The sequence below is a fragment of the Pseudarthrobacter sp. 05T312 genome (assembly GCF_056396685.1).
In genome coordinates this window covers 57,299-114,310 of the sequence record NZ_JBFTLY010000013.1, presented here as the reverse complement: position 1 = coordinate 114,310, position 57,012 = coordinate 57,299, and the positions used below count along the sequence as shown (strand labels likewise).

The 57,012-nt window shown below is 68.2% G+C and carries 47 protein-coding genes (1 of these 47 running past the window's edge); 27 read left to right on the top strand and 20 right to left on the bottom strand.

Going from position 1 to position 57,012, the window contains the following annotated elements:
• From AC1DIP_RS15965 to AC1DIP_RS15945, 5 genes are all read right to left on the bottom strand, one after another.
• On the bottom strand, nt 1-231 hold a 231-nt coding region (locus tag AC1DIP_RS15965; protein WP_477734301.1), incomplete at its 3' end, for a hypothetical protein.
• 149 nt (nt 232-380) lie between these two features.
• The gene (locus AC1DIP_RS15960) at nt 381-1,577 is read right to left on the bottom strand and encodes an adenylate/guanylate cyclase domain-containing protein (protein WP_476210144.1); all 1,197 of its coding nucleotides are present in this window, start codon (nt 1,575-1,577) and stop codon (nt 381-383) included.
• The gene (locus tag AC1DIP_RS15955; RefSeq protein ID WP_477734300.1) at nt 1,567-2,163 is read right to left on the bottom strand and encodes a PH domain-containing protein; all 597 of its coding nucleotides are present in this window, start codon (nt 2,161-2,163) and stop codon (nt 1,567-1,569) included. The genes AC1DIP_RS15960 and AC1DIP_RS15955 overlap by 11 nt, the downstream gene beginning before the upstream one ends.
• Nucleotides 2,156-3,064 carry a biotin--[acetyl-CoA-carboxylase] ligase gene (locus AC1DIP_RS15950; protein WP_477734299.1) on the bottom strand — a complete coding sequence of 303 codons (909 nt, stop codon included), beginning with the start codon at nt 3,062-3,064 and terminating at the stop codon, nt 2,156-2,158. Before AC1DIP_RS15950 ends, AC1DIP_RS15955 begins: the two co-directional genes overlap by 8 nt.
• 84 nt (nt 3,065-3,148) lie before the next feature.
• On the bottom strand, nt 3,149-4,036 hold the full coding sequence (locus tag AC1DIP_RS15945) for an SDR family oxidoreductase (RefSeq protein WP_477734298.1): 888 nt from the start codon (nt 4,034-4,036) through the stop codon (nt 3,149-3,151).
• A 215-nt stretch (nt 4,037-4,251) separates the two neighbouring features.
• Between AC1DIP_RS15945 and AC1DIP_RS15940 the strand changes: the two genes are divergently transcribed.
• From AC1DIP_RS15940 to AC1DIP_RS15920, 5 genes are all read left to right on the top strand, one after another.
• Nucleotides 4,252-5,835 (top strand): acyl-CoA carboxylase subunit beta, encoded by a 1,584-nt coding sequence (locus tag AC1DIP_RS15940; RefSeq protein ID WP_477734297.1) that lies wholly within the window; start codon nt 4,252-4,254, stop codon nt 5,833-5,835.
• Nucleotides 5,835-6,080 (top strand): acyl-CoA carboxylase subunit epsilon, encoded by a 246-nt coding sequence (locus AC1DIP_RS15935; protein ID WP_477734303.1) that lies wholly within the window; start codon nt 5,835-5,837, stop codon nt 6,078-6,080. The genes AC1DIP_RS15940 and AC1DIP_RS15935 overlap by 1 nt, the downstream gene beginning before the upstream one ends.
• Before the next feature lie 42 nt (nt 6,081-6,122).
• Nucleotides 6,123-7,808 carry a DUF885 domain-containing protein gene (locus AC1DIP_RS15930; RefSeq protein WP_477734296.1) on the top strand — a complete coding sequence of 562 codons (1,686 nt, stop codon included), beginning with the start codon at nt 6,123-6,125 and terminating at the stop codon, nt 7,806-7,808.
• A gap of 117 nt (nt 7,809-7,925) precedes the next feature.
• The gene (locus AC1DIP_RS15925; RefSeq protein ID WP_477734295.1) at nt 7,926-8,795 is read left to right on the top strand and encodes a phosphatase PAP2 family protein; all 870 of its coding nucleotides are present in this window, start codon (nt 7,926-7,928) and stop codon (nt 8,793-8,795) included.
• Between the two features lie 119 nt (nt 8,796-8,914).
• Nucleotides 8,915-10,357, top strand: coding sequence for a cation:dicarboxylate symporter family transporter (locus AC1DIP_RS15920; RefSeq protein WP_476210131.1), 1,443 nt, complete (start codon nt 8,915-8,917; stop codon nt 10,355-10,357).
• 91 nt (nt 10,358-10,448) lie between these two features.
• Here the strand turns inward: AC1DIP_RS15920 and AC1DIP_RS15915 are convergent, their stop codons facing one another.
• Entirely contained in the window at nt 10,449-11,012 is a 564-nt protein-coding gene (locus AC1DIP_RS15915; protein ID WP_476210130.1) for a hypothetical protein, read from the bottom strand.
• A 184-nt stretch (nt 11,013-11,196) separates the two neighbouring features.
• On the opposite strand from AC1DIP_RS15915, the gene AC1DIP_RS15910 reads away from it, so the two are divergent.
• The 6 genes from AC1DIP_RS15910 to AC1DIP_RS15885 all read left to right on the top strand — a co-directional run bounded on the left by AC1DIP_RS15910 (nt 11,197) and on the right by AC1DIP_RS15885 (nt 18,287).
• A complete protein-coding gene (locus AC1DIP_RS15910) occupies nt 11,197-11,886 on the top strand; it encodes a TetR family transcriptional regulator (protein WP_476210128.1) in 690 nt (229 codons plus the stop codon).
• 18 nt (nt 11,887-11,904) lie between these two features.
• Nucleotides 11,905-14,427 carry an MMPL family transporter gene (locus tag AC1DIP_RS15905; protein WP_477734294.1) on the top strand — a complete coding sequence of 841 codons (2,523 nt, stop codon included), beginning with the start codon at nt 11,905-11,907 and terminating at the stop codon, nt 14,425-14,427.
• A gap of 9 nt (nt 14,428-14,436) precedes the next feature.
• Nucleotides 14,437-15,075, top strand: a complete 639-nt coding sequence (locus AC1DIP_RS15900) for a Maf family protein (RefSeq protein ID WP_477734293.1) — start codon at nt 14,437-14,439, stop codon at nt 15,073-15,075.
• Nucleotides 15,076-15,205: 130 nt separating this feature from the next.
• Nucleotides 15,206-17,017: an acetyl/propionyl/methylcrotonyl-CoA carboxylase subunit alpha gene (locus tag AC1DIP_RS15895; protein WP_477734292.1), complete on the top strand. Its 1,812-nt coding sequence runs from the start codon at nt 15,206-15,208 to the stop codon at nt 17,015-17,017.
• An 8-nt stretch (nt 17,018-17,025) separates the two neighbouring features.
• Nucleotides 17,026-17,463 carry a nuclear transport factor 2 family protein gene (locus AC1DIP_RS15890; RefSeq protein ID WP_476210120.1) on the top strand — a complete coding sequence of 146 codons (438 nt, stop codon included), beginning with the start codon at nt 17,026-17,028 and terminating at the stop codon, nt 17,461-17,463.
• 92 nt (nt 17,464-17,555) lie between these two features.
• Complete coding sequence (locus AC1DIP_RS15885; RefSeq protein WP_476210119.1) at nt 17,556-18,287, top strand: glutamine amidotransferase; 732 nt, start codon at nt 17,556-17,558, stop codon at nt 18,285-18,287.
• Nucleotides 18,288-18,344: 57 nt separating this feature from the next.
• Here the strand turns inward: AC1DIP_RS15885 and AC1DIP_RS15880 are convergent, their stop codons facing one another.
• Nucleotides 18,345-19,754: an MFS transporter gene (locus tag AC1DIP_RS15880; RefSeq protein ID WP_476210117.1), complete on the bottom strand. Its 1,410-nt coding sequence runs from the start codon at nt 19,752-19,754 to the stop codon at nt 18,345-18,347.
• A 278-nt stretch (nt 19,755-20,032) separates the two neighbouring features.
• Between AC1DIP_RS15880 and AC1DIP_RS15875 the strand changes: the two genes are divergently transcribed.
• The 5 genes from AC1DIP_RS15875 to AC1DIP_RS15855 all read left to right on the top strand — a co-directional run bounded on the left by AC1DIP_RS15875 (nt 20,033) and on the right by AC1DIP_RS15855 (nt 27,547).
• Nucleotides 20,033-21,454, top strand: coding sequence for an MFS transporter (locus AC1DIP_RS15875; RefSeq protein WP_477734291.1), 1,422 nt, complete (start codon nt 20,033-20,035; stop codon nt 21,452-21,454).
• A gap of 1 nt (nt 21,455) precedes the next feature.
• The gene (locus AC1DIP_RS15870) at nt 21,456-23,669 is read left to right on the top strand and encodes a molybdopterin oxidoreductase family protein (RefSeq protein WP_477734290.1); all 2,214 of its coding nucleotides are present in this window, start codon (nt 21,456-21,458) and stop codon (nt 23,667-23,669) included.
• Nucleotides 23,666-25,225 (top strand): FAD-dependent oxidoreductase, encoded by a 1,560-nt coding sequence (locus AC1DIP_RS15865; protein WP_477734289.1) that lies wholly within the window; start codon nt 23,666-23,668, stop codon nt 25,223-25,225. The genes AC1DIP_RS15870 and AC1DIP_RS15865 overlap by 4 nt, the downstream gene beginning before the upstream one ends.
• 84 nt (nt 25,226-25,309) lie before the next feature.
• A complete protein-coding gene (locus AC1DIP_RS15860) occupies nt 25,310-25,945 on the top strand; it encodes a hypothetical protein (protein ID WP_476210111.1) in 636 nt (211 codons plus the stop codon).
• A gap of 144 nt (nt 25,946-26,089) precedes the next feature.
• Complete coding sequence (locus tag AC1DIP_RS15855) at nt 26,090-27,547, top strand: aldehyde dehydrogenase family protein (RefSeq protein WP_476210109.1); 1,458 nt, start codon at nt 26,090-26,092, stop codon at nt 27,545-27,547.
• Nucleotides 27,548-27,588: 41 nt separating this feature from the next.
• Here the strand turns inward: AC1DIP_RS15855 and AC1DIP_RS15850 are convergent, their stop codons facing one another.
• From AC1DIP_RS15850 to AC1DIP_RS15825, 6 genes are read right to left on the bottom strand one after another with little or no spacing between them, the layout of a single operon-like run.
• The gene (locus AC1DIP_RS15850) at nt 27,589-27,963 is read right to left on the bottom strand and encodes a hypothetical protein (RefSeq protein ID WP_476210107.1); all 375 of its coding nucleotides are present in this window, start codon (nt 27,961-27,963) and stop codon (nt 27,589-27,591) included.
• Nucleotides 27,964-27,972: 9 nt separating this feature from the next.
• On the bottom strand, nt 27,973-29,559 hold the full coding sequence (locus tag AC1DIP_RS15845) for a radical SAM protein (protein WP_477734288.1): 1,587 nt from the start codon (nt 29,557-29,559) through the stop codon (nt 27,973-27,975).
• Between the two features lie 17 nt (nt 29,560-29,576).
• Nucleotides 29,577-29,930: a hypothetical protein gene (locus AC1DIP_RS15840; protein ID WP_477734287.1), complete on the bottom strand. Its 354-nt coding sequence runs from the start codon at nt 29,928-29,930 to the stop codon at nt 29,577-29,579.
• Between the two features lies 1 nt (nt 29,931).
• Nucleotides 29,932-30,282 (bottom strand): hypothetical protein, encoded by a 351-nt coding sequence (locus tag AC1DIP_RS15835; protein ID WP_477734286.1) that lies wholly within the window; start codon nt 30,280-30,282, stop codon nt 29,932-29,934.
• Nucleotides 30,279-31,037, bottom strand: a complete 759-nt coding sequence (locus AC1DIP_RS15830) for a prolipoprotein diacylglyceryl transferase (protein ID WP_477734285.1) — start codon at nt 31,035-31,037, stop codon at nt 30,279-30,281. Before AC1DIP_RS15830 ends, AC1DIP_RS15835 begins: the two co-directional genes overlap by 4 nt.
• Before the next feature lie 49 nt (nt 31,038-31,086).
• The gene (locus tag AC1DIP_RS15825) at nt 31,087-32,502 is read right to left on the bottom strand and encodes an NAD(P)H-quinone dehydrogenase (RefSeq protein ID WP_477734284.1); all 1,416 of its coding nucleotides are present in this window, start codon (nt 32,500-32,502) and stop codon (nt 31,087-31,089) included.
• Between the two features lie 103 nt (nt 32,503-32,605).
• Here AC1DIP_RS15825 and AC1DIP_RS15820 point away from each other — a divergent pair, with 103 nt between their 5' ends.
• Both AC1DIP_RS15820 and AC1DIP_RS15815 read left to right on the top strand, forming a co-directional pair.
• Nucleotides 32,606-33,424: a purine-nucleoside phosphorylase gene (locus AC1DIP_RS15820; protein WP_476210097.1), complete on the top strand. Its 819-nt coding sequence runs from the start codon at nt 32,606-32,608 to the stop codon at nt 33,422-33,424.
• A gap of 57 nt (nt 33,425-33,481) precedes the next feature.
• The gene (locus AC1DIP_RS15815) at nt 33,482-35,230 is read left to right on the top strand and encodes a phospho-sugar mutase (RefSeq protein ID WP_477734283.1); all 1,749 of its coding nucleotides are present in this window, start codon (nt 33,482-33,484) and stop codon (nt 35,228-35,230) included.
• Nucleotides 35,231-35,312: 82 nt separating this feature from the next.
• Here the strand turns inward: AC1DIP_RS15815 and nirD are convergent, their stop codons facing one another.
• Nucleotides 35,313-35,693 carry a nitrite reductase small subunit NirD gene (gene nirD, locus AC1DIP_RS15810; RefSeq protein ID WP_477734282.1) on the bottom strand — a complete coding sequence of 127 codons (381 nt, stop codon included), beginning with the start codon at nt 35,691-35,693 and terminating at the stop codon, nt 35,313-35,315.
• Between the two features lie 259 nt (nt 35,694-35,952).
• Between nirD and nirB the strand changes: the two genes are divergently transcribed.
• The 6 genes from nirB (at nt 35,953) to AC1DIP_RS15780 (ending at nt 43,014) form a co-directional block, all read left to right on the top strand.
• Nucleotides 35,953-38,592 (top strand): nitrite reductase large subunit NirB, encoded by a 2,640-nt coding sequence (gene nirB / locus AC1DIP_RS15805; RefSeq protein ID WP_477734281.1) that lies wholly within the window; start codon nt 35,953-35,955, stop codon nt 38,590-38,592.
• Nucleotides 38,593-38,594: 2 nt separating this feature from the next.
• Nucleotides 38,595-39,626, top strand: coding sequence for a uroporphyrinogen-III C-methyltransferase (cobA, locus tag AC1DIP_RS15800; protein ID WP_477734280.1), 1,032 nt, complete (start codon nt 38,595-38,597; stop codon nt 39,624-39,626).
• Between the two features lie 14 nt (nt 39,627-39,640).
• Entirely contained in the window at nt 39,641-40,789 is a 1,149-nt protein-coding gene (locus tag AC1DIP_RS15795) for a uroporphyrinogen-III synthase (protein WP_476210090.1), read from the top strand.
• Nucleotides 40,790-40,991: 202 nt separating this feature from the next.
• Nucleotides 40,992-41,858: an FAD-dependent oxidoreductase gene (locus tag AC1DIP_RS15790; RefSeq protein WP_477734279.1), complete on the top strand. Its 867-nt coding sequence runs from the start codon at nt 40,992-40,994 to the stop codon at nt 41,856-41,858.
• Between the two features lie 120 nt (nt 41,859-41,978).
• Nucleotides 41,979-42,698 (top strand): deoxyribose-phosphate aldolase, encoded by a 720-nt coding sequence (gene deoC / locus AC1DIP_RS15785; protein ID WP_477734278.1) that lies wholly within the window; start codon nt 41,979-41,981, stop codon nt 42,696-42,698.
• Between the two features lie 52 nt (nt 42,699-42,750).
• Complete coding sequence (locus AC1DIP_RS15780) at nt 42,751-43,014, top strand: hypothetical protein (RefSeq protein WP_141161127.1); 264 nt, start codon at nt 42,751-42,753, stop codon at nt 43,012-43,014.
• A gap of 80 nt (nt 43,015-43,094) precedes the next feature.
• Here AC1DIP_RS15780 and AC1DIP_RS15775 read toward each other — a convergent pair whose 3' ends face one another.
• Both AC1DIP_RS15775 and mfd read right to left on the bottom strand, forming a co-directional pair.
• Nucleotides 43,095-43,907, bottom strand: a complete 813-nt coding sequence (locus tag AC1DIP_RS15775) for a metal-dependent hydrolase (protein ID WP_477734277.1) — start codon at nt 43,905-43,907, stop codon at nt 43,095-43,097.
• Nucleotides 43,908-43,913: 6 nt separating this feature from the next.
• On the bottom strand, nt 43,914-47,570 hold the full coding sequence (gene mfd, locus AC1DIP_RS15770) for a transcription-repair coupling factor (RefSeq protein ID WP_477734276.1): 3,657 nt from the start codon (nt 47,568-47,570) through the stop codon (nt 43,914-43,916).
• A 235-nt stretch (nt 47,571-47,805) separates the two neighbouring features.
• On the opposite strand from mfd, the gene AC1DIP_RS15765 reads away from it, so the two are divergent.
• Genes AC1DIP_RS15765 through AC1DIP_RS15755 form a run of 3 tightly spaced genes read left to right on the top strand, consistent with a single transcriptional unit; the run spans nt 47,806 to nt 50,077 of the window.
• Nucleotides 47,806-49,311 carry an SDR family oxidoreductase gene (locus tag AC1DIP_RS15765; RefSeq protein ID WP_477734275.1) on the top strand — a complete coding sequence of 502 codons (1,506 nt, stop codon included), beginning with the start codon at nt 47,806-47,808 and terminating at the stop codon, nt 49,309-49,311.
• Nucleotides 49,312-49,354: 43 nt separating this feature from the next.
• Nucleotides 49,355-49,852 carry a DUF2505 family protein gene (locus AC1DIP_RS15760; RefSeq protein WP_476210079.1) on the top strand — a complete coding sequence of 166 codons (498 nt, stop codon included), beginning with the start codon at nt 49,355-49,357 and terminating at the stop codon, nt 49,850-49,852.
• 3 nt (nt 49,853-49,855) lie between these two features.
• Nucleotides 49,856-50,077 (top strand): SCO4848 family membrane protein, encoded by a 222-nt coding sequence (locus AC1DIP_RS15755; protein ID WP_476210077.1) that lies wholly within the window; start codon nt 49,856-49,858, stop codon nt 50,075-50,077.
• 80 nt (nt 50,078-50,157) lie between these two features.
• Here AC1DIP_RS15755 and sufU read toward each other — a convergent pair whose 3' ends face one another.
• The 4 genes from sufU to AC1DIP_RS15735 all read right to left on the bottom strand — a co-directional run.
• Entirely contained in the window at nt 50,158-50,607 is a 450-nt protein-coding gene (gene sufU / locus AC1DIP_RS15750) for a Fe-S cluster assembly sulfur transfer protein SufU (RefSeq protein ID WP_477734274.1), read from the bottom strand.
• Nucleotides 50,608-50,630: 23 nt separating this feature from the next.
• Nucleotides 50,631-51,956, bottom strand: coding sequence for a SufS family cysteine desulfurase (locus AC1DIP_RS15745; RefSeq protein WP_477734273.1), 1,326 nt, complete (start codon nt 51,954-51,956; stop codon nt 50,631-50,633).
• 579 nt (nt 51,957-52,535) lie between these two features.
• Complete coding sequence (locus AC1DIP_RS15740; protein ID WP_477734272.1) at nt 52,536-55,124, bottom strand: LuxR C-terminal-related transcriptional regulator; 2,589 nt, start codon at nt 55,122-55,124, stop codon at nt 52,536-52,538.
• 52 nt (nt 55,125-55,176) lie between these two features.
• Nucleotides 55,177-57,012, bottom strand: partial view of a helix-turn-helix transcriptional regulator gene (locus AC1DIP_RS15735; protein WP_477734271.1) — the 3' portion only. The gene runs 900 nt beyond the window's last position; the window shows 1,836 of its 2,736 coding nt (coding positions 901-2,736); its start codon lies off the right edge, out of view; its stop codon occupies nt 55,177-55,179.

The following is a 57,012-nucleotide window of genomic DNA, read 5'->3' as shown; positions in this document are numbered from 1 at the left end:
ATAATTCAACCGCCCCACAGCATTCTTCGACTTCGAAACAACCCACACACCACCATCGTTCAACTCCACCTCAGTGGTCTTAAACCCCGGATACAACACAGCACCCGTCACCACCACAGCCACCACAGCACCAAACGCCGTACCAGTGAACCAGCGGGAGCGCGGCAGGCGGCGCCATCGGGGCGCGGCGGAAGCAGGGATCTGGGCGCGCGTTTGTCCGCGACGTTTCATGTGTGGAAGTCCCCCGGTAGATCTAGGCTTCGTGCCTGCAGCCGGCGTCAGAGGACCCCGGGCACCACAACGATACCGCTATACGCCAACAAGTGGATAAATTCTTTTCAGTCCGGCCAGGTCTGTCCGGGACCCGGAGCTTCCGGAGCTTAGTCCAGGACCAGGCCCTTGCCGCGGCCGCGGGTCAGGCGGACGGGATTGATTTCGCCAAAGCCGCGCACGTTCTCCGGGTCCTGCGGAATCAGGACGAACCGTTCGTCATGTTCCAGGGCGGAGGCCGTCATGGAATCCACCAGGACGGTGCCGGGGTCCGCCAGGGTGGTCAGGCGGGCGGCGAGGTTCACGGTGGGACCGTAGATGTCGCCCAGGCGGGACAGGATCCTGCCCCACACCATGGCTACGCGCGCTTCGGGGAGGATCTCGTCCTCGGTGAAGGCTTCGGCCAGCGCCAGCGAAATCTCCGCACCCGCAGCAGGGGTTTCGGCGATGTACAGGACTTCATCGCCAACGGTCTTGACCAGCCTGCCGCCGCCCACGGAGATGATCTCGGCGCACTTGTTCTCGAAGCGCTGGACCAGCCGGGCCAGCGTCTTTTCGTTCATCCGCCGGGACAGGCTGGTGTAGGACACCAGGTCCGCGAACCCGACCGCGCGGGCCAGGGGCAGCGGCGCGTCGTCCTCGTCGCCCTCCCGGCCTTCCTCGCTGGCCTGGAGCCCGGCTTCGGCGCGGACCGCGAGTCGCTGGACGCCGGCGTTGAGCTGGCGGCGCCAGGAGTAGACCAGGACTTCCTCCAGTGCGTCCACCAGGGCGGGAAGTTCGTTGACCAGGCGCTTGCGGGCCACGGCGTCCGTGACGCCCTGCTCGTGCACCATGTCCTCCACCAGCGCTTCGATCTGCCAGACCACCATGCGGTCGGTCATCTGCCCGATGGAGCGGGTCACCGAGATGGCCGCTTCCTCCGTGAGCTTGCCGGCGCGGACCAGGTCCACCACGGTGGAAAGGGCCGCCTGGTCGCGTTCGGTGAAGGCGACGTCCTCGTCGCCGAAGTTGGGGAATCCCAGGGCACGCCAGAGCTTGCGGGCAGAAAGCAGTGAGAGGCCGGCCCCGGCCGCAACTTCACGACGGCGGAGCTTGCGTTCCCCACCCAGCAGCCGGGCTTCGAGCGCCTTCATGGCCAAACGTTCCGCGGACATGGCGCCGGTTGGCGGGTGGCGGTCGACGCCGGGCGGCTCCGCGGCAGCAGCCGGCCCGGTTGCGAAGGGGTCGGCGGAGCCGGCGTCGGACGACGCGTCGAAGGCGCCGGTTTCGATGCTCTCGACGCGTTCCTGCTGGTCCTCATCGGTCATCCCGTCCACCTTCTCTCATGTCGTCCGGAAATGCACCGGCTGGGTAATACGTCGCGCCGGGCTGGGCCCCGCTGTCCTCCGGCAGTTCCCCGATGGCGTCGAGGATAAAGTCGCGGAACCGGGCCACCTCGGGCACGTCGCGAAAGGTCACCATGCCCTGGTGCCCGGTTTCCAAGGATATATTCCCGGAACGCACCAGTCGCTGCAGCAACGATTCATGGACCGTCAGGTTTCGCACCGATGCCAGGTTCACCTGCTGGTCCCGCCGGTTCAACAGTCCGGACCGGGCCACCATCCGCTGGCTGGTCAGCGTATAGCGGGTGCCATGCCACCGGAGAAGCCGGGGCAGGCAATAGCCCAGCCATAAAGCCACCGCCGCGAGCACGCAGGCACCCACCAGCCAGGGCGTCCACTGGCGGCCAAGGGCAGGCGCCACGCGGGCGGGGCCGCCGCGGATAACCCACGCGCTGGCGAAGGCGGCCAGTGCCGGCGCCAGGACGAAGGCTACGGCAGCACCGGCAAGCTTTCGCGGCTGCGGGCGGGTAGTGACGATGACCTGCTCCCCTGGAACAAGGGACCTACGCATAACCACCCTGCTGCGGCGCGTCCGGCGACGACCAGGGCCGCAGGTGCACCACGTCGCCGGCCGTGACCACATGCTCATGCGAGTCCCGGTCCACCACCAGGAGGGAACCGTAGTCATCCAGGCGGGAGGCATGTCCAATGATTTCGTGGTCGCCGGGCAGCTGCGCGCGCACCTGCTTGCCCAGGGTGACCATCACGGCCTCCACGCGTTTGTGCAGCGACGGCCCCCCAGCCATGCCCGCCGTGGGGTCACCGTCGGCATTGCAGAAAGTGCGGTACAGGACGGCGAAGTGGGACAGGTAGCTCTTCAGCAGCGCCGTGCGGTCGGTGGTGGTGGCACCTTCGATGGCCACGGACGTGGCAGTGGGCACCGGAAGTTCCTCTTCGCGCAGGCTGACGTTGAGGCCGGTCCCCAGGATGACGGGGGGCACGCTGCCGTCCACCATCGGACCAAGCTGGGCCAGGATGCCCGCGATCTTCCTGCCGCGGACCAGGACGTCGTTGGGCCATTTGAGCTCGGCCGGAATGCCTGCCGTTTCCAGGAGCGTCTCGCGCAGGGCCAGGGCTGCGATAAGGGAAAGCCACGAGTAGCTCTGGGTGGGAAGGGGCCTGCCTTCGGCGTTCACCGGGCGCAGGACCACGGAAACCGACACGGAGCTCAGCGGCGGCGCCTCCCAGCGCCGGTCCAGCCGGCCCCTTGCCGCGGTCTGGTACTCCGCCGTCAGGACGGAGAGGTCAGGCCACGCCGCAGGGTCCACCGTGACGCCGCGCAGCAGGTCGGCGTTGGTGGAGCCGGTGGAGTCCACCACGTCGATCCGCGGTATCCCCGTGGCGGAGAGGAAACGCTGGTCGGCCAGGTCCCCTCGGTTCAGGGGGGTAGCCGGTGCATGTGCGTCATCCATAGCTAGATCCTACCGAGCCGCGCCTGGTCGCACCCAGCCGGCCGCGGTCCCGGAACGGGCGCCGGGGACTGCAGGAGGGCCGACCTAGAGGAAGATGTCCGGGACCAGCCGGTCTTCGGGCGCACCCAGGCTGTAGGGGCGGAAGTCGGTCACGCCGGCGGCGGCCAGGACCTGCTCATCCGTGTAGAAGTTGCCCGACGGCGGCGCACCGGCACCGAGATTGCCGCCGGTCAGGACGGCGTGGGCGGCGTCGGCCATGATCTGCGGGCCGCGCGCGGCCATCACCATGGTTTCGCCGTGGGGCATGTTGCGGATGGCGGCCGTGTCGATCAGGGTGCACGGCCACAGTGAGTTGACCCTGATCCCGTCGGCCTTCAGTTCCTCGGCCAGGCCCAGGGTGGTCAGGCTCATCCCGTATTTGGCCATGGTGTAGGCGAGGTGCTTTCCAGCCCAGGAGGGGTGGAGGTTCAGCGGCGGCGAGAGCGTCAGGATCTGCCCCTGTCCAGAGGCACGGAGCGCCGGGAGCGCCAGCTTGGACAGCAGGAAGGTGCCGCGCACGTTGATGTCCTGCATAAGGTCGTACTTCTTCATCTCCACCTTGTCCGTGGTGGAGAGGTCGATGGCGGAGGCGTTGTTGATGACGATGTCGATGCCGCCGAACCGCTCCACGGCTGCGGCCACGGCGCCGGCCACGTCATCGTCCCGCCGCACGTCACCCACCAGGGGCAACGCCTGGCCTCCGGCCGCCTCCAGCTCCCGGGCCGCGGTGTGGACCGTCCCGGCGAGCTTGGGGTGCGGCTCCCCCGTCTTGGCAAGGAGCACAATGTTGGCGCCATCGCGTGCCGCCCGCAGGGCGATGGCCAGGCCGATCCCGCGGCTGCCGCCGGAGAGCAGGATGGTCCGGCCCGCCAGGGAGCCGGCGGCCCGGTACGGGCTTTCGGAGGCATGCAAAGCATCGTCGCTTGAAGTCATGGGAACACTGTAACCCAAGTAAGTTACTCATGAGTAACATTGTGCAGGGGGTGTTGGAACGGCAGAAAATTGTAGGTTCCCTACAGCCGTTGGCGCCCAAAGCGTCATTAGACTTGCCACCAGGGTTCGTCTTTTGTGTGGATGCTACTTAACGCTCCGCGCAGCCAGACCCGCCAGCCGACAGAATTGACCTGCTACAGAGCCGGAGACACTTGATGAGCCACGATCTGACAACGACAGCGGGAAAGATTGCCGATTTCCGCGACCGCCAGGCGCGCGCCGAACAGCCCTCCGGCCCCGAGGCCATCGAGAAACAACACGCCCGCGGCAAGAACACCGCCCGCGAGCGCATCGCCCTGCTGCTGGACGACGATTCCTTCGTTGAGTTCGACGCCCTGGCCGTGCACCGCTCCAGCGCCTTCGGCATGGAGAAGAAGAAGCCGCTGGGTGACGGCCTGGTCTCCGGCTACGGCACCGTTGACGGCCGGCTGGTGGCGGTCTACAGCCAGGACTTCACCGTCTACGGCGGATCCCTGAGCCAGGTCAACGGCGAAAAGATCGTCAAGGTCCAGGAGTTCGCGCTCCGCAACGGCTGCCCCGTCGTCGGCATCCTGGACGGCGGCGGCGCCCGCATCCAGGAGGGTGTGGCCTCGCTGGCCATGTTCGCGGACATCTTCCGCAACAACGTCCACGCCTCCGGCGTGGTGCCGCAGATCTCGCTCATCATGGGCCCCTCCGCCGGCGGCGCGGCCTACTCCCCGGCCCTCACCGACTACGTGGTGATGGTGGACAAGACCTCGCACATGTTCATCACCGGCCCGGACGTCATCAAGACCGTCACCGGCGAGGACGTGGACATGGAAACGCTCGGCGGTGCCCGGCAGCACAACGCCACCACCGGAACGTCCACCTACCTCGCTTCGGACGAGACCGACGCCATCGAGTTCGTGCGCGAACTGCTGGACTTCCTCCCGTCCAACAACCTGTCCGAGGCGCCCGTCCTGGGGCACCAGCAGGAATTGGAAATCGACGACGACGACCTCGCCCTGGACACGCTGGTTCCGGACTCCGCCAACCAGCCCTACGACATGCGCGCCGTGGTGGAGCAGATCGTGGACGACGGGCATTTCCTGGAGATGCAGGCCCTGTACGCCCCCAACGTGATGATCGGCTACGGCCGCGTGGAGGGCCACACCGTAGGCATCGTGGCCAACCAGCCCCTCCAGTTCGCCGGCACCCTGGACATCGCCGCCTCGGAAAAAGCGGCCCGCTTCGTGCGCCACTGCGACGCCTTCAACATCCCCATCGTCACCCTGGTGGATGTCCCCGGGTTCCTTCCGGGCAAGGACCAGGAGTTCCAGGGAATCATCCGCCGCGGCGCCAAACTCCTCTACGCCTATGCCGAGGCCACCGTCCCCAAGCTCACCGTCATCACCCGCAAGGCCTACGGCGGCGCCTACATCGTCATGGGCTCCAAGAAGCTCGGCGCCGACCTGAACCTGGCCTGGCCCACGGCCCAGATCGGCGTGATGGGCGCCCAGGGTGCCGTGAACATCCTTTACCGCCGCGACCTCGCAGCGGTCGCCGAGGACGGCGGCGACGTTGAGGCCCGCCGCGCCCAGGTCATCCAGCAGTACGAGGAAGAACTCCTCAACCCCTACCAGGCAGCCGAGCTTGGCTACGTGGACGCCGTCATCGCCCCCTCGGACACCCGCATCCAGATCATCAAGGGACTGCGCGCCCTGCGTGACAAACGCGCCAGCCTTCCCGCCAAGAAGCATGGGAACATCCCGCTGTGATCAGCACCCCAGGGGCGCCTGAGCCCGCCGAAGCCCCGGAACCCCAGGCCGCGCCGCTGTTCTCTGTTGTCAAAGGACAGCCGAACGACGAGGAACTCGCCGCGCTGGCCGCCGTCGTGCTTTCCCTCGGCGGGGAAACCGCGGCCCCGGCAAAGACCACCAGCGTGCGGCACTGGGTCCGGAGGCAGCAGCTTCGGCTCGCGCCCACGCCGGGCCCGGGTGCCTGGAAGCGCAGCCGGGGCTGACGGCTTCCACATCCTGTCCATGTGGCCGGGTAGGCTCGGGATGTGACTACCGACACTGCACCCGCCGCGCGCCCGCATACCCGGATCGACGACGTCGCTGACAACTACACCGACACCCTGATCAGGCTCAATCCGACCTTTGCCACCACCCTTGGCCTGCCGGGACATGAGACGGAATACCAGGACTTCTCCCCTGCCGGCATCGCCGGGTTCGCCGAGGCGGCAAGGCATGCCCTCGTCTCGCTGGAAGGCCTGGAGCCGGAGGACGACGTGGACGCCGTCACCCTGGACGCCATGCAGGAGCGGCTGGGCCTGCAGCTCCTGATCCATGCTTCCGGGTGGGAGTATGCGGACCTGAACAACATTGCCTCACCGGCCCAGGACATCCGCGCCATCTTCGACCTCATGCCCACTGAAACCGAACAGGACTGGGAGCACATCGCCGGGCGCGCACACAACGTGCCGGCGGCCATCAGCGGCTACACCGAGTCCCTGCGCCTGGCCAGGGATGCGGGCAAGGTCGCCGCCGCCCGCCAGGTGCGCATCGTCATTGAACAGGTGGCCAAGTACGCCGCCGGGGACGGCTTCTTCGCAAAGCTGGCCGCGGGTGCCGCCACGGATGCGGGGCCGCTGCCCACGGCCCTGCAGGAGAAGCTCGACGCCGGAGCTGCCGCCGCCCGCCAGGCCTACGCCGGCCTGGCGGAATTCCTGCGCACCGAACTGCTGCCCGCCGCTCCCGAAAAGGATGCCGTGGGCCGGGCCCGCTACGCACTGGCTTCCCGGTCCTTCCTGGGCGCAGAGGTGGACCTGGAGGAAACGTACGCGTGGGGCGTCCAGGAACTCGACCGACTGATCGCGGAGCAGGAACAGGTCGCAGCCGCCATCAAGGCAGGCGCCTCCATTGCCGAAGCCAAGGAAATCCTCGACAACGACCCCGCACGGCAGCTGAAAGGCACCGAGGCGCTGCGGGAATGGATGCAGGACCTCTCCGACAAGGCCGTGGCCGAACTCGCTGGCGTGCACTTCGACATCCCCGATGTCATGAAGAGGCTTGAGTGCCGAATCGCCCCCACCGACGAAGGCGGCATCTACTACACCGGCCCATCCGACGACTTCAGCCGCCCCGGCCGCATGTGGTGGTCAGTCCCCGCAGGCGAGGACACCTTCACCACCTGGGCCGAAACCACCACCGTGTACCACGAGGGCGTCCCGGGCCACCACCTCCAGGTGGCCACTGCCACCTACCGGCGCGAGCTGCTCAACAAATGGCGCCGGAACGTCTGTTGGACCTCCGGCCACGGCGAAGGCTGGGCCCTGTACGCCGAGAAACTCATGCAGGAACTGGGCTACCTGAAAGACCCTGGCGACCACATGGGCATGCTGGACATGCAGCGCATGCGGGCAGCGCGCGTGGTCTTCGATATCGGGGTCCACCTGGAACTCGAGATGCCCGAACGCTGGGGATCCGGCACCTGGACCGCCGACAGGGGCTACGCATTCCTGAAGGAAAACCTCCCCCTCAGCGAAGGCCAGCTCAACTTCGAGTTCACCCGGTACCTCGGCTGGCCGGGACAGGCGCCCTCCTACAAGGTAGGCCAGCGCCTTTGGGAACAGATCCGCGCCGAGCTCGAGGCACGGCCGGGGTTCGACCTCAAGGAGTTCCACACCAAGGCCCTCAACATCGGCTCCGTGGGACTCGACACCCTTCGCCGGGCGCTTCTGGGCTGACAGCCCATCCTCCCGGCCGGATCCCTGGCTGGTGGACCGAGCCCCCGGCATTAGGTGGACAGCGCCCACGGCAATCAATAAGCTTGCTTACTAAATTGCCGTGGCGCGCATCGCCGTATGGACAGGGAGACGACGTTGACCAACCTCCAAGGGACACCGGCCGGGACGGGGGTGCGTGGTGAACTGCGCCAGGACACGACCGTCGGTGGCAAGGACCTCACCAGATGGGACACCCGGACAGGCCGGCACCTGGTCGGAGTGGTCCACCGCATCAGCCAGGTACATGGCCCGCATGGCGCACTGATCCTGACGCTGCTGGTGGGGGCGGTCATTTCCGCCGCCCTGACCGCCGCGTTCAGCGAGGTCTATGAAGCGGTAGTGGCCGCCGACGGGGTGGCCGGACTTGACCATCCGGTATTGGCGGCCAGCAAGGACCTCCGCACCCCTGCCTTGGATGTGGCGGTCACGGCCTTCACCGATGTTGGCGGGACCATCGGGATGCCGGTCCTCGCCGTCGCCATCATGGCGGTGCTCGCGTTGCGGCGCCGCTCCTGGACCCCCGTCATCCTGATCGTCACCGCGGGCCTGGGTTCACTGCTGATGACCATCGCCGGCAAGCGCCTCGTGGGACGCACGCGGCCGGACCTCAGCGACGCCGTACCGCCCTACGAACACTCGGCATCGTTTCCCAGTGGACACTCCCTGAACGCGGTGGTGATTGCAGGCATCGTGGCGTACCTCATCATCCTGCGGCTCCACTCGAACCGCGCCCGCATCCTCACCGCCGCGGCGGCAGCCCTCTTCGCCGTCGCGATCGGCCTGAGCAGGGTCTTCCTGGGCCATCACTGGCTCACCGATGTGCTGGCGGCCTGGGCACTGGGTGCCGCCTGGCTGGCCATCGTGATCACCGCCCACCGGCTCTACCTGACGGTCAGGAAACACCACGAACCACGAGACGTTAAGCACACCCCTGCCGGGAATAAGTAACAAATGCCGCCGTTATCCCTGGTTCTCCGGGGATTTCCGGCCGGGGCCCGCATCCAGTGCACGTAATATTTCTCAATGTTGGTTCGACGTGATATTTAGCAGAGGTCTAGCTTGTTCTGGTGAGCACTCAGACAAGCACCCCCTCCCCCGCAGGGAAGACCGGATTCCAGCTCCCCAAGTGGGCGGGTTCGTTCGGCTTCCAGATCATTGCCGCCCTCGTGGTGGGCCTGGGCCTCGGCCTGCTGGCCAAGTACACCGGCAGCACCAAGACCAGCCCCAACGCCCTCGGCGCCACGCTGCAGACCATCGGCTCAAGCTATGTGTCGCTGCTGCAGACCGCCGTCGTTCCCCTGATCTTCACCGCCGTAGTCAGTTCCATTTCCAACCTGCGCCAGGTGTCCAACGCCGCCCGGCTCGCATGGAACACGCTCCTGTGGTTCGCCATCACATCCCTGATCGCCGTGCTGATCGGCATCGGCCTGGGCGTACTCCTGCAGCCCGGCGCCAACACCGGCATCAACGGAGACGCCAAGTACACCGGCAAGTCCGGTGACTGGTGGGCCTTCCTCGTGGGCCTGTTCCCCAAGAACTTCCTCGGCCTGGGTGCCAGCTCCACTGTCGGCGACTCCGGCGCCGTCACCACCTCCATCAGCTTCAACGTCCTGCAGATCCTCGTCATCGCCATCGCGGTGGGCGTTGCCGCCCTCAAGGTGGGCAAGGCCGCAGAGCCGTTCCTGAACCTCAACGCCTCGGCCCTCGCCGTGATCCAGAAGGTGCTCTGGTGGATCATCCGCATCGCACCGCTGGGCACTGTCGGCCTCATCGGCAATGCCGTGGCCGTCTACGGCTGGGACACCATCGGCTCGCTGGGCAAGTTCACCGTGGCCATCTACGCCGGCCTGGTCCTGGTGCTGTTCGTGGTCTACCCGATCCTGGTCCGCAGCCATGGCCTGTCCGTCAAGCAGTACTTCTCCGGCGTATGGCCCGCAGTGCAGTTGGCCTTCGTTTCCCGCTCCTCGGTGGGAACCCTGCCGCTGACCCAGCGCGTGACTGAACGCAGCCTCGGGGTGCCCCGCGCCTACGCCTCCTTCGCCGTGCCGCTGGGCGCCACCACCAAGATGGACGGCTGCGCTGCCATCTACCCCGCCATCTCGGCGATCTTCGTGGCCCAGTTCTTCGGCATCCACCTGGACTTCAGCCAGTACCTGCTGATCGCACTGGTCTCCGTCCTGGGCTCCGCCGCAACCGCCGGCACCACGGGCGCCGTGGTGATGCTCACCCTGACGCTGTCCACGCTGGGGCTGCCGCTGGCCGGCGTCGGGCTGCTGCTGGCCATCGACCCCATCCTGGACATGGGCCGCACCGCGGTGAACGTGGCAGGACAGGCCCTGGTCCCCACCATCGTGGCCAAGCGCCAGGGCATCCTGGACGAGTCGCTGTACAACGCACCCCGCAACGGCACACCGTTCGTGGATGACAGCGATGCCGCCGCCGGAGGGTCCGCAACGGACGGCACCAGCGCCGGGACCGCATCCCGCGAACTGCAGGATGCCAACGCGTAACGCGCGCCAGCAAAAAGACGTCCCCGGGAGTTTCTCCCGGGGACGTCTTTGCTTAAGGGCTACGCCCCAGGCCGCAACCGGCCTGAAACAGTCAGCGTCCGCCGCCGCCAATCACCCCGTTCTGGACGGCCTTGGTGACGGCGTCGGCTTCAGCCTGCGTCAGCTTGCCGTCCGTCACTGCCTTGTCCAGTCGGGTCTTGAGCTCGGCCGCGTGTTCGGACTGTTCCTCGCTGCGGATCTCCTGGAGGGCTGCCGTCACCTTGGCCTCGTCGATGCCCAGCGAGCCGGCCAGCGATTTGGCGAGGGCGGCCTCGCGGGCGGCGGGGTCCGGCTTCTGGCCGTCGGCCGGCGGCGTGGTGGGCTTGTTGGCTTCGCGGAAGGCCTTCAGTGCGTCGGTCACCTTGGCTTCGTCCACGCCGAGCTTCGCTGCCAGGGCGGATGCCTGCTCCATGCCCTTGCCGTCACGGCCGCCGTGCCTGCCCATGCCGCCGTGGTCAGTGCCGGCGGAGCCATCGGCCGAGGCACTGGCACTTGCACTCGGGGTGGGAGAGGGCGTGGTGGTGGTGGCCGATGCCATGCCGGCCACGCCGATTCCTGCACCGAGCGCCAGCGCCGCGGCTGACAGGCCCAGGGTCATTTTCTTCGTGCGGGTCATTTTCGTTGTCTCCTCATTCGCCGTCGCCTGACGGCTGCTGGTGATACGCCTCGCGGCGGGACATATCCAGCATCGGCCACCAGGTTCAGGAAAGGCTGTCGGAAACCTTTCGTTCTCCTGTGAATCCAGATTCGGCCCCGAAAATAAGTTGCATTCAGTGCAAAGTTGCACGTAGTGTAATTCCGTGCCAGATCCGCTGTCCGCTCCAGAAACCCCGCAGGATGCGGTGCCCGCCGCGCCATCCCGCCGCGAGCTGAACAAGGCCGCCACCCGCCAGGGCATTACCGACGCCGCTCTGGGCCTCCTGCGGTCCAAGGGCCCGGGCAACTTCACGGTGGAGGACATCGCCGACGCCGCGGGAATCTCGCGCCGCACTTTCTTCAATTACTTCGGCAGCACCGACGCCGCCCTGGCCTCCATCGTCCACGGCTTCCTGGACAACGCCATCCAGCAGCTGCGCCTCCGCCCGGCCGAGGAGCCCATGCTGGAGTCGGCCCAGGCCGCTTTGGTGGCCCTGGCCGACCCCAAGGCCATCGCCCCGCTCGCCGAACTGTTCACGCTGACCCAGCAGAGTCCGCTGATGTCCCATACGGAACTGGAGGCGTGGGACCACTGCCGGGCCCAGGTCTTCACCGTGGCCCGTGAACGACTTGCCGGTAGCCCCGGCGAGCGGGACGAGCTGTACGTCCATGCCCTGGCCGGCTCCATCATTTCTTGCGGAAAGGCCGCCATGGAGGTCTGGTTCAGCCGGCGCGGCCCGGACCTTTCACCCGCCTCCCTTGCAGAACTCCGCCAGCTGCTCATCGATGCCATGGGCTTGCTGGGCGCCGGCTTCACCACCACCGCTTTCCCATCCGCCACCCGTTCCTCCTGATCAGATCGGTCCTCCCGCATGGCACTCCTCCTCTACCGCCTCGGCAAGTTCTCCTACCGCCGGCGCTGGCTTGTCATCTCCCTCTGGCTTGCGGTCCTGGTGGCCGTCGGCGGTTCCGCCGCAGCCTTCCACGGCACGCTGTCCAACAACTTCCAGATCCCGGGCACCGAGACGCAGCGGATCGCGGACAAGCTCAAGCAGGATTTGCCCGCAGCCTCGGGCGGAAGCGCCACGATCGTTTTCGAAGCCCCCGACGGCGGATTCACGCCTGAGAGCCGCGCGGCCGTGACGGATGCGCTGAAGAAGCTGCAAGCCCTCCCCGAGGTCCGCGGCACGGTTGATCCGTTCGCCACCCAGGCCCAGGTGGACCAGGCCGGCAAGGCGATCACGGACGGCGAACAGCAGCTGGCGGCCGGCCAGGCACAGCTGGATGCCTCCCGCGCCCAGCTGGAGGCGGGCAAGGCACAGCTGGCAGCGGCTGAACAACAGCTCACCGCCGCCGGCGCGCCCGCAGCAGTAGTCGAGGCCCAGCTGGGCCAGCAGAAGGCAGCGCTGGCTGCCGGCCAGGCCAAGCTCGACGCCGGCGCCCAGGAACTGGAGGCCAACAAGGCGAAGCTGGAACTTGGCAAGCGCCAGGCCCAGGCCGCGTCCGCCATCCGCTTCGTCTCGGAGGACAACAAGGCGGCCGTGGCCCAGGTGCAGTTCAACACCTCCATCAACGGCCTGGCACCAGCGGTCCGCAAGCAGGTACAGGAGATCGCCCACGAGACGTCCTCCGCAGGCGTCCAGGCCTTTGCCAGCAAGGAAATCACCGAGGACATCTCAGCCCTGTTCGGCACAGCGGAAATTGTCGGCATCGCCGTCGCTGCGCTGGTCCTGATCCTCATGCTGGGGACGCTGATCGCGGCCGGACTGCCGCTGCTGATGGCCATCATCGGCGTCGGCGTGGGCGTGGGCATCACGTTCGCACTCTCAGGCCTGTTCGACATGAGCTCCATCTCCCCCATGCTTGCCCTCATGCTGGGCCTGGCCGTCGGCATCGACTACTCGCTGTTCATCGTCAACCGGCACCGGACGCAGCTCCTGGCCGGAATGGACCCTAAGGAGTCCGTGGCCCGGGCAAACGGAACCTCCGGCAACGCGGTGGTCTTCGCCGGGCTCACCGTGATCATCGCCCTTGCAGCCCTGGTGGTCCCCGGGCTGCCGTTCCTCACTGTCATGGGCCTCGCCGCCGCGGGAACCGTGGCGGTGGCGGTCCTGGTCGCCATCACCCTGACCCCCGCCATGCTGTCCCTGATTGGCCGCCGGATCATCTCCAAGCGGGCCTGGGCCAAGTCCGAGGCGCACAACGCCGAACCGGGCCACGAGGCGGCGGATCTTGCCACCGACCGCGAACGAAGCACCCGCGGGTGGGGCGGCCTGGTCACCAAGCACCCCTGGGTTGCGCTCGTCGCCGGCATCCTCCTGCTGGGCACCCTGGCGTTGCCCGCCACACAGCTCCAGCTGGCGCTGCCTGACGGCGGCTCCGAGCCTGTGGAGTCCGAGGCCTACCAGGCCTACGACCTGACGGCACGCAGCTTCGGCGAGGGCGTCACCGGCCCCATTGTGGCCGTGGGCGAGTTCCCCGCGAACCTGGATGCGGCCCAGGCGCAAAAGCTGCAGTACGACATCGCGGACAAGCTCCGTGCCGTGGACAACGTGGTGGCCGCCGTGCCGGTGGCGCTCAGCGAGGACCGCCGGACCGCAGTCTTCCAGGTCATCCCCAAGGAAGGCCCGGCCAGCGCCAGCACGGTGAAGGTGGTCGCCGAACTCCGGGGCCTGAACGGCGAAATCAAGGCCGACTACGACGTTGCCATGGGCCTGACCGGCCAGACGGCCGGCAACGTGGATGTCTCCACCAAGCTCGGTGACGCCCTGCCGCCCTACCTGGCGATCGTCGTCGGACTTTCCCTGGTCCTGCTCCTGCTGGTGTTCCGCTCCATCGTGGTGCCGCTGCTGGCCACGGGCGGCTTCCTGCTGTCCCTGTCGGCGGCCTTCGGCGCCGTCGTGGCTGTCTACCAGTGGGGCTGGCTGGGGAACGTCTTCGACGTGGCCAACCCCGGTGCCGTGCTGAGCTTCCTGCCCATCATCCTGATCGGTGTGCTGTTCGGCCTGGCGATGGACTACCAGGTGTTCATTGCCTCCGGCATGCGCGAGGCCTACATGCACGGGTCAAGCGCCAGGGAAGCGGTGCGGGTGGGCTTCCGGCACGCGGCCGCTGTGGTCACCGCCGCCGCGATCATCATGGTCAGCGTGTTCTCCGGCTTCATCTTCAGCCACCTCACCATGGTCCGGCCGCTGGGCTTCGCGATGGCCTTCGGTGTCCTGTTCGACGCGTTCGTGGTCCGCATGACCATCGTCCCGGCCGTGATGTACCTGCTGGGCGCCAAGTCGTGGTGGCTGCCGCGTTGGCTGGACCGGATCCTGCCGGACGTGGACGTGGAAGGCGCCAAGCTCAGCCGCGGCCAGGGGACGCCGGTGTCCGGCGAACTGGTCCACTAGGCTGAAACCGTGCTCCATCTGATCCTCGCCTCCCAGTCCCCCGCCCGCACCAAGCTCCTGGCCGAGGCCGGCATCCGGCACACCGTGCTGGTTTCCGACGTCGACGAGGCGGCCGTCCAGGAGCGGTACGGCGTGACGGACCCGCACGACACCGCGCTGTTGCTGGCCCGGGCCAAGGCGGAGGCGGTCGCGTCCCTCCCGGAGGCGGAGGGCGCGCTGGTGCTGGGCTGCGATTCCGTGTTCGAGTTCGACGGCGAGGCGCACGGCAAGCCCTACACCGCCGACGTCGCGCGGGAACGGATGCTCCGGATGAGCGGCAGCGCGGGCGTGCTGCACACGGGGCACTGGCTGGTGGACTGCCGGGACACGGACGACGACGGCGGCCGCGGTTCGGGTGCCACGCTCGGGGCGGTCGCCTCCGCCGAGGTTTCCTTCCTGGACATGGCCCCGGAGGAGATTGATGCCTACATCGCCACCGGCGAGCCGCTGCACTGTGCGGGTTCCTTCACCATCGACGGCCTGGGCGGGGCCTTCATCCGGAAGGTCGACGGCGACCCGCACGCCGTCGTCGGACTTTCCGTATCCACCCTGCGCGGCCTGCTTGCCGCCGCCAATGTGCGCATCACTGATCTCTGGCCGCCGAGGTAAAGTCGTCCGTTTTCTGCAGTGGTTGTAGCTTCCCTACAAAGGACGACCGGTTTACACGCGGATTCCGCAAGTAATATCGGCGGAACCTCCAAAACCGCGCTAGGCTCCCTGAAGGAAAGAAGGAGACGCCTTGTCAGCAAATTTGGAGCAGTCCGCAGGAACCACGCAGCCCAGCCTCACAAAGGTGCTGATCGCCAACCGCGGCGAAATCGCCGTGCGGATCATCCGGGCGGCCCGGGACGAGGGCCTCGCCTCCGTAGCCGTCTACGCCGACCCGGACCGCGACGCACTCCACGTCCGGCTCGCTGACGAAGCCTTCGCCTTGGGCGGTGCCACCGCCGCCGAGTCCTACCTGGTGATGGACAAGATCATCGACGCCGCGCGCCAGTCCGGCGCCGACGCCATCCACCCGGGCTACGGATTCCTGGCCGAGAACGCCGAGTTCGCCGCCAAGGTCATTGCCGCAGGCATCACCTGGATTGGCCCCTCCCCGGACGCCATCTCCGCCCTGGGCGACAAGGTCCGCGCCCGGCACATCGCCGAGAAAGTCGGCGCACCCCTGGTCCCCGGCACCGCGGACCCCGTCGAATCAGCCGACGAAGTCCTGGACTTCGTGGACCGGCACGGCCTGCCGGTGGCCATCAAGGCGGCCTTCGGCGGCGGCGGCCGCGGCATCAAGGTGGCCCGCACCCGCGAGGAAATCCCCGAACTCTACGAATCCGCAGTCCGCGAGGCCACGGCCGCCTTCGGCCGCGGCGAATGCTTCATCGAGCGCTTCCTCGACGCCCCCCGGCACGTGGAAACCCAGTGCCTGGCCGACGCCCACGGCAACGTGGTGGTGGTCTCCACCCGCGACTGCTCGCTGCAGCGGCGCAACCAGAAACTCGTGGAGGAAGCTCCGGCGCCGTTCCTCACCGAGGACCAGAACCGCCGGCTCTACGAATCCTCCAAGGCCATCCTGAAGGAGGCCGGCTACCTGGGCGCCGGCACCTGCGAATTCCTGGTGGGCCAGGACGGAACCATTTCCTTCCTCGAGGTCAACACCCGCCTGCAGGTGGAGCACTGTGTTTCCGAGGAAGTCACCGGCATCGACCTGGTCCGCGAGCAGTTCCGTCTTGCCCGCGGCGAGGAGCTTGGCTACGGCGACCCCGAGGTCCGCGGCCACTCCATCGAATTCCGCATCACCGGCGAGGACCCGGGCCGCAACTTCCTGCCCGCCCCGGGCACGCTCCGGGTCCTGAAGAACCCCACCGGTCCCGGGGTCCGCGTGGACTCCGGCGTGGAACAGGGCGACGTGATCAGCGGAAACTTCGACTCCATGCTGTCCAAGCTCATCATCACCGGCGCCAGCCGCCCGCAGGCGCTGCAGCGCGCCCGCCGCGCGCTGGAGGAAATGGTGGTTGAGGGTATCCCCACAGTCATCCCGTTCGACCTCGCAGTGGTCTCGGATCCCGCCTTCGCGCCGGCTGAAGGGCCCTTCAAGGTCCACACCCGCTGGATCGAAACCGAGTTCACCAACAACCTGCCGGCATGGACCCCGGACGCCGCTGCCGACGCCGACGGCTCCGCCGAGGACCGCCAACGCGTGGTGGTGGAAGTGGGCGGCAAGCGCCTCGAAGTAGTGCTTCCCGCATCCCTGGGAACCCTGGGAACGGGATCGTCCGCCGCCGGCAAGCCGGGCAAGTCCAAGAAGCGTTCCCGTTCCGCCGGCCCCACGGCCGCCACGGGCAATGCACTGACCTCCCCCATGCAGGGCACCATCGTGAAGGTGGCCGTGGCGCACGGGGACGTTGTGTCCGAAGGCGACCTGGTGGTGGTCCTTGAGGCCATGAAGATGGAGCAGCCCCTCACCGCGCACCGGTCCGGCACCATCACGGGCCTGACGGCAACGGCCGGCGAAACGGTGTCCGCGGGCGCCATCATCGCCACGATCGAAGACTAGGAAGCCGAATGCTGGCACCAAGTTTCCAGGAAGAAGTGGCCCGCTACCACCAGGCGGTTCCCGAAATCACCCGGGGCAACACCGCCCCGATCAAGGAACTGTACTCCCGGCTGGACGACGTCACCCTGGCCAACCCGTTCGGCGGAATAGCCCGCGGCTGGGCCCAGGTGGAGGCCCGGCTGGACCAGGCGGCGCGGCAGTTCCGCGACGGCGAGATGCTCGGCTTCGATACCGTCACCTCCTACACGGCCCGCGACACCGCCTACCTGGTGGAGACCGAACACTTCCGGGCCCGCCTGGACGGCGCTGCCGCCACGGAGGAGTTCGCGCTCCGCGTGACCAGCATCTTCCGCCGCGAGGAGGGCTACTGGAAGCTGGTGCACCGCCAGGCCGACCCTGCGGCCCGCCCGCAGTCCCGCCGGTCCCTGGCGCAGCCCCCGGCCTGACGCGCCACCCAGCCTGACCGTTTCCGAAACGCCTCCGGCCGTGTGCCGGGCCGGTGCTGGCCGCCGGCGCCGGCAGGATGCAGACTTAGCACATGCTGCCTTTCCTGCTCCTGGCCTCCCGCGCGGAAGACGCCGCCGCCGAGGACGAGTACGCCGCGTACCTGAGGTACGGCGGCCTGGAGGAACGGGAACTGCACCGGATCCGGCTCGAAGCCGCTCCCCTGCCTTCGCTGGACCTCTCCAGGTACTCCGGCGTCATCGTGGGCGGCAGCCCGTTCACGTCCAGCGACCCGCCAGAGCACAAGAGCACGGTTCAGCACCGGGTGGAGCGGGAACTTGCCGCACTCCTGGACCAGCTGGTGGCCCGCGACTTCCCGTTCCTTGGCGCCTGCTACGGAGTCGGTACCCTGGGCAGCCACCAGGGCGCCGTGATCGACCGGACCTACGGCGAGCCCCTCGGCGCGGTGGAGGTGGAACTGACCGATGAGGGACTCCAGGACCCCATCCTGCAGGGCATGCCCCGAACCTTCACGGCACTGACCGGGCACAAGGAAGCCGTCCGCTCGCTCCCCCCGCACGCCGTCCTGCTGGCACGGGCCGCCACCTGCCCGGTCCACATGTTCCGCATCAGGACCAACCTTTATGCCACCCAGTTCCACCCGGAGCTGGACGCGGACGGGTTGGTGACGCGGATCGATATCTACCGGGACGCCGGGTACTTTCCACCGGAATCCGCGGAGGAGCTCATGGCCGCGGCACGGGAATTCACGATCACCGAACCCATGGCGGTGCTGAAGAACTTCGTCGCCCGCTACGCGCGCTGAAAACGGCAATGCCCGGCGTGCCGAAAGGCAGCGCCGGGCATTGGGGCAAACGAAACGTCAGGCGACGTTGTTCTCGTAGTCCACATCGCGGGTTTCGCGGGTGAGGAACAGCGCGATCAGCGTGAGCACTGCCATGGCGGTCAGGTACACACCGACCAGGACGGGGCTGCCCTTGGCCGCTTCCCACAGCGCGACGGCGATGAACGGCGCCACGGCAGCACCCAGGATGCTGGAGAAGTTATAGCTGATGGCCGAGCCGGTGTAGCGGACGTTCGTGGGGAACAGTTCCGGCAGCAGCGCACCCATGGGGCCGAAGGTCAGGCCCATGAGGGAGAACCCGAGGATCAGCAGGCCCATGGTGCCCACGAAGCCGCCGCTGAACAGCGGCACGAACAGCAGGCCGAAGACAAAGATGCCGGCGGTGACGGCCATGAGCATCTTGCGGCGGCCGTACTTTTCGGCCAGCGGCCCGGAGACCAGGGTGAAAATGCCGAAGAACACGACGCCGGCAATCAGCATCCAAAGGAAGTCGTTGCGGGAGTAGCCCAGGCCGGGAACGAACGCGGCGGCTGCGGCCTCGGACATGGGCTTGCCTGCCTTTTCCGCGGCGGCCTGCGCGCCGGCCAGGGTGGGCTTGGTGCCGTAGGTCAGGGTGAACGTGGTCATCAGGTAGAACAGCACATACGTGGCCAGCATGATGAAGGTGCCCAGGATCAGCTGGCGCCAGCTGGACTTGAAGACGCGGCCCAGCGGCAGCTTGGCTACCTCGTTGGATTCCACCACCTTGGTGAAGGCCGGGGTTTCGATCAGCTTGAGCCGGACGTAGAGGCCAAGGATCACCATGGCGGCGCTGAGCAGGAACGGCACCCGCCAGCCCCAGGCCTGGAAAGCTTCCGGGGTCAGGGTGTAGCTCGCCACCAGGAAGATGACGTTGGCGATGATGAAGCCGATCGGGGCTCCCAACTGCGGGAAAGTACCGTAGATGGCGCGCTTGTTGGCGGGGGCGTTCTCGGTGGCCAGCAGGGCTGCACCGCTCCATTCGCCGCCGAGGGCCAGGCCCTGGGCGAAGCGCAGGACCACCAGCATGGCCGGTGCCCAGAACTCCCAGCCCGGAACCAGCGCCGTGGGGAGGCAGCCGATGAGGAAGGTGGCAATGCCCATGGTCAGCAGCGACGCAACAAGGGTTCCCTTGCGGCCGAACTTGTCGCCGAAGTGCCCGAAGACAATCGAGCCGAGCGGGCGGGCAATGAAGGCCACGCCGAAGACGGCAAAGGAGCTCAGCAGCTGGGTGGTTTCGTTCGCGCCCGGGAAGAAGAGCTTCGGGAACACGAGCACGGCGGCCGTGGCATAGACGTAGAAGTCGTAGAACTCCACGGTGGTGCCGATCAGGCTTGCCACGATGACGCGGCCGCGGGAGTTCACCGGCTGGTGCGAACCGGGCACTTTGGTGGTATCGGTGGATGACATGGGTAAACGCTTTCGTGTGACCGGCCGGGCGCAGGCAACGCTGCCTCCCGGCTCGAATAGTTAGAGTTTGATCTTACTTCCCAGCGTCCAGTCAATGGACGAAACGTCCACGATGCGGACCTGTGTTGTGCATCTCATATCGCGGACCCCCGGGACCGCCTCACGCCGTCCGGCGGGCCCGGATAGGCAAAAGTCACAGCGCGTTAACAAACCTCGACCGTCCGCGAAACGCGCCGTCCCTACCTTGGAGGAACAACATCCCCCGAAGGAGGTAACCCGTGACTGTTGACCGCACCGTTGATGCCGTATCCGCCAGCGCACAGCCCGGCCCTACCCGCACCACTGACGCCCCTGCCCTTGAATTCCGCCCCGGCCGCTGGATCGCCAACTGGGATGCCGAGAACAAGGAGCAGTGGGAGGCCGCAGGCCGGGCCATCGCCCGCCGCAACCTGAACTGGTCCATTTTCGCCGAGTTCCTCGGCTTTGTCGTCTGGCAGCTGTGGTCCATCGTGGTGGTCCAGCTCCCCGCCGTAGGCTTTACCTTCTCCACCTCGGAAATCTTCTGGCTCATCTCCATGCCAAGCCTGGTGGGCGCCACCCTCCGCATCCCCTACACCTTCATGGTGCCCCGCTTCGGCGGCCGCAACTGGACCATCGTGTCCGCCCTGCTGCTCCTGATCCCCTCCACCGGGCTGGCCCTCTGCGTCTCGAACCCGGGCACGCCGTTCAGCGTCATGCTCCTGGTGGCTGCCCTGGCCGGGTTCGGCGGCGGCAACTTCGCCAGCTCGATGGCCAACATCACGTTCTTCTACCCGGCCCGGGAAAAAGGCTGGGCGCTGGGCCTGAACGCCGCCGGCGGGAACCTGGGTGCCGCCGTCGCGCAGCTTGCGGTGCCGATTGTCATCACCCTGCTGGCCGCCGGCAGCGTCAACCTCCCCATGGCGGGCTGGATGTGGGTTCCCTTCATCCTGCTGGCAGCCTTCGGCGCCTTCAAGTACATGAACAACCTCACCAGTGCCAAGGGTGACGTGGCCGGCTCGGTCGCGGCCCTGAAGGAACCGCACCTGTGGATCATGGCCCTGTTGTACATCGGCACCTTTGGCTCCTTCATCGGCTTCGCCGGTGTGTTTCCCAAGCTGATCAAGGACTACTTCCCCGCGTTCTCCTCCATCGGGGTGGGAAGCGTGGCCCTGTCCCTGGCGTTCCTCGGCCCCCTGGTGGGTTCCCTGGCCCGCCCCTACGGCGGACGCATGGCGGACCGGATGGGCGGCGCCCGGATGACAGTGTCCGCCTTCGCCGCCATGGCCGTCATTACGCTGACCATGATCTGGACGCTGCCGCTGAAGAACTTCCTGCTCTTCCTGGTTCTCTTCCTGATGCTGTTCACCGCCAGCGGCTTCGGCAACGGCGCAACGTACCGGATGATTCCGGTCATCTTCGCCACCTCCAGCCGGGCTGCCCGCAAGGGTGCAAGCTCCGTCGCCACCCAGCGGCTCGCGTCCTCGGCCCTCGGCCTGATCTCCGCGATCGGCGCCTACGGCGGCTTCGTGATCCCCCAGGTGCTCAATGCCTCCAGCACCGCCAGCGGCTCCTACACCCCGGCCTTCTACGGATTCGTCGGCGCCTACGTCCTCATGCTGGTGGTCTGCTGGACCTGCTACATCCGCAACGCCGGCCGGAACGCGATGGGACACGTCTAGCATGACCAAAAGCGCCGACACGCACTGCCCTTACTGCGCCCTGCAGTGCGCCATGACGCTCACGGCCCCGGCGGGCCTGGCCCCGGCTTCGCAGCCGGGGCCGGGCCCCGCGCCTGCCGCCCCCACGGCACCCCCCGTCCTGGACGTGGCAGGCAGGGACTTCCCCACCAACCGTGGCGGCCTGTGCCGCAAGGGCTGGACCTCGGCCAGCCTCCTGAACCATGCGGGCCGGATCACCGAGCCCCTGTTGAAAGGCGCCGACGGCGTCCACCGGCCCATTGGCTGGGACCAGGCCCTGGACCTCGCCGCCGCGGCAGTAAGAGACGCCCGCGCCCGGTACGGTGCGGACGCCGTCGGCGTTTTCGGCGGTGGCGGGCTCACCAACGAAAAGGCCTACCAGCTGGGCAAGTTCGCCCGGCTGGCCCTGGGCACCTCCCGGATCGACTACAACGGCAGGTTCTGCATGTCCTCAGCGGCCGCGGCGGGAATGCGCGCTTTCGGCGTGGACCGCGGGCTGCCGTTCCCGCTGGAGGCCCTGGACACCGCCAGCACCATCCTGATGCTCGGCTCCAACGTTGCCGAGACCATGCCGCCGTTCGTCCAGCACCTGCAGGGCGCCCGCGACGCCGGCGGTCTGGTGGTGGTGGATCCGCGGCGTTCGGCCACAGCGGCCTTCACGGCCGACGGCGCCGGCCTCCACCTGCAGCCCCTTCCCGGCACCGACCTCACCCTGCTGCTGGGCCTCTCCCACGTGGTCATCCACGAGGACCTGGTGGACACCGCTTACCTCCAGGAGCGCACCTCGGGCTACAGCGCCGTCGTCCGTAGCGTGAACGCCTTCTGGCCCGAACGCGTCCAGTCCATCACCGGTGTCCCGGCGGACCTGATCCGCGAAACCGCCAGGATGCTTGCCGCCGGCGCCCGCAGGGGCGGCAGCTACATCCTCACCGGCCGCGGCGTGGAACAGCACGTGGACGGCACGGACACCGCCACGGCGGCCATCAACCTGAGCCTCCTGCTGGGCCTGCCCGGCTCCGCCCGCAGCGGCTACGGCACCCTCACCGGCCAGGGCAATGGCCAGGGCGGCCGCGAGCACGGCCAGAAGGCCGACCAGCTGCCCGGCTACCGCAAGATCACCGACCCCGCCGCCCGCGCGCACGTCGCCGCGGTCTGGGGCGTCTCCGAGGAACTGATCCCCGGCCCCGGCCTGCCCGCCGTCCAGCTGCTGAAATCGCTGGGACAGCCCGACGGCGTCCGGTGCCTTTTTGTCCACGCCTCCAACATTGCCGTGGCGGCACCTGACGCCAACGCCGTCATCGAGGGGCTGCGGAGCCTGGACTTCCTGGTGGTCTGCGACTTCTTCCTGTCCGAGACCGCTGCGGAGGCGGACCTCATCCTTCCGGTCCTCCAGTGGGCCGAGGAGGAAGGCACCCTGACCAACCTGGAAGGCCGCGTGCTGCGCCGCCGCCGCGCCATCTCCCCTCCCGCCGGCGCACGGAGCGAGCTGTGGATCATGGCCCGTTTGGCCGAGCGCCTGGACGCCCCCTCCACCTACAGCGAGGACCCGGAAACGGTCTTCGAGGAGCTCCGCCGGGCTTCAGCGGGCGGCCTGGCCGACTACTCCGGCATCGACTACGCCATGCTGGACCGCGGCGAGGCAGCCTACTGGCCCTTCCCGGCCGGCAGCACCGGAACCCCCCGCCTGTTCCGGGACGGCTTCGCCCACCCCGACGGCAAGGCGGTCATGGTCCCGGTGGCGCCGCGCCGCCGTCGTACTCCCGCAGCTGAAGCCGCCGGGAACCCAACAGGCCCTGCCGGCACAGCCATGACGCTCATCACCGGCCGCCTCCTGGAGCACTACCAGTCGGGGGCCCAGACCCGCCGGGTCCCCGAGCTGGCCGCCGCGCAGCCCGAGGCCAGGATGCAGCTCCACCCCGGGGCGGCCGACGCCATGGGCATCGGTGCCGGAACGCTGGTGTCGGTGTCCAACGGGCGCGGCGAGGTGGTGTGCCGGGCGGAGCTCAGCACCGCCATCCGCCCCGAGACGGTTTTCCTGCCGTTCCACTTTCCCGGGGCTGAGAGCGCCAACCGGTTGACGGAAGCCGCCACGGATCCGGTCTCCGGGATGCCCGAGTTCAAGTTCAACACCGTATGGGTCCGGCCCGTGGCCGCACCCGAATCCGCCCGCATGCTGCACACGACGGAGGCCTCATGAGCGAGCAGATTGTCATTGTGGGATTCGGTCCCGTGGCCGCCCGGCTGGTGGACGAGCTCCTGCCCGCCGTGCGCGGCGGCCACGCCAGGCTCACGGTGGTGGGCCAGGAAGCCGAGGCCGCCTACAACCGCGTCCTGGTGGCGGACCTGGGCGTCGGCCGGACCACCGCCGACGCCCTGGCCCTCGCCGACAGCGCCGAGCTGTTTGCAGAGGGAGTGGATGTCCGGCTGGGCGTACGGGTTAAGCGCGTGGACCGGGCGCGGCAGCAGGTGGCCCTCTCCGACGGCGCGTCCGTGCACTACGACCGGCTGGTGTTCGCCACCGGATCCCGGCCGGTGATTCCCAACCTCACCGGCATCAACCCGGACCCGGCTTCCCCCGTGCTGCCGGCCGGCGTCACGGCGCTGCGGGACCTCCGCGACGCCCAGGTGCTGCGGCAGGCCGTGGCCGGCGGCAAGCGCGTGGTGGTCCTGGGCGGCGGCGTCCTCGGCTTGGAGACGGCGCTGGCGGCCGCGGAGGAAGGTGCCACGGTCACCGTGGTCCACAACGGCCCGCACCCGCTGGGCCGCAGCATCGACCGCGGCGGCGGGGCCGTCCTGGCTGCCGGGCTGCGCCGCTGCGGAGTCCGGGTGGCCGGCAACGCCCGGTCCACCGGCGTTGAGCACAACGCGCCCGACGGCGGATTCTCGGCTTTGCTGCTCGACGACGGCTCAGCGATCGACGGCGACCTCCTGGTCATCTCCTGCGGCGTCCGTCCCCGGACGGAACTGGCCGAAGGCTGCGGCCTCTCCACCGGCACCGGGATCCTGGTGGACCACCGGCTGCGGGCGCACCACGAACCGCACATCTTCGCCGTTGGCGACTGCGCCGAGGTCCGCTGCCCGGATCCCGGCTGCGCCGCCTGCCGCAACGCCACGGGGCCCTCCGGCCTGGTGGGTCCTGGATGGCGGCAGGCCGAATGGCTGGCCGGCTACCTCACCCTGCTGGCCGAGGGGGCGGAAGCGGACGCCGAAGTGCTCCCCGCGCTGCCGCCGGAACAGCCCGGCGTCGTGGTCCTGAAAGCCCGCGGCATGAACATGGCCGTGGCCGGGGACAACGCCGCCGAGCCGTGGGATGAGGAAGCACTCACGGCCGGAGCGGTCAACGGCAGGCCACGCCTGCAGGTGTCCCAGTGGGCGGATCCGGAGCACGGCCGGTACGTGAAGATGACCACCCGGGGCGGTGTGCTGGAAGGCCTGGTGGCCGTGGGCATGCCCCGGACCGCAGCCGAACTGGTGGGGCTTTTTGAACGGGGTGCAGAGCTGCCCGCCGACCGGTCACTGCTCCTGCGCCTGGATGGACCGGACCAGCTGCCCGGGGGCGGAGCTGCCGACCCCGCGGGTACCGTGTGCCGGTGCGCGGGGGTCAGCGGGTCGGCCATCACTGCGGCCGTAACCGGCGGCTGCTCCACCGTGGCGGACGTTTCCAAGGCCACCCGCGCGGGCACCGGCTGCGGCGGCTGCCATGAGGACATCAAAGGGCTCATCGAACAGCACTTCCAGGCGGCAGCGGCCTAGCGGCTGCGGGGCTTTCGCCCCTTGGCACCGGGATTCCACAGGGCTTGAATGGTCACAGGATTCCACCGGCCGCAGGAGGCACCAATGTCCTTGCCCATCATTCTGGCATTCGCCGCGGTGGTGCTCGCCGCCGTGGCCGGAGTTGTCCTGGTCCGGGAGAAGGATCCGCAGCGCCGGGCCCGTGGACTGGTGAAAATGGGCGCGGTGGTCATGACGGTTTTCACCGTGGCCGCTGTGGCTTTCATCGGCGGCTACGCCTTGGATCAGCCCGGCGGCATGGCCGGCCTGATGATGACCTTGTCCTGGTTTGTGCCCATGCTGGCCCTTGCTGCCCTCGCCTGGTTCCGGCCGGCCGCGGCCGCTCCGCTGCTGATGGGGTTGGCCGTGGTCCTCGTCGCGGTCTGCGTCTGGTTCGCCCTCGATCCCGCGGCCGCCCGCAGCCTCCAGGATTCAAACGGGCCTGTCATTGCGGTCGGCGTCATCGCCCTGGCGTTCCCGGCCGCTGTCCTGGGACTTAAACGGTCAGGCCCGGCCGGCTGGTTGCTGTTTGCCATTGGCACGCTGCCGCTGCTGATCACGGTTCTTGGCCGGTCGGGGCCGGCGGCCTCCCTGGCCGCCGCCAGCGCGGTGCCGCTGATAACCGGCATTACCTACCTGGTGGCCGCACGGCTGGCCCGGCGCGACCCGGCCTCCCGGAATACGCTCCCGGCGTCGGCATAAGCCTCTGCACGGATACCGCTGCCCTTGTTTCCCCGTTCATGCCCTTGACGGCGGCGTCCGCACAGCATGTGATGGACGGGACTGACCCGCGCTCCCATCTTCCAGGCCGGACGCCTGACGTCCGGAACAACGAAAGGACCTGCCATGTCCCTGCTCGATTCCGCCCTCTGGGAAGGCAAGATCTACCTCAACGGCTGGCGGGCGGGCGGCGGCGGGACCGGCAGCAGCATGGAACCGGCCACCGGCGGACAGCTCGGCAGCTACGGCGTCGCCTCCGTCGACGACGTCCGGGAAGCTGCGACTGCCGCCGCGAAGGCACAGAAGGAATGGGCCGCCCGCAACCCGGAGGACCGGGCCGCGGTGCTGCGCCGCGCCGGGCAGCTCTGGGAGGAGCACGCAGCCGAGGTCCAGGACTGGATCGTGCGCGAGTCCGGGGGCATCCCGCCCAAGGCGGCGCTGGAAACCCATATCGCAGCCAACGAATGCTACGACGCCTCGGCGCTGCCCTCCCTCCCTGCCGGTGACGTCCTGACGTCCAACGAAAACCGCTGGTCCTTTGCCCGGCGCCGTCCGGTGGGCGTCGTCTCCGTCATCGCGCCGTTCAACTTCCCACTGATTCTCTCCATCCGCGCCGTGGCCCCTGCCCTGGCATTGGGCAACGCCGTGCTGCTCAAGCCGGACCCCCGGACCGCGATCTGCGGCGGCGTGACCGTGATGCGCATCTTCGAGGAGGCCGGACTTCCGCAAGGCCTGCTCTCCCTGCTCCCCGGCGGCGCGGACATCGGAGCCGCCGTCGTCGAAGCCCCCGAGGTCCGGGTGATCGCTTTCACGGGCTCGACGGCGGCCGGCCGGAAGATCGGCGAGACGGCCGGGCGGCTGCTGAAGCGAGCGCACCTGGAACTGGGCGGCAACAACGCGCTGATCGTGCTGCCGGGCGCCGACCTTGCCAAGGCGGCCTCCGCGGCGGCGTTCGGCTCGTTCATGCACCAGGGCCAGATCTGCATGGCTGCCGGCCGCCACATCGTGCATGAGGACATCTACGACGACTACGTTGCCGCCTTGTCGGAGAAGGCGGCCTACCTGCCTGTGGGCGATCCGACGAGCGGCACCGTTGCCCTGGGGCCGGTCATTGACGAACGGCAACTGCAGCGGGTGGACGGGATCGTCCAGGGCGCGGTCCAGGCGGGCGCCCGGCTGGCTGCCGGCGGCACCCACGACGGCCGGTTCTACCAGCCCGCCGTGCTGGTTGACCTGGACACTTCCAGCCCCGCCTGGAAGGACGAAATCTTCGGCCCCGTGGCCCCGGTGATGAAGTTCTCCACCGTGGATGAGGCCGTGGCACTGGCCAACGACAATGAGTACGGCCTGTCGATCGGCATCCTTGGCGACGTGGGCCTGGCCATGACCATCGCGGACCGCCTCGACTCCGGGAAGGTCCACATCAACGAGCAGACCGTCTCCGATGAGGCCAACTCCCCGTTTGGCGGAACGAAGAACTCAGGCAACGGCTCGCGGATCGGCGGCCACCACGCCAACATGGAGTCGTTCACCGAGATCCAGTGGCTCACCATGCGACCGGACATCGCCCCGTACCCGTTCTAGGCCCCTTCCCGTCTTAGGGCGGGCAGCACACCGGTTACCTGTCACAGCCCGAATACTTGCCCGGCGGCCACGTAGATCCCGTATGCCCCCGCAGCCAGGAGGGCACCCAGATAAACGAGCACGAGCCGCGTGTCGCGCAGGAAGCATTTGGACCGCGCCAGGCCCCGCCGTCGTGCCTTCCAGTACCCCGCAAACCCGAGGCCGGCGAAGACCGCCAGGGCGGCAGGTCCGGCCAGCCACCCCAGCAGCGCAACGGTGGCAAAGATGCATAGCCGGAGCGGATCATAGGGTGCCTGGCCGGTGGGTGCGGGGGTGCCGGGACCCTGCGGGTTGGAGTGTGCTGCGGCGTGCCGGCGCACCAGCTGGGACGGGTTGGGTCCGCCGGCAATGCGCCGGGCATCAGAGGCCGGGTCCATGAATCCTCCCTAAACCTGGCGCACCGGAAGCAGCCGTGCGCCGGTCGCCGTGCTCATCCGCTGCCGGGCCAGGGAGGGCCATGCCTGGACGGCGCAGAAGGGCGCGCACTGGTGCTCCCCGTCGTCGCCCTTGGTTCCGACGTGGACGCAGCACTGGGTGAGCCGTTCCTCGATCATGGTGGACATGTCCATGAAGGGCTTGACCATGATCCGGGTGACCCGTTCGGCGAGGAGCCGGCGCAGGCGCTGCTGCTGGCCGGGCAGCTTGCCGGCCGCCAGGGTGGTCAGGGTTCCGATGCCAAGATCGCACTGCGTGCAGATGTTCTTCCAAAGATCCATGGTCCGTGGGTGCGACAGGGACGACTGCTCACTCAGCAGGTCCAGCAGCGAGGTTTTCATCAGGTTCCGCAGTTCCAGTGGGATGGCGCTGTCAGCAATCCGGTTGGCGATGCTGTCAGGATTCAGTTCGAGCCACGCCAGGAGCTGGTCGTGGCCGATGAGCGCTGCCAGGGAACGCCAGGTGCCGGCGTCGTCCTTGAGCATGTAGCCCACCGATGCGCAGTGCGGATGGGAGCACGGCAGTGCCGTGAGGTCGTGCCAGGAGACCACGCCGCCGGTTTGTGATTCAAGCCGGTCCAGGACGCCGGTATGCGTGAGCCGGTCCAGGGGGTCGATGCCGTGCCCGCGCCCGGATCCAAACACGGGCTGCAGCGCCACGCCGCCCACATACGGGGTCTCCAGCGCGCGCATCACCACGTCACCGATCTCACCGTCATTGACGCCCAGGGATGCCGTCATGGTCAGGGTGGTGAATATGCCGGCCGCGGAGAGGCGGGAGATGGCCGCGTCCTTGTAGCGGGTCAGGTCGCCGCCCCGGTGGTGGATCGAGGCCTCCCGGGAAGAGCCGTCGTATTGGAGGTACACCTCCACGCGGTCACGGTGCCGGGCCAACAGGGCAAGCATTTCGTCGTCAGTGGCCAGCAGCATGCCGTTGCTGTTCACCATGATCCGCACGATCGGCCGGGCCACGAGTTCGTCCAGCAGTTCCGCCAGGTACGGGTACAGCGTTGGTTCGCCGCCGGACAACATCAGCACATCGAGGCGGTTGCTCTCGCGTGCCAGGCGGGTATCGACGTTGGCCAGCACCTCCTCCAGCGGAGCCACGCCCTGCAGTTGCGGTCCGGAGGCGGTGAAACAGGTGGGGCACTTCAGGTTGCAGTGCTCGATGATGTCCTGGAGCAGGATGCAGGTGTGCTGGGTCTGCATGGCCGGAAGCCCGTAGGCATACGCCCCGGGGATGGCACGGAAATTGCCTGCCCGGTCAGGAACATGCTGCTTGGTGGGCGCCTGCCATTTCTCCAGGTAGCGCAGGATCTCCGGGGACTCGTCGTAGAGCGTGCGGACCAATCCGTGGTCCGGGCAGCCTCGTTCAAGCCACACCCGCCCGTCGCGGACCAGCAGCGCCCCGGACAGCCGCCGGACCTCGCTGAGTGGAGGGTTGGTGTCGTGGCAACGGGGGCAGAACGCGGTGACGTAGCGGTGGATCCTGTCACCCCGCAGCGGCTGGCCAGGCCCTGGCAACTCTCGAGACCTCATTGATCAGTGCTCCCTTCTCAGATTCTGGTCTGTGCGAGGGCTCCCACGCACAGACCCCCGCCGAGCAACAGGAAGATGCCCAGCCCAATCAGCATCCCGGCCCCGGTCCTCGCGGTGCCGGGGCGGACGGCAAGGGCAATGCCCAGTCCCAGGTAGACGGCGATGGGGACGAAGGCGGCGGGGCCGGCCAGGATGCTGGCCGGCCATGAATTCGGCGCACCGACGCCGATTGTTGCCCAAAGGTAGAGGATGTACAACGCCAAAGCACCAAAGGAGAGCCCCGGGCCCAGGTAGCCTCGCCGCGGTTCCCGTTGCTGTCCGGGGTGGTGGGGTTCCTTCGGAGGGGGCGGGTCCTCCCTGTCGTTGTCCATTTCAGGCCTGGCCCTGGACAAGGAAGCCGACGCAGAGGCCACCGCCGAGCAGGACAAAGGCGCCCAGGCCTATCAGCAGCCCCGCACCCCACAGCGCCGTCCGGCGCCGGACTGCAAGCACGACCGCGACGGCCAGGTACAGGATGAGGGGGATGAAGGGAGCCGGCACGGCGAGGAAGGTCGCGGACCAGGCGTAGGGCCCCTGGGCTATGGTTCCCAGGACGTAGACCGCGTACAGCGCCACGGCGCCAACCACGGCCCCCAGCCCCAGGGATCCGCCCCGTGGTTCATTGTCCTGGCGATTCTCCTGCCGCGGTGGTTGCAGTGGCCCGTCGGGGGGTTCTTCGCTCATGCCACGGTTCCTTCCAGTTCGGGGCGGACGGGTTTGCCGAACACGCGCCGGACACGCCAGGCCAGCAAGGGAAGGACCGCCAGCAGGAACAGTTGGGGCCGGCTAAGGCCAAGCCAGAGGACCTCGTTGCCGCGGACGAATTCCACGAAGAACCTGAAGACGGCGTAGGCGCTGACGAAGCAGATGAAGAGGTCACCGGGATGGGGCAGGGCGTCCCGGTACCGCCACATCAGGGCAAAAGCGGCCAGGTGGAAGGCGATCTCGTAGGCAAAGGACGGATGGAGGGCCACTCCGGCCGGGGCGCCGGCCAACGCAGCCTGGGTCGGGGTGAGGACAATCCCCCAGGAACCGCCGGTAGGGGTGCCCGGGAGTTCGGTGAGCAGGCAGCCCACGCGCCCGATAACCATGGCAAGTGCCACCGCAGGGGCCAGCAGGTCTCCCGTGGACTCCCTGTAACCGGTCAGCCGCTTGCCAAGGTGGACGCCGAACCAGGCCCCCACCAGTCCCGCAAGGATGCTCCGGTCGCCGTTGCCCCACCAGTCGGCCAGGGACACCTGCCGGGATACATCCCAGGTGAGCACGCGGGAACCGATACCGCCAAACGCCACGGCGAAACCGGCGACGGGCCACAAGCGGGGGTCGGTGAGGCCCCTGCGTCGCTTCTCATAGGCGTAAAACAGGAGGGCTGCGCCGATGCCCAGCCCCACCATGCCGGCATGCACCAGCGCGTTTCCCGCGAAGGGAAGCCCAATCATGGGCAGAGTGTAACAACGGACTGCCCACCGGGCGCGGGCCCTTCGGCCCTTACATGTGGACGTGCAGGCGGCGCGCCGCCTCGGAAATGGATCCGGTGAGTGACGGGTACACCGTGAAGGTGCTGGCGACGTCGTCGACGTGCAGCTTCTGCTTGACGGCGATGGAAATGGGGAAGATCAGCTCTGAGGCGTTGGGGCCCACCACCACGCCGCCGATCACGGTGCCCGAACCCTTCCGCGCGAAGATCTTCACGAACCCGTCCTTGGCGTTGCGCATCTTGGCGCGGGCGTTGCTGCGGAGGGAGAGCTTGATGATGTCCGCCTGGTACTTGCCGAACTCGATCTCGGCCTCGGAGACACCCACGTTCGCGATTTCGGGCGAGGTGAAGATGTTGGACGCCACCTGGTGGAGCTTAAGGGGGGTGACGCCGTCGCCCATGAAGTGTGCCACCGCGATGCGTCCCTGCATGGCAGCAACCGAGGCGAGCGGCAGGACGCCGGTGGCATCGCCGGCGGCGTAGATGTTCGGGGCTGTGGTGCGGGAGACGCCGTCGACCTTGATGTGGCCGCTGTCGCTGACGGCAACGCCCGCCTCCTCCAGGCCGATGCCTGCGGTGTTGGGGATGGAACCAAGGCACAGGAGGCAGTGGCTGCCCGTTACCTGGGTGCCGTCGGAGAGGGTGACTACCACGCCGTCGTCAGTGCGTTCCACCGACTGGGCGCGGGAGCGGGACAGGACCCGGACTCCGCGGCGTTCGAAGACTTCCTCCAGGACAACGGCGGCGTCGACGTCCGAGCCGGGCAGCACGCGGTCGCGGCTGGAGACGAGGGTGACTTTGGAGCCGAGGCCGTTGTAGGCGGACGCGAATTCGGCGCCGGTGACGCCGGACCCCACCACGATGAGCTCCGCGGGCAGCTCGTCGAGGTTGTAGATCTGGGTCCAGTTCAGGATCCGCTCACCGTCCGGGCGTGCCGTTTCCAGTTCGCGGGGGTGCGCGCCGACCGCCAGCAGGATGGTATCGGCCTCGACGGTCTCGGTGCCGTCAGCGGTCAGGACCTCGATCCGGTGGCTCTCCAGGAGCCGTCCGGAGCCTTCGATGATCCGCACGCCCTGCTTCTCGAGGCCGTCGCGGATATCCCTGGACTGGTTGCGGGCCAGGTTGAGGAGGCGGTGGTTGATGTGCTTGAGGTCGGCGTGCATCACGGGGACGAAGTCGCCGCCGTCGACGTCGAACTTCACTCCCAGCTCGCCGGCCTCTGCCACGCGGGTCATCAGGTCAGCCGTGGCAATGAGGGTCTTGGAGGGGACTACGTCGGTCAGCACCGCGGAGCCGCCAAGCCCGGCACGCTCGATCACGGTGACCGTGGCCCCCAGCGAGGCGGCCACCATGGCAGCTTCGTATCCGCCGGGACCACCTCCCAGGATTGCGATCCGGGGGGAACTGAAATCTGGATGCGTAGTCACAGTCATCCATTCTCTCCCATTGGCGGCCCGACCACCAAGAAATCAGGCTGCTTTCCGGGCCTGCCGTGACCAGGGCAACAGGGCGGCAGGATAACTTGTACTGGTGAGTACAACAGACTTCCTGAACACCGACCCGTTCGCCGCCGCCCGCGCCGCCGCGGACTACATCGCGGAAGAAACGGGCGTGGACCGCCACGACACCGCCCTGGTCCTCGGCTCCGGGTGGGGCGAAGCCGCCGACCTGATCGGCGAGACCACCGCCACCCTGTCAGCGGAGGAAGTGCCCGGCTTCCACGCCCCGGCCGTGGAGGGCCATGTGGGCACCATCCGGTCCATCCTGACCAAGGAAGGAAAACGGGCACTGGTCCTGGGCGCCCGCACGCACTACTACGAGGGCAAGGGTGTCCGCGCCGTGGTGCACGGCATCCGCACCGCAGCTGCCGCCGGGTGCAGCACCCTGGTCCTGACCAACGGCTGCGGCGGCCTCAACGAGGACTGGACCCCCGGCACGCCGGTCCTGATCCGGGACCACATCAACCTCACGGCCACCTCACCGCTGGAAGGCGCCACCTTCGTGGACCTGACGGACCTCTATTCGCCCAGGATCCGCGGGCTGGCCCGGGAAGTGGACCCCACCCTGGACGAGGGCGTCTACGCGCAGTTCCCCGGCCCCCACTACGAAACCCCGGCCGAGGTGCAGTACGCCAAGCGGATCGGGGCGGACCTCATCGGGATGTCGACGGCGCTGGAGGCCATCGCCGGGCGGCACGCCGGCATGGAAGTGTTCGGCATTTCTCTGGTCACCAACCTTGCGGCGGGCATCAGCCCCCAGCCGCTCAGCCACCAGGAAGTCATTGAGTCGGGCCAGGCAGCGGGGCCGCGCATTTCCCGGCTGCTGGCAGGCATCATCGCCCGGCTGTAGCGGGCCGGGCACCAGGGGTGCGCCACGCGGCCGGGCAATGACGATAGCGTTATGCCCATGACGTCTTCCGATGCCGAACTTCGCCTGCTCACCGAAGCCCGCGAATGGGCTGCCCAGGACCCGGACCCCGCAACGAAGGCGTCGCTCCTTGAGCTTGCCCGCCTTGTGGAGGAAGGCGATCCGGCGGCCCGGCAGGAACTGGAAGACAGCTTCCGCGGCACACTGCAGTTCGGTACCGCAGGACTGCGGGCGGCGCTGGGCCCCGGGCCGAACCGGATGAACCGCGTAGTGGTCCGCCGCGCTGCCGCCGGACTTGCGGCGTTCCTGGTGGACGCCGTGGCCAAGGCTGCCGCGGGCACCCGGCCGCGCGCCGTCGTCGGCTATGACGCCCGCCACAACTCGGACGTCTTTGCGGCGGAAACCGCCGCGATCTTCACCGCTGCCGGTATCGAGACGTTCGTGCTGCCGGCCGCCCTCCCCACTCCCCTGCTGGCCTACGCCGTCCGCGCCCTGGGCTGCGACGGCGGCGTCATGGTCACCGCCAGCCACAACCCGCCGCAGGACAACGGGTACAAGGTGTACCTGGGGCGGCACGCGGTAACGGCAGACGGCGACGGCGCCCAGATCGTGGCGCCGTACGACGCCGAAATCGCCGCGCGCATCAGCGCCGTGGGGACCCTGGAGTCCATCGCGCTGGCAGCGGATGGCTGGACCATCCTGGACAACGCGCTCGCCGCTGACTACCAGCGGTCGACGGCGGGACTCGCCATGCCCGGCCGCTTTCCGTCGCGGGACCTCCGGATTGTCCTGACTCCGCTGCACGGCGTGGGCGGCGGAACAGCGCAGGAAGTACTGAAGGCCGCAGGTTTCACGGACGTCACCGTGGTGGCCGAGCAGGCCGACCCGGACCCCGATTTCCCCACGGTCAGCTTCCCCAACCCCGAGGAACCGGGGGCCCTTGACCTTGCCCTGGACACAGCGGAGCGGCTGGACGCCGACCTCGTCATCGCCAACGACCCCGACGCGGACCGGGCTGCCGTGGCGGCGAAGGACCCCGATACCGGGGCGTGGCGCATGCTCCGGGGCGACGAAGTGGGCTCCCTGCTGGGCGCCCACATGGTGGCCCGCCTCGCGGACGGTGACGCCGCCGTGGAGGCTGACGGCCGCGGCGTGTTCGCCAATTCGATTGTTTCCTCGCGCCTGTTGGCACGGATCGCCGCGGCGGCCGGGCTTGCCCACGAGGAGACCTTGACCGGATTCAAGTGGATTTCGCGGGTGCCCGGGCTGGTCTACGGGTATGAGGAGGCGCTGGGCTACTGCGTGGCGCCGGAGCAGGTGAAGGACAAGGACGGCATTTCCGCCGCAGTCCTGATTGCCGAACTCGCTGCCACCGCCAAGGCCGCGGGCAAGACGGTCTTCGACACCCTGGACGAGCTGTACCTCCAGCACGGCCTGCACGCCAGCGACCAGCTCAGCATCCGGGTCGCGGACCTGGGTCTGCTGGACGCCATGATGAACCGGCTGCGGGTTTCCCCGCCGGAGTCGTTCGGGCAGTCGGCCGTGGAGGTCTTCACGGACCTGGCCGAAGGCAGCGCGCAACTGCCTCCCACGGAGGGCCTGCTCTACATCACCCGGAACCTGACCCGCGTGATCATCCGGCCCAGCGGCACCGAACCCAAGCTCAAGTGCTACCTGGAAGTCATCCACCAGGCAGGTTCCGCGGCGGAGCTGCCGGCGGCACGCCAGGCGGCGCGCGCAGCGCTGGACGAGGTCCGCCACGACGTCAGCGAGGCACTGGGCCTGTAGCCGCCCCAGCCACGAAAAGGGTGCCGGGCTGCACGCACGCCCGGCACCCTTTCTTTTTGTGTACTCATGGGTTGCCCCGGTGTCAGAGCTGCACCTCGACGACGCCGTCCCTGACGCGGGTGCCGAAGGCTGCCAGCCGCAGCCCCGGCGTGGTGAAGCATTCACCGGTTTCGAGGTCGTAGACCTCCTTGTGCAACGGCGAGGAGATGGTGGGGCGGGTCCCCTTGGAACCGAGGATGCCGCGGGCCATGACGTGGGCTCCCGTGGCCGGGTCCTGGTGCGCAACGGCGAAGACTTCGCTGGGGCCGGTGCGGAAAAGCGCCACCTGGCGGCCTGCCACCAGGGCTGCCTCACCCCATGCCGGTTCGAGGTCATCGACCATGCAGACACGGTGCCAGCCGGTCCCGAACCCGGCGGTGTCTGATTCGGCGGCGAGCGCCCCAAGTTCAAGTGTTGCCGTCATGTCCGGCTCCTTTCCCTGTGCCTGTTGTCCCTTGCAGTGGCAGCTTTTGCGGCCGTGTCCCACGCTAGGGTCCGGGTGTTTCAAGGGGGTGCGGTGAATGTGTCCGGGGCGTAAAAGAGACCTAACGCGGGCGGAAATGCGTTCGTGATGCAGAAGTTAAGTTGACGAAACAATTGGGAAACTGAGGCGAAACTGCCCCTTCCTAGGCTGGAGGCACAAGCTGCAGAGCACCGTCTGCGGCCCATGCGAAAGGCCCACAGTGACCGAACAGACTTCACGCACAGAGACACCGCGCCGCATCGTCGTCGCCGGCGGCGGCCCCGCGGCCCACCGTTTTGCGGACGCCATGCATGCCCGCGGCCTCGATGGCTGGCATGTCACGGTCCTCACCGAGGAAGCGCACCTCCCCTACGACCGGGTGGCACTTTCCAAGGCCCTCACCGATGCCGGTGTGGACCTCACCCTGGGCACCGCTTCCATGTGGGACCACGGGTCACTGGCCCTGAAGACCGGCGAGCGCGTGGTGAAGATCAACCCGGAAGCAAAGAGCGTGGAAACCGCCGCCGGCCACCACTACGAGTACGACCAGCTGGTGGTGGCCACGGGCTCGGACGCCGTGCGCCTGCCCATCCCCGGTGCCGAGCACGCCCACGTGTACCGGACGCTCGAGGACGTGTGGGCCATCAACAAGGCCATTGCCGGGCTCACCGAAAAGCTCGGCCGCAAAATCAACGCGGTGACCATCGGCGGCGGGCTCCTGGGCCTCGAGTCGGCCGCCGGCACCGAGCAGCTCGGCGCCACCCCCGTCGTCATCAACGGTGCGCCCTGGCTCATGAACACCCAGCTGGACGAGGGCGCCGGCCAGGCCCTGGGCCGGCTCATCGAGGCCAAGGGCTTCGAAGTCCACGGCGGCGTGTTCCCGTCCGAAATTGTGACGGACGACGACGGCCAGGTCACCGGAGTGCTCATGGCTGACGGCCGCGTCATCCCGGCAGACCTGGTGATTGTCGCCGTCGGCGTCAAACCCCGCGACGAACTCTTCCGCGCCGCCGAGGGCGAAGACCAGCTCTTCAGCCTGGGCCCCCGCGGCGGGGTAGTCATCAACGATTACTGCGCCACCGAAGTACCCGGCATCTGGGCCATCGGCGAAGTGGCCAACTTCGGCGGCATGTGCCTTGGCCTGGTGGCCCCCGCGAACACCATGGCCGAGATCGTGGCCGACCGGCTCCACGGCGGCGACGCCACGTTCCCCGGCTTCGACACGGCCACCAAGCTCAAGCTCTCCGGTGTGGACGTTGCCAGCTTCGGCGATGCTTTCGCCAGGACTGAGCACGCCCTGGAAATCGTCTACGCCGACCCCGCCCGTGGGGTCTACCAGAAGATCGTCACCACCGATGACGCCAAAACCCTCCTGGGCGGCATCTTCGTCGGCGACGCATCGCCGTACATGAGCCTGCGCCCGCTCCTGGGCCGCGAACTTCCGGCCGAGCCCGGTGCCTTCCTCTCCGCGGCGGGCGGCGGCGAAGCTCCGGAAACCGAGCTCCCCGACGACGCCACACTCTGCTCCTGCAACAACGTCACCGCGGGAACCATCAGGGACACCATCAACGGCTGTGGCGCCTGCGAGGGGAACGCCCCCGTCCAGGAGCTGGGCGAGCTGAAGGGCTGCACCCGTGCCGGCACCCAGTGCGGCTCCTGTGTGCCCATGCTGAAAAAGCTGCTGGAAACCGAGCTGACCAAGTCCGGCGTCGAGGTCTCCAAGGCCTTGTGCGAGCACATTGAACTGTCCCGCCAGGAACTCTTCGACGCCATCCGTGTCCTGGGACTGACCTCCTTCGAGGAGATCATGGCCAAGTACGGCACCGGCGCGGGCTGCGACATCTGCAAGCCCACCATTGCCAACATCCTGGCCAGCCAGAACAGCGCCTACGTCCTGGATGCGGGCCGCGGCACGCTGCAGGACACCAACGACCGCGCCCTGGCCAACATGCAGAAGGACGGCACCTACTCGGTGGTCCCCCGCATCGCCGGCGGCGAGATCACCCCGAAGAAACTCGGAGTCATCGCCGCCGTCGCGGAAAAATACAACCTGTACACCAAGATCACCGGCGGCCAGCGGATCGACATGTTCGGCGCCCGGCTGGAACAGCTCCCGGAGATCTGGAAGGAACTGGTGGACGCCGGCTTCGAATCCGGGCAGGCCTACGGCAAGAGCCTGCGCACGGTGAAGTCCTGCGTCGGGTCCACCTGGTGCCGTTTCGGCGTCCAGGACTCGGTGGCCATGGCCATCCAGCTGGAGCTGCGCTACCGCGGCCTGCGCAGCCCGCACAAACTCAAGATGGGCGTCTCCGGCTGCGCCCGCGAATGCGCCGAGGCCCGCGGCAAGGACGTGGGCGTCATCGCGACGGCGGACGGCTGGAACCTTTACGTCGGAGGCAACGGCGGTGCCACCCCGGCCCACGCCCAGCTGCTGGCCAAGGACCTGGACGACGAAACGCTGATCAAGTACATCGACCGCTACTTCATGTACTACATCCGCACCGCCGACCGCCTGCAGCGCACCGCGCGCTGGCAGGAAGAGCTCGACGGCGGCATCAAGCACGTCGAAGACGTGGTGGTCAAGGACATCCTGGGCATCGCCGCCGACCTCGAGGCCGCCATGGCCAAGCACGTGGACACCTACATCGACGAGTGGGCCGACACCCTGAAGGACCCGGAACGCCTGCGCCGGTTCCGCTCCTTCGTCAACGCCCCGGACCAGAAGGACGATTCCATCACCTTCGTCCCCGACGAGCGCGGCCAAATGCGCCCCGCCACTGCAGAGGAAAAAGGCAAAGTTCTGATCGGCGCCTCCATCCCGGTCCGCACCGCCACGACCACCCCTGGAAACGAGGCATAACCATGCAGCTGAGCATCGACCTGGCCGGCCGGAACGTCCTGGTGGCCGGCACCACCACCGCCGCGCGGCAGGCGGTCCGCCGGTACCGGGCCGCGGGCGCCGTCGTCCACCGACTCACCAGCCCGCACGACGCCCAGGGCACCCCACTGCCGGAGCACCTGTTCCTGGTGGCCGCCGTCGAGGACGGGCAGCCCGGCTGGGCCGTACTCCTGGACCGCTGCCGGGAAGCCGGCATCCCGGTCGCTGCCGAGCCGGCGGCCGGCCCCGCCGGGCACGTCACCCTGGTGGGCGGCGGCCCGGGCACCGGTGACCTGCTCACCGTGGCTGCGGTCAAGGCGCTCCGGGATGCGGACGTCGTCTTCTATGACCGGTTGGCCCCGTACCAGGAGCTGCCGCTGCTGACCTCTGCGGACCTGGTGGACGTCGGGAAGAAGCCGGGCCACCACAAGGTCAGCCAGTCGGATATCGAGAGGCTGATGGTCGACAGCGCCCTCGCCGGCAACAACGTGGTCCGCCTCAAGGGCGGGGACCCCTGTGTCTTTGGCCGCGGCGGGGAGGAAGTGGCCGCCTGCGTGGCGGCCGGCGTCAAGGTCCACGTGGTATCCGGCGTGACCAGCGCCATCTCCGTGCCGGCAGCGGCAGGCATCCCGGTGACCCACCGGGAAGTCAGCCACATGTTCACGGTGGTTTCCGGGCATGCACCGCTCACCGAGGAGGAGCACCACCACCTTGCCGGGCTGGGCGGCACCATCGTGGTGCTGATGGGCATTGGCACCCTCCACCAGCTTGCGGCAGGGCTGCGCCGCGCCGGCATGCGCCCGGACATGCCCATGGCCGTGGTGGAACGCGGATACCGGCCGGGCCAGCGCACCACCATCGCCGACCTGGGCACCATCACTTCTGCCGCGGCCGGCTGCAGCAACCCGGCCGTACTGGTCATCGGCGAGGTGGTGCGGGTGGCGGAGGCCAACCAGCAGCACGCCGGCGCGGCAGCGGACCTGGACAGGCTGGCGGCCTCGCTGCTGGGATCATGAAAGGATTGACCCCCATGACTGCACTTGCACCCGCCGAACCCACGCAGGCTGAAGAAGCTCCTGACGCCGCGGAGTCGCCGCTGGAGGGATTCCGCATCGGCGTCACCTCGGACCGGCGGTCCCGCGACCTGATCGAAGCCCTGGAACGGCGCGGCGCCGAAGTGCTGCATGCCCCTGCGCTGAAGATCGCCCCGGTCCAGGAGGACATGCGCCTCATCGAGGACACGCGGGCCATCATCGCCGCCAAGCCCGATCTCTGCATCGCCACCACCGCGTATGGCATGCGCCGCTGGTGCGAGGCCGCGGATTCCTTCGGAATCGGCGACGAACTGCTGGAAACGCTGGGCAGCTGCCGCATGTTCGTCCGTGGCCCAAAGGCCCGCGGTGCGGTGCGGGCTGCCGGCCTTGCCGACGTCGGGATCAGCAGCGACGAAACCACCTCCACCCTGGTGGACATGCTGCTGGCTGAAGGGGTCCGGGGCAAGACCGTGGCGATGCAGCTGCACGGCTACACCGACGTCCGCCAGCTCGAGCGGCTGAGGATGTCCGGCGCCACGGTCCTGACCGTCACGCCCTACCGGTGGGTCAAGCCCGACGGCGAGGACCGGCTTCCGCGGCTCATCGACGCTGCCTGCACCGGGAACCTGGACGTCCTGACCTTCACGAGCGCCCCCGCCGTGGATGCCATGTGGAGCACGGCCCACGAGATGGGGCTCTACAAGCAGCTGGTGGAGAGCCTGAAACTGAACGTCACCACGGCCGTGGTGGGTCCCGTGACGGCCCAGCCCCTCCTGGACGCCGGGATAACGCCGCTCATCCCGGAGCGGTTCCGGATGGGTGCGCTGATCCGGCTGGTGTGCGAGCACCTGGCGCTGAACCACGTCCGGCGGCTGGATACCCGTTCCGGGAGCATCGAGCTGCGGGGCCGCAGCCTGCGCATCGACGGGCAGCAGGTGGAACTGGCGCCCGCTCCCCTGCTGCTCCTGCGTGCGCTGCTGGGCGCCGGCGGTGCGGTCCTGTCCCGTGAATCGCTGTCCGACCTGCTGGAACTGCGGGGCTCGGTGCACGCGCTGGACATGACCGTGAGCCGGCTGCGGTCCTCTCTGCCGGACGGCAAGCTGATCGAAACCGTGGTGAAGCGCGGGTACCGGATCCGCGTCTAGCTGCCCGGGCCCGGGCTTTTGTGTCGGCGGGCTGGTGAATGAGAGGTGCGTCACGGGTTCTGTTACCGGCCGGTAAATATTGGCGAACACGGGCCCGCTGAACAGCAACTGAGGGGAAACACTCCGGAAAAAACGCGGGCCTACGCTGTGTTCCAACACGAAGTTCCGGCCGCTTACCGGCCGCCAGCGAAAGGGCCAGCACATGTCCGCTCCGGCATCCTCACTGTCCACCTCCACCGCCACCCGCATTGTCATTGCGGGCGCCGGCCCCGCGGCTCAGGCCCTTGTGGCGCAACTGGACCGCGCCCGGTTCACCGGGACCGTCACCGTGCTGAGCAACCGCGACGACACCCCCGACGAGCTGCTGGAGCTTGCCATGCTGCCCCAGGTGTCCGTGCGGTTTGGCCAGCCTGCCAGCCACATCGACCCCGCCAACCGCACGGTGGCAACTGCTGACGGCATGGAATTCGCCTACGACCACTTGGTTATCGCCACCGGATCGGCCCCCGTTGCGAGCCCGGTGGACGGTGCCGCGCAGTGCCTGAGCTATGCCACCATCGACGACGCACCAAGGGTCGCGAAGGGTGTGCAAAAGGTGGCCCGGGCGCTGGGGCGCCGTCCGGTGGGGATCCTGGTGGGCACCGGCGCGGCAGCAGGGCAGGCCGAAGCCGTGCTGCGCGCCAAAGGTGTGCGGCCCATCCGCACCACTGCCCGCCCCGCCGCCATCATCCCCGCCGTCGTGTCCGGCCCATCCGCCCGGCAGGCCGCGTCCGCCGTCGTCTTCGAGGATGGCAGCAGCATGACCGGTGACCTGGTGGTGATGGCCGAGGAGCGGGTGTCGCGCGACGGCCTGGCCGCCAGCGCGGGGCTGCAGACGGCACCCGGGGGCGGCATCGTGATCAGCCGGGACTACCGCACGTCCGTCCAGGGGATCTGGGCGATCGGGGACGCGGCAGCGTTCGACGGCGTGCGGCTGGGGCTGCTGGTGGCGGCGGCTTCGGCGGCAGGCGCCTGCGCCACCCAGTTGCTGAGTGCCGCGGCGGAGGCGCCGGTCCTGCAGGCGGCCTGAGCGGCCACCCCCGCCTGCGGGCCTCCTGCGTGGGGCCTGCTGCGGCGCGGCCCGCTGTGACAAGATGGTTCCCGAAACCGAGTCAACGCCGGGCCCACAAGGCCCTCCGAGAGGACCATCATGAGCAACGAAGCCACCGTTCACGCAGGCACCGCCGATCCGGGCCGGTCCGCGGACATCGCCTCCTACATCGACCACACGCTGCTCAAGCCCGAAGCCTCGGAAGCCGATGTGCTGAAGGTTTGCGCCGAAGCCGCCGAATACGGCTTCAAGTCGGTCTGCGTCAATCCGGTCTGGGTCAAGACGGTCACCACGGCACTTCGGGGTTCAGGCGTCCTCACCTGCTCCGTGGTGGGCTTCCCCCTCGGCGCCACCCCCACCGACGTGAAGTCATTCGAAGCCCGCGGCGCGGTCCTGGACGGCGCCGCGGAGGTGGACATGGTGATCAACATCGCTGCCGCACGGGCCGGGGACAAGGGCGCCCTCGTCGAGGACATCGCCGCGGTGGCCGAGACGGTCCACGCGGGCGGCGCCATCCTGAAAGTCATCATCGAAACAGCCCTCCTGACGGACGGGCAGAAGGTGCTCGCCTGCCAGGCGGCAGTAGAGGCCGGCGCCGACTTCGTGAAAACCTCCACGGGCTTCAACGGCGGGGGTGCCACGGTCGAGGATGTGGCCCTGATGCGCAAAACCGTGGGCCCGGAGGTGGGAGTCAAGGCCTCCGGCGGCGTACGGTCCCTGGCGGATGCTCAGGCTATGATTGCAGCAGGTGCAACACGAATTGGTGCCAGCTCCGGAATAGCCATCGTCAAGGGTGAACAAGGTTCAACCGCTTACTGACCTTGGCCGGAAGCCGCCACAGATCATGCCCTTTGGGGCCGAGGAGGAACACATGTCCAGCCAGATCAACGCGTCCAGCAGGGACACGGCGTCCAACAAGGAGACGGTCCGGACCCCGCAGAACGAAAACAACCTCGCCACCAGCGTGATCCTGTTCGTGGTCTGCTTCGCCCTGTTCCTCGGCGCCATCTACTCGCTGTCCTTCCTCACCCTGGACAACCCGTGGCCCATGGCCGTGTGCCTGCTCCTCTTCGCGCTGGCGTTCTGGCTTCCGCAGACCATCTTTGGCCGCTCGGACTCCGCCGGCGAGCACTAAAGGCCTTAGTCGCAGCACAGGAAGGGACCCCGGACACTGTCCGGGGTCCCTTCCTCATTTGGTGCCCTTGGTGCGGCCGGCTAGAACCAGAGCCTGATCCACGCCCCCGCGGCCGCCGCTACCCGGCCCCAGTGGTGCTGGGCGATGGCCCAGCCGGCCACTGACATTCCCACCATCGCGTACGCACTCACCGGGATCAGCACCAGCCATTCCCGCTTGGAACCGGCCCGGCCCAGCAGGGGGACGGACAGTGCACCGTTGGCACGCCAGACGCTCCGCAACAGGGGCAGCCGGCGCAGCATCTTCGGCGGCCGCACCACCAACGGCCACAGCAGCGGCACTCCCCCGGTAGTGATGAGGTCCCCGACGATGTGCACCACCACCCCGATCAGCATGGATGTGGGCAGCCACGTCCACTGTTCCGGTGCGTACGCGGTCACCAGGCCTGCCATGACCAGGGCGAAGATCCAGTTGGAGATGAAGCCGCTCTTGGGAAAGAGTTTCAGCGCCTTCGCCGCGATGTTGATCAGGAACATGCACAGCAGCCCGGCGCCGACGGACAGCCGTCCCCAGCCGGTGTCCACGTGGACCTGCGATGCCAGCCCGGCGAGGAACACGAAGAACGCCGCACCCAGGATGGAATGCGTGCCCTGCCGGTGGCCGCCGCTGGCGTTTTCAATGCCGCGGGCGATCACATTGGACAGCGGCGGCAGCGAATGGGCCACCGTGCTGGACCGGTGGTCCCAGTCGCAGACCAGCGCGGTGCCGGCCGTGGCCATGCCGCCGATAAGGATGCCGGTGGGATCCAGCGGGTACCAGCCCAGGGTGTACGGGCCGGTGGACGCAACAGCTACCCACGCCGCGGCTCCCGACGCGGCGTGGTGTCCTCCCATCAAGTGCTAACTCACCGCCAGCGGGGCGTCGGAGAAGATGTTCCGGATGACGCCGTTGGCCCATTCGAGGATCTCGGCATCCTGGAGGTCCCGGCCGCCGATCCGCGCCGTCTTGGGCTTGGGAATGAGGATGGCGTCCATGGCCGGCTTGGACTGCGATCCCGGATACATCCGGTTCAGCCGCATGGTCTTGGACTCCGGAAGCGATGCCGGGGAGAACTTGATGAAGTTGCCCTGCAGGGCCACGTCGGAGAGGCCGGCCTCCCGGGCGGCAACACGGAAACGCGCCACTTCCACCAGGTTCTGCGCGGGCAGCGGCAACTCGCCGTAGCGGTCCACCAGCTCGGCCTGGACCTCGTCGATGGACTCGTTGGTGAGGGCGGCGGCAAGCTTCCGGTAGGCCTCCAGGCGCAGCCGTTCGCCGGGAACGTAGTCGTGCGGCAGGTGCGCGTTGACCGGCAGCTCGATCTTCATTTCCGCAGCCTTCTCTTCGGCTTCGCCGCGGAAGTCGGCCACGGCCTCGCCCACCAGGCGGATATACAGGTCGAAGCCAACCCCCTGGATGTGGCCGGACTGCTCCCCGCCCAGCAGGTTGCCTGCGCCACGGATCTCCAGGTCCTTCATCGCCAGCTGCATGCCCGCGCCCAGCTCGTTGTGCGCCGCTACCGCCTTGAGCCGTTCCAGCGCCACCTCGCCCAGGGGTTTCTCTGATGGGTACAGGAAGTACGCGTAGGCGCGTTCCCGGCCACGGCCCACCCGGCCGCGGAGCTGGTGCAGCTGGGACAGCCCGTACTTGTCCGCGCCATCCACGATCAATGTGTTGGCGTTGGAGATGTCCAGCCCGGTCTCGATGATGGTGGTGCAGACCAGGACGTCGAAGCGCTTCTCCCAGAAGTCCACGATGATCTGTTCCAGCCGGCTCTCGGACATCTTGCCGTGCGCCACCTCCACCCTGGCTTCAGGTACCAGTTCGCGGATCTTCGCCGCCGTCCGTTCGATGGTCGAAACCCGGTTATGGACGAAGAACACCTGGCCCTCACGCATCAGCTCGCGGCGGATCGCGGCGGAGGTCTGCTTGTCCGTGTACGGGCCAACGTAGGTCAGCACCGGGTGGCGTTCCTCCGGTGGGGTGGCCAGGGTGGAAGTCTCCCGGATGCCGGTCAGGGACATCTCCAGGGTACGGGGAATCGGGGTGGCGCTCATGGCCAGGACGTCCACGTTGGTGCGCATCTTCTTCAGCGCTTCCTTGTGTTCCACACCGAACCGCTGCTCCTCGTCCACGATCACCAGGCCCAGGTCCTTGAACTCGAAGTCCTTGGACAGCAGCCGGTGGGTGCCGATCACCACGTCCACGGCGCCGCTCTTGACGCCCTCGGCGGTCTCCTTGGACTCCTTGGCGGACTGGAACCTGGACAGCGGCTTGACCCGCAGGGGGAAACCGGAGAACCGTTCGGTGAAGGTCTCGTAGTGCTGCTGGGCCAGCAGCGTGGTGGGCACCAGCACTGCCACCTGCTTGCCGTCCTGCACGGCCTTGAACGCCGCCCGTACCGCGATCTCGGTCTTGCCGTAGCCCACGTCGCCGGACACCAGCCGGTCCATGGGGATCTCCCGCTCCATGTCCGCCTTGACCTCGTTGATGGTGGTCAGCTGGTCCGGCGTCTCCACGTAGGGGAAGGCTTCCTCCAGTTCGCGCTGCCAGGGGGTGTCGGGGCCGAAGGCGTGGCCGCGGGAGGCCATCCGGGCGGAGTACAGCCGGATCAGTTCACCGGCGATCTCCTTGACGGCCTTGCGCGCCTTGGACTTGGTGCTGGCCCAGTCCGCACCGCCCATCTTGCTCAGGACCGGGGTGTCGCCGCCAACGTAGCGGGTTACCTGGTCCAGCTGATCCGTGGGGACGAACAGGCGGTCGCCGGGGGCGCCGCGCTTGGCGGGCGCGTATTCGAGCACCAGGTATTCCCGGACGCCGTCGCCGCCGCCGGCCACCTTGCGCTGGATGAGTTCGACGAACCGGCCGATGCCGTGCTGTTCGTGGACCACGTGGTCCCCCGTCACCAGCTGCAGGGGGTCAACGGCGTTGCGCCGTTTGGAGGGCATCTTCCGCATGTCCTTGGTGGACCCGGCGGAGGTACGGCCCAGCAGGTCTGCTTCGGTGAGCAGGCCAAGTTTGAGCCCGTCCAGGACAAAACCGCGGCCGACGGCGGCGGTGGTCACTTCGATGATGCCCGCCTGGGGTTCGTGGTCCAGGCTGTCGACGCGGGCGCAGGGGATGTCGTTTTCGTGGAACAGCTCGGCCAGGCGCTGGGCGGGCCCAGGGCCCTCGGTGGCCACCACGATCCGCCACTGGTCCCGCACGTGCGAGCCGATGAAGTCCATCATCTCGGCGACGTCGCCCTGGTAGCCGCGGGGTTCACGGGCGTGCAGGTTCAGGACATCGATCTCGGGCAGCAGTTCCGCGTCCTGCGCCAGGGACGTGATGGACCACCAGGAGACGCCGTGCGCCAGGGCTGAGCCGCGGGTCTCGGCCAGCGACCGGAAGCTCGCCGAATGGAGCGCGGCCGACGCCTGCGAGCTGAGGTCCAAAGGTGCTGCCCCGCCGTCGGACGCGGTGGACCATGCCGCCTCGAGGAATTCCTCGTTGGTGGCGGCGAGGTCGTGGGCGCGGGTGCGCACCTTCTCCGGTTCGATCACCACGGCGATGGAGTCGGCCGGCAACTGGTCCACAAAGGGGACCATCGCGTCCACCAGTACCGGCGCCAGCGATTCCATGCCTTCCACCGCGATGCCGCCGGCGATCTTCTCCAGCATGTCCGCGGCAGCCGGAAGCTGGGATTTCAACGTCGCGGCGCGGGACATCACGGAGGGGGTGATGAGGATCTCGCGGCAGGGCGGGGCGTGCAGTTCCGTGGGGTGGTGGACGCCCGGGGCGGACAGCGAGCGCTGGTCGGCCACGGCGAACCAGCGCATTTGGTCAACCTCGTCGCCGAAGAACTCAACCCGGATGGGGTGGTCCTCCGTGGGCGGAAAGACGTCGATGATGCCGCCGCGGACCGCGAACTCGCCGCGGTGCGTGACCATGTCCACCCGGGCGTACGCGGCGTCGGCGAGGCTCTTCACCACGCTGGTGAACGGAACATCCTGGCCCACCTTCAGCGTGACGGGAACAAGGTCCCCAAGTCCGGCCACCACAGGCTGTACCACGGCGCGGACCGGCGCGACGACGACGCGCAGGCGGGCCGCCGTCGAACTTTCCGGATGTGCCAGGCGGCGCAGCACGGACAGCCGGCGCCCTACGGTGTCCGAACGTGGGGAAAGGCGCTCGTGCGGGAGGGTCTCCCAGCTGGGAAACTCCGCCACAGAATCCGCGGGCAGGTAGGCGCGCAGTGCTGCGGACAGATCCTCCGCTTCACGGCCGGTGGCGGTGACAGCGAGCACGACGCCGGGTTCGCGGCCGTCCGCGGACGCTGCCAGGCCGTCCGCCATCTCCGCCAGCAGCACGGGGCGCAGGCCGGCAGGAGCGCTGATCTGGTAGTCCTGGCCGCGGACCTCGAAGCCCCTGGCGGCCTCCGCCCGGACGCGGGCGAACGTCTGGTCCGGTTCCAGGGCACGGCGCAGGCCATCCAGCGTGGGGACCGTGCCGGCGGGTGACTGGCCGGGAAGACTCATGGCAGAAGCTCCTGTGGTGTTCAGCGAAAGCAAGCAGGCAACGCGAAAACCCGAAATTCGCTGCGAATCCCGGGTACTTCCAGCCTACCGCGCAGGAACGGCGTGGCAGCACGGAACCATGCCCGCGGGAATGGATCTAGGCTGGCAATGTCGAGCGATTTCCGCAGCCTTTTCCGCAGCGCAGCCGTCCGCAGGGGCGGCCGCTGCGAATTCCAAGGGACGAACAGGAGCCAGCATGACCGCAATGAGTGCCACACCAACACCCAGGACCGTCCTCGTTACGGGCGCCACCGGCTACATCGGCGGCCGGCTTGTGCCCAAGCTGCTGGAAGCCGGCCACACGGTGAAGGTGCTGGTCCGCTCCCCCGACAAGATCGCCGGCGTCCCTTGGCGCGACAAGGTGGAGGTGGTGCAAAGCAGCCTCGACGACGGCGACGCCCTCCGGGAAGCGCTGGCCGGCGTCGACGTCTTCTACTACCTGGTCCACTCCATGGCGGCCGGGGCCGGGTTCGAAGCGAAGGAAAAGGCCATGGCCAGGACCGCCGCGGACGCTGCCACCGGCGCGGGAGTGCACCGGATTGTGTACCTGGGCGGCCTGCACCCGCAGGGGGTGGAACTTTCCACCCACATGCGCTCGCGCGAGGCCGTGGGAAAGGTCTTCCTGGACAGCCCGGTGGACGCCGTGGTGTTCCAGGCAGGGGTGGTGATCGGCTCCGGCTCCGCCTCCTTCGAGATGATCCGCCACCTCTCCGAAACGCTGCCGCTGATGCCGGCGCCCAGCTGGGTGCGCAACCGGATCGAAGCCATCGCCGTCCGCGACGTCCTCTACTACCTGGTTGCCGCCGCATCCCTGGAGGGGACCATCAACAGGACGTTCGATATTGGCTGCCGGCAGGTCCTGACCTACGCCAGGATGATGCAGGAATACTCTGCGGAAGCAGGCCTGCCCTACCGGGTGGTGCTGGCGCTGCCCATCCCTGCGCCCAAGCTGGCAGGCATCTGGGTGGCGCTGACCACGCCCATCCCGTGGTCCATGGCGGTCCCGCTGGTCCAGTCGCTCCAGCACGACGCAGTATCCAACGAGCACGATATCGACCAGTACATCCCGCAGCCCGACGGCGGCCTGACCCCGTACCGGACCGCGGTGGCACTGGCGCTGGGCAAGGAGCGGGACGGACAGGTGGAGACCACCTGGGCCAATGCCGGCGCGGATTCCGACCCCCTGCCCAGCGACCCGGAGTGGGCCGGACACAAGGTCTACATCGACGAGCGGACGTTCCACGGCGAGGTGGATCCGGCCCACGTGTGGACGGTCATCGAAGGCATTGGCGGGCGCAACGGCTGGTACTCGCTGCCGCTGGCGTGGCAGGTCCGCGGCTGGCTGGACAAGCTGACCGGCGGCGCCGGCCTGCTGCGCGGGCGCCGGCACCCCCACACCCTCGCCGCGGGCGAGGTGGTGGACTGGTGGCGGGTGGAGCGGATCGAGCGCGGCAGGCTGCTCCGGCTTCGCGCCGAAATGCGTGCCCCGGGACGTGCCTGGCTGGAGCTCTCCGTGGAACCGGACGGGACGGGCAGCCGCTACCGGCAGCGAGCCATCTTCTTCCCCAAGGGACTGAGCGGCAGGCTGTACTGGCTCGCCGTCCTGCCGTTCCACAGCCTGATCTTCCCGGCCATGGCCCGCAACATCACCACCACCGCGCGGAAACTGGCCGATGCGGAGCCCGCGGCCACCACCCCGTAGGATGTTGGAGGCTTAATCCGTTCCCCACGTCCCAGGAGGACCCATGGCGCTGAGCGCAACCACCACCCTTCCGCACCCCGTTGACAGCGTTGCCGCTGTGCTGGTGAACGAGGATTTCCAGCGCCACGTCAGCCAGCTGGTGGGCGGCAGCCTGGAATCATTCACCGTGGACGGCGACATCGCCGGGGCCTTCAACACCACCTCCGTGCGCACCCTGCCCACCACCAGGCTGCCCGAAATCGCCCGCAAATTCGTGGGTGAGCACCTCAAGGTGACCCAGGTTGAGAACTGGGAGGCACCCGCCGCGGACGGCTCCCGCCAGAGCAACATCTCGCTGAAGATCGCCGGCGCTCCCGTGGACGTCACCGCCGTCCAGCGGCTGGTGGCCGACGCCGGCGGAACCCGCGTGGAACTTGAGGGCGCCGTGAAGTCCTCCGTGCCGTTCCTCGGTGGCAAGATCGCCGACGCCGCCGAGCCCATGGTGGCCAAGGCGCTGAACCTGCAGGCCGCCCAGGCGCAGGCCTGGCTGGAAAGCCACTAGCCCGTGCAGCTTCCCGTCTTCGCCGCGCTGGTCCTCATTGTTGCCGGTGTCTGGTCGCTGGTGGTCTGGCCGCAGTTCCTGCGCCGCGTCATGAAGGATCCGCGCGCCCGTGATGCCGCCGGCAAGGCAACGAAGTTCCTGACCGTCCACGTGGTGCTGGTGGGCATCTCCATGGTGCTCGGGCTGGCCACCGCCGTGATCGGGGTCCTCGGCCTGCTTGGCTGACCCGGCACAACCCGTAGTGGCACGCGACAGCCCGGGCCTTCCTCCTGCTGGAGGAAGGCCCGGGCTGTTTGCTGTCGGGCTCAGGCCGCCTGGTTGAGCGCGTCCTCGGCCGCCACCCAGGAAATCATGGCGCACTTGACCCGGGCCGCGTAGCGGGCCACTCCCTCGAAGGCGGCGGCGTCCCCCAGCAGTTCGGGATCGGCGTGGACCTTGCCCCGGGAGCGCAGGACTTCCCGGAAGCTGTCGATGACTTCGTGGAGCTCGGCCACCGTCATGCCTTGGGCGAGGTCGGACAGGACAGATGCGGACGCCATGGAAATGGAGCAGCCGGCCCCGTCCCAGGCGATCTGGGCCACCTTTCCCTCCTGGACCGCAAGCCGGAGCGTGACCTCGTCCCCGCACACCGGGTTGAGCTGGTGGGACTGCCCGGTGGACGTGCCATCCGGCGCTTCCGTGGTGGCCAGGCCGCTGCCGTGGCGGGCCTTGGAGTGGTCAAGGATGATCTGCTGGTACAGCTGGTCAAGGCTCATGATGTCAACTTTCGTGTTCTCCGCTAGGCGCGGAAGTAGGGCCGGACGCCGGCCACGGCTTCGAGGAAGCGGTCCACGTCGTCGGTGGTGTTGTAGAGGTAGGCGCTGGCGCGGGTGGTGGCGGTCAGGCCGAGGCGCCGGTGCAGCGGCTGGGCGCAGTGGTGCCCCACGCGGACGGCAATGCCGCGGGAGTCCAGGAACTGCCCCACGTCGTGGGCATGGACACCTTCGACGTCGAACGCGGCAAGGCCGATCCGTTCCTTGCCCGCGGCCGGGCCCAGGACCCTGATGCCCGGGATGCCTTCCAGGCCCGCCACCATGCGCTGGCCAAGGTCTGCCTCCCACCGGTGGATGCGGTCCAGCCCCGTTTCGGTCAGGTAGTTGGCGGCGGCCGCGAGCGCAACGGCCTGGGAAATGCGCTGGGTCCCGGCCTCGAAACGCTGGGGCGCCGGAAGGTACTCCGCCCGTTCCATGGTGACCGTGGTGATCATCGATCCGCCGGTGAGGAATGGCGGCAGGATGTCCAGGAGCTCCTGCCGGCCGTACAGCACCCCGATTCCGGTGGGGGCGAGCATCTTGTGGCCGGAGAAGACCGCGAAGTCCACGTCCAGCTCCTTGACGTCCAGGGGCAGGTGCGGCGCGGACTGGCAGGCGTCCAGGACCACCAGGGCGCCGGCGTCATGCCCCAGGGCCGTCAGCTCCTGCACCGGGTTGATAATGCCCAGGACGTTGGAGGCGTGGGTAAAGGCAAGGATCCTGGTGCGCGGGCCGATGATGTCTGCGGCCTGGTCCATGCGGAGGCTGCCGTCGTCCGCGATGGGAATGTAGCGGAGGGTGGCCCCGGTGCGGAATGCCAGTTCCTGCCAAGGAATCAGGTTGGCGTGGTGTTCCATTTCCGTCACCACGATCTCGTCGCCGGGCTTCAGCGCCAGTCCCTTCAGCGCTTGGTCTCCACGGCCCTGGGCCGCCCAAAGCCCGGCATTGGACAGTGCGTAGGACAGGAGGTTCAAGCCCTCGGTGGCGTTCGACGTCCAGATGGTTTCCACGTAGTCGGCACCGATGAAGTCGGCCATGGTCTGCCGGGCATCCTCGAAGGCTTCGGTGGCCTCCACCGCGAGGTGGTGGGCGCCACGGTGAACGGCGGCGTTCCGCTGTTCGTAGAACTCCTGTTCGGCTTCGATGACGCTCAACGGGTTCTGCGACGTGGCCCCGGAGTCCAGGTAGACCAGCGGCTGCCCGTTGACCAGTTGGTCAAGGACCGGGAAGTCGTTGCGGATGCGCAGCACCTCGGCGTTATCCATGGCAGGGACGGCACGTTCCAGCGTGGCTGGCGTTGATACTACGGCCAAAACGAACTCCTTGGGCTGCCAATGGCTAACACCCAATTGTCCCACATAGGGCTGTGGCGGCCGCCCGGGAGGGGCAGCCGCCACCGCTGCCCCGGGCTTCAGCCGAGGGAGCAGAGGGCCGGCGACGGCTGGGGGGAGAGTCTCGGTCTCAGAAGACTCTGACGTCGCCGGCCCCGTCTAAGCCCGGCCCCTGCGGGCCGGAAGTTGAGTGGGCCTCAATGTCCTGTCGGCTGCTCCGCGGCGTCCAGCCGGCCGCTTCGCTTTGCCTCCTTAAGTAAATCCCGCGGCGGCCTTCCGTACACGAGTAGGCAGTACTCGAATCCACCGGACAGTACTACCGGGGCGCCCTGCGGCTACGCGCCGGTCCTTGTTGGCGCGGGATCGCTTAGGGCAGCACTGGGTGACTGTCCCGGGAACGCCGGAGGCGGCGCGGAGCAGCGGTTGGGCGGGGCGGATTCAACCCGGCCGGGACATTACTTGGGCAGGGCCGACTTAACCGGCCGGGACATTACTTGGGCAGGGCCGACTTAACCGGCCGGGACATTACTTGGGCAGGGCCGGCTTAGCCCGGCCGGGATTTTACTTGGGCAGGGCCGACTCGAGCTCGTCGCGGCTCCGGACCCCAAGCTTGACGTAGGTCCGGTAGAGGTGGCCTTCCACCGTCCGGACGGAGACCATGAGCCGCTGGGCGATCTCCCGGTCGGTCAGGCCCTGCACCGCCAGCTCCACGATGTCCTGCTCACGCCGGGTCAGGCGGACGGCGGGCGCCGCAGCAATGAAGCGGCCTTCCCGGAACCGCTCACCCAGTTCGTGGTCGCACTTCTCCCGCTGGGCAACGGCCTGCCTGGAGCGGCGTCGTTCTCCGGCCTGCTCCAAAACGGTGCTGGCACGGGCATAGGCTTCCCGGGCCAGGTTCACAAAGCCTGCCTCCTCCAGCGAGGCAGCCGTTGCCATGAGGGTATCGCCGTCTGCAGCCTCCCAGGCGGTGGCCAGGGTCAGCAGGGCTTCCGCCCACCGGCCTTCCACGCCACGGGCGGCTGACTGCACCATGGGCACCACCGAGGGATCCCCCAGGTCCCAGCACATGGCCAGGACTTCGAGCAGGTTGCCGGTGCGCGCGGAAGCCTCCGTGGTGGTCATCAGGGTCTGCAGTGCGGCCAGCCCCTTGCCGTCACGGGCAAGGTACTCGGCGGCGGCTGCCACGTAGGCTTCGGCGAGGAGATCGTGGGCGGGCCAGCCGGCTGCGGCGTCTTTGTGGTCCTGTTCCAGCCGCCGGGCCTGTTCGGCATCCCCAAGCCGGGCCGCTGAATAGAAGCCCAGTGCGGTACCAAACCGGTACAGCTGCAGGGGGTCGTTGAGCCTCAGCGCCTCCACGGCCGGCAGCAGGACCTGGTAGGCGCGCTCCATCCTCCCCTGGCGGAGCAGCGAATAGCCCTGGAGCAGCTGCAGGCTCCCGTTGAAGGTTGCTGCGCCCGGGCTGTTGGCCGCGGCGTAATGGTTGATCTCCCGCTCCGCCGACTCCCATTCGCCCAGGGCCAGGTAGTCGGAGACGAGCCTCCCGAGCACGAATTCAGGGAAGAAGAACAGGCTGCCTTCCAGCGGTGGCAGCTCCGAGGCTGCCAGCAGGGCGGCTTCGAGCCCCTCCACCGGACGCCCTGCGGAGGCAAGGGCATGGGCAAGGAGCCCCTCTGCCAAGGCCCGCAGCGGTTCCCCACCTGTTCCGGTGCGGCGCTTCCGCATCCCGTTGACGGCGTCCTCCAAAGCCTGGACATTCACGTCGGCGCCGAGTTGCAGGAGGTGCAGGAGCTCTTCCTGCCAGTTGTCTTCCCGGCCGGACAATGCTGAGTGTTTTTCGACGTCCGCTGCCACAACACCCACGGGACGGCCAGTGGCCTGGTGTGCCGAGACCCTGAGCATCAGGACGGCCGGTCCCTCGGTGTCCTCTGCCAACGGGAGCCAGCAAGCGTCCAGCAGAGCCGCTGCGTCCGCATAGGCGCCCTCGTTGTACAGCGCCCGGGCCTGTATGGCCTGGGCCAGCGGAACCAGCGGGGGGTGGTGGATGCGGGCGGCAATGGAACGCGCACTGTGGTTGCGGAACCGCAGCAGGGCCTCTTTCGCTGCCGCAAGCATTTCTTCGTCGCTCACCCGGATGCCACACTCCAGGGCCCATTCCACCGACCGCAGCCGGCCCTCCCCCTGCAGCAGGGTGGGGTTCTGGTGGGCCTTGACCTTTTCGAGCAGCTGGAGGCTGCGGGAGACGGAGACGGTGTTCCGGATGGCCCCGGCGAAAAGCCCGTTCCACATGGAAAGTTCAGCGGGGATACCGGGGGTTTCCACGATCATCTGCTGGTCCAGCAGGGAACGGACCACTGCTGCCCCGCTGATGTCCTCGATGACCTTTCGGCCCACCGGCCCGGCCAGGGCAATGAGCTTCAGGGCTTCCTGTTCCTCGGGCCCCCGCCGGAGATGGTCTTTGGCCACTACGGCCGCGAGCCGGGCACCGTCCGCGGGCAGTGCACCCAGCAGCATCCAGATTCCGTTGCTCTTGGCCAGCACGCCTGCTTCAGCGGCGTCATGGAGCAGGGCATCAAGCAACCGGGGGTTTCCCCCGGAAGCATTCCAGATGGCATCCACGGTGGCACCAGGCACTGTCCCGTCAAGGATGTGGGCCAGGACTTCTTCGATCTGTTCATGGTTGAGGGGACGGAGGTCCACGCGCTCGGCCAGGCCGTCGTACCAAAGCTGGTCCAGCGGCTGCGGCAGGCCCGGACGCGGACGGGCGGCGGCCACCACCGTTGCCCAACCAGCCGAAATCACCTCGGCGAGAACGCCCGCGGAGGCGTCATCCAGGTGGTGGGCGTCATCCACCGCCAGCAGGACCGGCGAGCTGCCGGCACCCTTGAGCTTCTCGAAATAGGACCACATGGAGCGGAGCACTGCCACGGGTGATACCGACTCTTCAGCGGTGAGGTCCCCCGTATAAGGGGTCAGGACCCCGAACGGCACCCCGGCCAGGGCAGAACTGGCATGGATGCGGAGGATGCTCATGGTCCCTGCGAGCCGCTCCGTTACGGCATCCGTTACGGCCGACTTTCCGATGCCCGGGCCGGCCATGATGAACACGGCCTGGTGGGTGCCGTTCCGGACCAGGTTGCAGATCCGCTCCACCGGCTCCCGGCGGCCGGTAAGGAGCCGGTGCGCAGCCGCCGGCTTGTGCCCGTTAGACGAGTCCAGTCAGATCACCCCTTGAAGTCACGCCCAGCTTAGTGAAGACCTGGTACAAATGGCCTTCCACGGTGCGGACCGACACGCCCATTTCCATGGCGATGTCACGGTTCGATGCACCGCGGCCGGCCATTCGGGCAATTTGCCGTTCCCGGCTGGTCAACAGCGGGCTCCCGCTGCTGGGCACGATGGGCAGGTTGGAGACGGTGGCGGCCAGGATGTCCAGCCGGGCCTGGGCGGTCCTTGCCGAGAGGGCGTCCCCGTCCTGGCGGGCGAAATCAACCGCCAACGCCATGCACCGGGCTTCAACGGCGTCCAGCTCCAGTGTCGCTGCGAGCTCGCCGCCGGCAAGGAGTGTCTTGGCGTCCTTCGTCCTGCTCCCGAGGGCGATCAGCCGTGAAACTTCGGCCAGCGGACCCTGCCGATGGCCTGCGATGTCCTCCAGGAGGCGGAAGTCGGTATCGCTGCCGTTCACGGTTGCGGCCAGCAGGTACATGCCGCCCAGGGTGTGCCTGCCTGCTTCGAGGTTGCGGCGGGCACCCTGTTTCAGTCCCGCCACGGCCTCGGAGTCGCCCAGCCAGCGGCCGGCGACGAGGGCACAGAACTCGATGATGCTCTCCGCTGCGAACCCTGCCTTGCCGGATGTCCTTTGCAGCTTAGCCAGGTACTTGCGGGCAAAGGCGGCGTTCCCGGTCTGCGCGTAGGCCAAGGCCGTGGCGGCGTACGCCGTCCGCAGGGCCGCCTGGACTGGCTGCAGTTCCAGCTGCGCAGCGGCGGAGATCAGGGGTTCAAGGGCCGCCTCGCCCCGACCCGAGAAAGCGAAGGCCACTCCGGCCGCGAGTTCGGTGGCGGCGCTCCGGTACGGCAGCCGGTGGGGCTGACCAGTACTGAAGGGGCTGAGGAGGTCGATGCAGCGCCGCCACTGGCCCGCCACCAGCAGCACGAAGTAGGCCTCCCTGGTGTAGCGCTCACGGAGCCCAACGATGTGCGAGGCGTCGGTGAGCTGCCCGCCGAGTTGGCGCATGAGGCTCAGTGCGTCCATCTCCCGCCCGGTCAGCGCCAGGGCGCTCATCAGCGTGATGGCGGACTGGAACCGGAACGCGGTGTCCGGGTTGGCCTCGGGATCGGCCGCCTGTTCCAGTGCCGGAATCATGGCAGCGTAATTGCCGGTGTGGGCCTGGTATTCGAATTCGCTCAAGGAGATGCGGTTGGCCGCAACGGCTGCGGGTGCAGGCCAGACCGGAGGCTGCGCCGTCCTGTCCAGCCATTCCCTGGCGGTGGCCAGGAGTTCGGGGACCTTGCCCTCGTGCTCAGGGAGGTACCGCATCACCCGCGCCTTGGCGGCCATTACCTGGGCATACTCTTCGGGATCGAGGGCATCGAGCTCGGGCCGGGAAATACTTTGCAGGGCTGACAAGGCCTGGTCCGGCATGTCCAGCTGCAGGTATGCCGCGGCCTTTTGGCGCTGCGCCGACGCCCATCCGGCATCGGTGCGCCGCAGCATGTCCGCATAGGTCAGGGCGAACCGGGGGTCGAAAAGCTGGACTGCAGCCTCGGCAGCCGCCAACGCCAGCGCGGGAGCCAGTTCGGCCTCGCACTCATGGGTCCAGGCGGCGAAGGACATCAGTTCATCCACCGTCATGATTGCCGGGTCCGGCTCCCTGCCGCCCAGGAGTACGTTGCGAAGCTCGCGCCGCCGGGAGATGCTCAGCCAGGTCCTGACAACATCCCCGATGTATTTCTCGCGCAGCGACACCCAGCGGTTCTCGGAGTCGTCGATCTCGAGCAGCGCGCCGTCCTCCATGTCCGCAACCACGTCCGCGCCGTAGAT

What these genes read in the sequence shown, in the direction of transcription:
- AC1DIP_RS15850 (WP_476210107.1), bottom strand. Translation starts at nt 27,963, where the DNA reads ATGGACCCGGCCTCTGATGCCCGGCGCATTGCCGGCGGACCCAACCCG.
- AC1DIP_RS15905 (WP_477734294.1), top strand. Translation starts at nt 11,905, where the DNA reads ATGGCACTCCTCCTCTACCGCCTCGGCAAGTTCTCCTACCGCCGGCGC.
- AC1DIP_RS15765 (WP_477734275.1), top strand. Translation starts at nt 47,806, where the DNA reads ATGACCGCAATGAGTGCCACACCAACACCCAGGACCGTCCTCGTTACG.
- AC1DIP_RS15790 (WP_477734279.1), top strand. Translation starts at nt 40,992, where the DNA reads ATGTCCGCTCCGGCATCCTCACTGTCCACCTCCACCGCCACCCGCATT.
- AC1DIP_RS15845 (WP_477734288.1), bottom strand. Translation starts at nt 29,559, where the DNA reads ATGAGGTCTCGAGAGTTGCCAGGGCCTGGCCAGCCGCTGCGGGGTGAC.
- AC1DIP_RS15955 (WP_477734300.1), bottom strand. Translation starts at nt 2,163, where the DNA reads ATGCGTAGGTCCCTTGTTCCAGGGGAGCAGGTCATCGTCACTACCCGC.
- AC1DIP_RS15865 (WP_477734289.1), top strand. Translation starts at nt 23,666, where the DNA reads ATGAGCGAGCAGATTGTCATTGTGGGATTCGGTCCCGTGGCCGCCCGG.
- AC1DIP_RS15860 (WP_476210111.1), top strand. Translation starts at nt 25,310, where the DNA reads ATGTCCTTGCCCATCATTCTGGCATTCGCCGCGGTGGTGCTCGCCGCC.
- AC1DIP_RS15760 (WP_476210079.1), top strand. Translation starts at nt 49,355, where the DNA reads ATGGCGCTGAGCGCAACCACCACCCTTCCGCACCCCGTTGACAGCGTT.
- AC1DIP_RS15950 (WP_477734299.1), bottom strand. Translation starts at nt 3,064, where the DNA reads ATGGATGACGCACATGCACCGGCTACCCCCCTGAACCGAGGGGACCTG.
- AC1DIP_RS15960 (WP_476210144.1), bottom strand. Translation starts at nt 1,577, where the DNA reads ATGACCGATGAGGACCAGCAGGAACGCGTCGAGAGCATCGAAACCGGC.
- AC1DIP_RS15915 (WP_476210130.1), bottom strand. Translation starts at nt 11,012, where the DNA reads ATGACCCGCACGAAGAAAATGACCCTGGGCCTGTCAGCCGCGGCGCTG.
- deoC (WP_477734278.1), top strand. Translation starts at nt 41,979, where the DNA reads ATGAGCAACGAAGCCACCGTTCACGCAGGCACCGCCGATCCGGGCCGG.
- AC1DIP_RS15775 (WP_477734277.1), bottom strand. Translation starts at nt 43,907, where the DNA reads ATGGGAGGACACCACGCCGCGTCGGGAGCCGCGGCGTGGGTAGCTGTT.
- AC1DIP_RS15840 (WP_477734287.1), bottom strand. Translation starts at nt 29,930, where the DNA reads ATGGACAACGACAGGGAGGACCCGCCCCCTCCGAAGGAACCCCACCAC.
- mfd (WP_477734276.1), bottom strand. Translation starts at nt 47,570, where the DNA reads ATGAGTCTTCCCGGCCAGTCACCCGCCGGCACGGTCCCCACGCTGGAT.
- AC1DIP_RS15945 (WP_477734298.1), bottom strand. Translation starts at nt 4,036, where the DNA reads ATGACTTCAAGCGACGATGCTTTGCATGCCTCCGAAAGCCCGTACCGG.
- AC1DIP_RS15885 (WP_476210119.1), top strand. Translation starts at nt 17,556, where the DNA reads ATGCTGCCTTTCCTGCTCCTGGCCTCCCGCGCGGAAGACGCCGCCGCC.
- sufU (WP_477734274.1), bottom strand. Translation starts at nt 50,607, where the DNA reads ATGAGCCTTGACCAGCTGTACCAGCAGATCATCCTTGACCACTCCAAG.
- AC1DIP_RS15780 (WP_141161127.1), top strand. Translation starts at nt 42,751, where the DNA reads ATGTCCAGCCAGATCAACGCGTCCAGCAGGGACACGGCGTCCAACAAG.
- AC1DIP_RS15855 (WP_476210109.1), top strand. Translation starts at nt 26,090, where the DNA reads ATGTCCCTGCTCGATTCCGCCCTCTGGGAAGGCAAGATCTACCTCAAC.
- AC1DIP_RS15835 (WP_477734286.1), bottom strand. Translation starts at nt 30,282, where the DNA reads ATGAGCGAAGAACCCCCCGACGGGCCACTGCAACCACCGCGGCAGGAG.
- AC1DIP_RS15830 (WP_477734285.1), bottom strand. Translation starts at nt 31,037, where the DNA reads ATGATTGGGCTTCCCTTCGCGGGAAACGCGCTGGTGCATGCCGGCATG.
- AC1DIP_RS15795 (WP_476210090.1), top strand. Translation starts at nt 39,641, where the DNA reads ATGACTGCACTTGCACCCGCCGAACCCACGCAGGCTGAAGAAGCTCCT.
- nirD (WP_477734282.1), bottom strand. Translation starts at nt 35,693, where the DNA reads ATGACGGCAACACTTGAACTTGGGGCGCTCGCCGCCGAATCAGACACC.
- AC1DIP_RS15815 (WP_477734283.1), top strand. Translation starts at nt 33,482, where the DNA reads ATGACGTCTTCCGATGCCGAACTTCGCCTGCTCACCGAAGCCCGCGAA.
- AC1DIP_RS15880 (WP_476210117.1), bottom strand. Translation starts at nt 19,754, where the DNA reads ATGTCATCCACCGATACCACCAAAGTGCCCGGTTCGCACCAGCCGGTG.
- AC1DIP_RS15890 (WP_476210120.1), top strand. Translation starts at nt 17,026, where the DNA reads ATGCTGGCACCAAGTTTCCAGGAAGAAGTGGCCCGCTACCACCAGGCG.
- cobA (WP_477734280.1), top strand. Translation starts at nt 38,595, where the DNA reads ATGCAGCTGAGCATCGACCTGGCCGGCCGGAACGTCCTGGTGGCCGGC.
- AC1DIP_RS15940 (WP_477734297.1), top strand. Translation starts at nt 4,252, where the DNA reads ATGAGCCACGATCTGACAACGACAGCGGGAAAGATTGCCGATTTCCGC.
- AC1DIP_RS15925 (WP_477734295.1), top strand. Translation starts at nt 7,926, where the DNA reads ATGGACAGGGAGACGACGTTGACCAACCTCCAAGGGACACCGGCCGGG.
- AC1DIP_RS15870 (WP_477734290.1), top strand. Translation starts at nt 21,456, where the DNA reads ATGACCAAAAGCGCCGACACGCACTGCCCTTACTGCGCCCTGCAGTGC.